Genomic DNA, 55,406 nt, shown 5'->3' with positions numbered 1-55,406 from the left:
GGTGGGCGCGGTGGCTGGCGCAGAGGCGGATGCGGGGATGCCGGCGCTCCACGCCGGCGACATGCTGAGGAGGGAGAGAGCCAGCGCGGCGGCCAGCTTTTGCTTCGTGATCATTGCTTTTCCTTGTGCCTACCCGTGTCGTCCTGGGTACACGAGGAAAGTGTAGCCATGCCCATGGCATTCTAAAAATGATATATAAGCTAAATATCAAGTCGTTTTTTTCATGACCGCAGGCTGCCACGGGCGCATCGGCCATGCGCCCGGCTCAAACACGCTCGCGCGTGGCGGCCACCCGCGGGTCATCGAGCAGGAACTGCACGAAGGCGGCAGTGAAGGACGGCAGCTTGCGGTCCGCGCGCACGATCAGGTTCAGTTCGCGGCGCGCCCACGGCTCGGCCAGCCGCACGCCCGCCACGCGGGCTTCGCGCAAGGCCTGCGCGGCGACGCTGCGCGGCACCAGCGCCACGCCAACGCCGGCCTCCACCAGCGATAGCGCGGCCTCGAAGCTGTGTGCGTGCAGGCGCACGTTGGGGCTCTTGCCGGCGCGCTGCGCCATGTCGCGCAGGAACAGGAAGTTGCTGCTGGCGCGGCTCATGCAGACAAAATCGAAATCCAGCGCCGCGCCGAAGCGCAGTTCGTCCTGCCTGGCGAGCGGATGGTCCGCGGGCACGGCCAGGATCAACTCGTCCACGGCATAGCGTTCGATGCGCACGCCGCGCGCGTCGATGTCGCCCGCGAGAATGCCGATGTCGGCTTCCTGCGCCGCCACCGCGGAAGGTATGGCCTGGCTGGCGCGCTCTTCGAGATCGATGTTGACGTCAGGGTTGCCCGCCAGGAAGCGGCTGACGCTGGGAATGATGAAGCCGTTGAGCGAGCTGCTGTTGGCCAGCAGCCGGATATGGCCTTTCAACCCCGCCGAGAAGCGCCCCACTTCGCCGTGCATGCGCTCCACGCCCTGCAGCAGTTCGCGCACATGGGTCAGCAGCGTCTCGCCGGCGGGCGTGAGCTCCATGCCGCGCGCGTTGCGCACGAACAGCGGCGTGCCCATCGCATGCTCGAGGTTCTTCAGGCGATAGCTGGCGGCGGAGGCGGTGATATGGACGGCAGATGCCCCGTTGGACAGGTTCTGCGCTTCGGCGATGGCCTGGAACAGGCGCAGGTCGGTCAATTCGTAGCGCAAGGTGTCTCCGTTCTGTTTTCGTGGCGCGGCCCGCCATCCGGCAAGGCCGCGCCACGATTCTAGAACAACCCCGCTGCCTGCCTCAGGCCAGCGTGAGGCGCACGTCGATATTGCCGCGCGTGGCGTTCGAGTACGGGCAGACGATGTGGGCCTTGTCCACCAGCGACTGCGCGGCGGCACGGTCCATGCCGGGCAGCGCGATGGTCAGCTCCACCTCGATGCCGAAGCCATTGGGGATGGGGCCGATGCCGACCTGGCCGGTGATGCTGGTATCGGCGGGCAGCGCGATCTTGTCGCGCGCGGCGACAAACTTCATTGCGCCAATGAAGCAAGCCGAGTAGCCGGCGGCGAAGAGTTGCTCGGGGTTGGTGCCGGCACCGCCTGCGCCGCCCAGCTCGCGCGGGGTGGCCAGCTTGACGTCGAGCACGTTGTCGGAAGACACCGCGCGGCCGTCGCGGCCTCCGGTGGCGGTGGCGCTGGCACGATAGAGGACTTGTTCGATCGACATGTTGATTCTCCGGTTTGGTGATGAGAGTGGAAATGCCGGCTCATGGAGCCTTTTTGGGGTTGCTGCCTACTGCGTGTTTCCGGCTTTGCGACTTTGCTGCTGCCTGCTCCTCGCGTTGCATTTTGCATCGCGATCTATTAAATAGCACACTATTCATTTGACCCGCGACTCGAACCAATCGCACGAATCGCACGGATCACACGGATCACACGGATCACACGGATCACACGGATCACGCACATGCCGCCCGTGCGGCCGCGCCTTGTTCCGCTTCAGCCGCCCGCGTCGGCGAACCGCCCGCGCAGCTTGTCCAGTTCCGCCTTGACCGACACGATCTCGTCAATGCCGCAATCCGCCGCGCACAAGACCGCGCGCGGCACGGCCTCCGCCTGCTGGCGCAGCGCGCGCCCCTGCGCGGTCAGCGTGACGATGACCTGACGCTCGTCCTCCACGGCGCGCTCGCGGCGCAGCAGTTGCTGGGCCTCCATGCGCTTGAGCAGCGGCGTCAGCGTGGCCGAATCCAGATGCAGGCGCGCGCCGATATCCGACACAGTCAGGCCATCGGCCTCCCACAACACCATCATCACGAGGTATTGCGGATACGTCAGGCCCAGCGGTGCCAGCAACTTGCGGTAAAGCTTGTTCAGGGCCAGCGAAGTGGCATACACGGAAAAGCAGAACTGGTGGTCCAGCAACAGCGAGGAGGCGCTGTCGATGCCGGCGCCGGGCGCTGCCTGCTTGTTCCGGGAGGTGCGTTTCGTGTCCATGGGCCGTAATTTAGATTGTGCGCGATTTAATTGCAAGCTATTTTTTACCGGCACAAGATGTTGCCGCAACGGCATGCGCAGGCCTCAGGGAGGATCCTCGCCCTGGTCGCCGAGCGCAGTGGTGTCGATCCGCTCGACCTTGCCCTTCTGGCGCACCTCGGTGCGCATCACGAACGCCTCCGTCGGGCAGTACCAGTCGGTGATTTCCATGACGGCGGGTTCCGTCTGGATCACGTCGTCGCCCATCATCAGCGGTCCGAGCGCGCTGCGCTTCTGATAAGTGATCGGCATGCACTGGCGGCGGCCCATCATGGTCTCGATGGACCGCGCGCGCCCGACGCGCCGCTCGCCGATGGTCACAGAGGCCGCCGGTGCGCGGATGGTGGTGACGAACTCGCCGGTGGCCAGGCTGTGGATCTCCAGGTCGAGGCTGGAGGTGAGCGTCTGGCCCGGCAGAACGATGCCCTCGCGCACGGTCAGCCCGGCATAGCTGAGCACGCCGTGGCCCTGGAACGAAGCTTCGCCGAACAGCCTGGTATAGCGCGCCTGCGCGTTGATGGTGGCGCGCTGGCTGCTCACCGAGCCGCCGGTGCCGCTGGCGTCGCGGTCGAAGTTCATGCGGTGCACCTGATCCATCACCACGGGCGGGCCCATCATGGCTGCCAGCGCCGATTTCGAGTGGATCGACAGCCAGGCGCTGCAGCCGGTCTCGGTTCGTACCGGATGCCGGATGACCATGGTGATGGACATCGGCATGTCGCCGCTGGCCTCCATCTGCGTGCGCGCGCCGGACTGGAACCAGTCGGTGTCGCAGATGGTGCCGGGCGCGCGCGGCGGCGGCTCGGCGGGGGTTGCGGCGGCGGGTATTGCCGCCGCATCGGCCGGCACGGGCGCCTGTGCCTGCGCGGCCTGCGGGGTGCCGCACAGCAGCAGCGCCGACAGGCACGCCAGTCGCAATGCGCCAGGCCTTCCGCTGGCGGGCGCCGGCCGGTGGGGGTGAACAGTCATGTCGTATCGCAAGCGGGCAAGCGGGCTATGGCGGCACCTGCCGCCGGTCTGCACGCAAGGTAGCACTGCTGCGCGGGCCGCACAACTAGGGCCCGCCGAAAACGGGATACGGCACCCCGCGCGCCGGGTCCGCCGTGGTCTGGTCGATCACGCGTTCCACGTCAGCCACCTCGCGCAGCGCCTTGAAGAAGTCCTCGCGCGCGAACCCGCGTCCCACGCAGCCCTGCACCAGCAGCCAGCGCTGCCGCACCGTGAACCACAGCGTCGAATCCCGCCAGCCCGGCATGGCGGTCGATATCGCCTGCAGGCGCCGCCGCGCGCCTTCGGCAATCTCCCGGTCGTACTGGTAGGCACTGGGCAGGCGGCAGCGCCCCTCCAGCCAGCAGTGGTTGCCGTGCTCGATGCGGTGGTGCGAATCGCGCAGCCATTCGGCCTCGTCCACGCGCGGGCCCAGCGGCTCGGGGCAATTGGCGATCTTCGCGGAGACCTGGAAGAACGGATCGTTGTCGCGGTTCTGATAGCGGCCGGCAGCGGCGCTGGCGTCGGCGGCGCCGGCAGGCGCGGCCGCAAGCACGGCGCAGGCGAACACGACCGACACGGCATTGGCGGCGGCAGGCAAGAGCGGCTCAGGCATGGCGGGCTCCGGAAATCGCGGTGACCTGCGCCCAGCATAGGCGCTGCGCGGGGCGAGATGAAGGCTGCCCGCGCGGCCAGGCGGGGCGCTTACAATCGGCCGATGCCAACCATAACCCCAAGGAGACAGCGATGGCAGTGATCGGACCGGACGTGAGCCTGCACCCGAGCGCTTACGTGCACGAATCGGCCTACCTCTACGGCAAGATCACGGTGCATGAGAACGCCTCGATCTGGATCAACGCGGCCGCGCGCGCCGAGCACACGGAAATCGTGATCGGCGCGTACACCAACATCCAGGACTTCGCCATGCTGCATGTCGGCGACCGTACGCCGACCATCATCGGCAGCCATTGCTCCATCACCCATCACTGCACCATCCACGGCTGCACGATCGGCGACAACTGCCTGATCGGCATCAACGCGACCATCATGGACGGCTGCGTGATCGGGGACAACAGCATCGTCGCCGGCCATGCCTTCCTCAAGGAAGGCACCGTGATCCCGCCCAACTCCATCGTGATGGGCAGCCCCGGCAAGGTCACGCGCACGCAGAACAACTACGTGCGCAACCGCCTCAACGCCTTCCTGTACTACAAGAACGCGCTGGCCTACGCGCAGCAGAACTACCGCGCGTGGGACGGTCCGGCATTTACCGCAGAGGTGACGCGGGAGATGGAAAAGCTGCGGGCGGAACTGGCGGCGCCAGGCGACTGACATCCGCTCGTACCGGCGGCGCAGCGCGTCCAGATCGGCCAAGCGGTGCGAACCGGGGGGCGATTCGCGTTCGCGGGGGATCGGGCCCCGGCTCCCGCAATCGCTAGACCAGCCCGATGTCCAGCGCGCGCGTGCCGGGAAACACCTGCGCCAGGCGCGCATCGTCCAGCCCGTAGAGACGCCTGAAGATGCCGCCGAGCACCGCGCGGTATTCGTTGAGCACCGGCCAGTCCCGGTTCTGGTTCAGCGTGCGCTGCTCCACCGCCACCTGCTCGCCCGCAATGCGCCCGCCGCGCACCGTGCCGCCGGCCACCCAGTACACCGTGCCGTGGCCATGGTCGGTGCCACGCGTGCCGTTCTCGCGAAAGGTGCGGCCGAACTCGGATACCACCACCAGCGTGGTCTTGCTCCATGCCGGGCCCATCTCCCCGGCAAAACCGGCAATGCCGCGTCCGAGGTTGTCGAGCAGGCTGGCCATCTGCCCTTGCGCGCCGCCCTGGTTGACGTGCGTATCCCAGCCGCCCACATCGATGAAGCCCAGGTTGAAGCGCTCGCGCATCAGGCCTGCCATGCGGCGCGCTTCCAGCTCGAAGCCCCTGGCGCTGAGCGCGCGGCGGCTGGCGGCCTGCATCTCCTGCATGCGCCCGGCCGTGGCTGGGTCGGCGTCGCCCTGCGCCGCCATGCCGGCGCTCTGCATGCTGTCGCGGTGCTGCATGGCCTCGGCCTCCTGCGCCACGGTCTGGCGCAGCTCGAAACCCTCGTCGATCAGCGACTCGAAACGCGTGCCGCGGTACATCTGCGCCAGCACGCGCGCCTGGCGTTCATCGAAGGGCGTGCGTCCGGTGCCTTTGAGCGAGACATTGGGCACGCCGAGCGAGCCGCCGAGCACCACCGGCAAGCCATCGGTGAAAGCCACCGGCGCGGCGCGCCCGCCCATGGCCACGGCCAGCCGGTTGAGGAAGCCCGTGCCGCGCAGCGATGCGTCGATACGCACGCCCTTGCCGCCGGGCTGCGGCAGGCCCGCCTCCATGCCATCCTGCGTTTCGAAGTGGCTGCGCGAGAGATCATCGGTGCCGGCGAACGGCACGAAGGCAAGCTGCTGGCTCTGCCACAGCGGCAGCATGCTGTCCCTGAGCGCGGGATGCAGCGCCCAGGTGTCGATGCCCCTGCCGCCGCCGTCGAAGGCCGCCGCCAGCGACAAGGCCGCACGCGGATCGGCCGGCATGCCTTGCCCGGGCGGGCGGGCGATGGCGATGCCGGGCCGCGCGGCATAGTAGAAATCGCTGCCGGCCGGCACCAGCACATTGGTGGCATCGTAGCCGCCGCGCAGGAACACCAGCAGGAAGCGCGCCTCGGCCTGCTGCGGCAGCGCGTAGGCGCGCGAGGCGATGCCGGGGGCCAGCGTGGCGAGGCCGGCCATGCCGGCACGCTTGAGCCATTCACGTCGTTGCATGGGACGCTCCTTGTTCAGGCACTCGCGGATATCACGGCTGCATCCATTCGGGCGATGACAGCAGGATGGTGTTCCATTCCGCCTGCGACGCCGCCTGCGTCATGGCCGTGCGCGTGGCGGAGCCGAGCGTGGCTTCGATGCTGTCGTAGTAGATGCGGTTGCCCAGTTGGGGGAAACCGGTGCGCCCGGCGGGCTTGCCGTCGTCCTTCGAGAACAGGCCGGCCTGGCCGGATCCGATCGCGCGCGCGATCTCGAAGCGCTTGATCATCTGCCCCGAGCTGGCCCAGGCGCCCTGCGCGGCGGGAAAACCGTCCGGCGTGACGCGGCCGTAGAGCGGCTCGCCAAGCTGGTTGAGCCAGCCGACGGCCGGGCGCAGGTTCGCCACCATGCGGCCATCGTAGGCCAGCCGCAGCGACGACGCCACGAACTGCATCGGGTCCTTGAACTTGCGCGGGCCGGACGCCAGCGCGGCGTTGAACTCGGGCGACAGGAACAGCGTGCGCAGCACGGCGGCGATATCGCCGTCGCGTTGCGCGAAGGTGGCCGCCATGCGCTCGACCAGCGCCGGCGCCGGCGTGTCGCCGACGAAATGCGCGGCGATCTTGGCGCAGACGAAGCGCGCCGTGGCCGGCTCGCGGCTGAGGATATCCACGGCCTGCTCCACCTCGTGGAAGCCGGAGGGCTCGATGCGATGGCCGAGCAGGGTCTTGGCGCCGAAGTCATGCCGGCCGGGATTGAACTCGAACACGCCGTCGGCAAGGTATTGCGCCTGCCTCTGCGGCGCCAGCCCGGGCGGCTGGCCGGTGGCATTGATGCCGAGCCCGGTCAGCACGCGCGCCAGTTCCTGCACGTCCTGCTGCGTGTAGCGCGAACCGCTGGCCCCGCCGGACACGCCCAGCGTATGCAGCTCCATCAGTTCGCGCGCGTAGTTCTCGTTGATGCGGCCGGCGGCGCTCTGCGCGTTGTCCAGGTACTCCAGCATGGCCGGCGCGGTCACGGTGGCCATCAGCAGGTCGCGGAACCTGCCGAGCGCACGCGCTCGGATGGCCTTGTCCTCGTAGTCTGCCAGCACCCAGCGCACCGCGCCCTTGCCCGAGTACACGCTGAAGTGATTCATCCAGAACCACGTCATCTGCTCGCGCAATTGCGCCGGCGAGTACAGCGCGCGCAGCAGGTGGCGGCGCCCGGTGTCGAGCACCACCTCGTTGCCGGTGCGGTTGAGCGCGTCGCGCGCCTTTTGCTTGTCGTCTTCGTCGGTGAGCGTGTTGATGCGCTGCTGCTCGGCACGCACGCTGCGCAGGCGCTGCTCGCCGCTTTGCTGGGAAATGCCCAGCGCGCCGATGGTGGCGGCGAGTTCGCCGCTGTCGGCGGCGGGCGCCTTGAGCTGTTCGTCGAGATAGCGCTCGCGGCCGAGCTTGCGCAAGCGGTCGATGCCGGCCTGGTCGGCGCCGAAAGTGACGCTGTTGAGCCAGTGCAGGTCGGCGGGCCCGAGCGCGGCGCCGGGGGTGCCGCCGTCAGGCATGCCGACTTGCGCGCAGGCGCCCAGCAGCGCGGCGGCCGCGCCCAGGAACCAGGCTGTCGTCAGGCGTGGAAAGCGAAAGGGCATGGCGGTCCTGTCTCGTCTCGCACGAGGGCATGGGTGACACCGCTCTTACGCAAGGAGGCGTACTTTGGTTGACGCAGCCGATACGCGATTTACCCGAAGTCATGCCGGCAACGCGCCGGCAACGCGCCGGCATCCGCAAGGAAAACGAAAGCACCGGCCGCCAATTGCCGCGCCAACCCGCGCGCCACCCGGCTTGCGTCAGGGCCTGCCGGCTTCGGGCGGCATGGCCGCCAGCGTCAGCAGCCAGAACGCCAGCGCCGCCGCGCTGATGCCCGCGCCCAGCATGCACACGCCGCTCCACCCGGCGTGTGCGTAGGCGTGGGTCGAGGCGATCGCGCCAGCGCCGCTGCCCAGCGCATAGAAGAGCATATAGCAGCCCACCAGGCGGCCATGGGCCTCGGGCCGCGCGCGGAACACCAGGCTCTGGTTGGTGACATGGATGGCCTGCCCGGCCAGGTCGAGCACGATCACGCCGGCCACCAGCAGCCACAGCGACCGCGGCGCGAAGGCCAGCGGCAGCCAGCATGCCAGCAGCAGCACCAGCGCCACGCCGGTGGTGCGCTGGCCCAGCCCGCGGTCGGCCAGCCGGCCGGCGCGCGCGGCCGCCAGCGCGCCCGCCGCGCCCACCAGGCCGAAGGCGCCGATGGCGGTGTGCGACATGGCATGCGGCGGCGCGCTCAGCGGCAGCACCAGCGCGGTCCAGAACACGCTGAAGGCGGCGAACATCAGCATCGCCAGCACGCCGCGGATCTGCAGCGTGCGCTCGCTCTTGAGCAGCGCGAACATCGAGGCGAGCAGCCCCGCATAGCTCATGCGCAGCGGCGCCACCGCCTGCCGTGGCAGGCGGCGTGCCAGCACCGCCAGCAGCAGCAGCGCCAGCAGGCCCGATACCGCGTACACCGCGCGCCAGCCGCCCAGGTCGGCCAGCGCGCCCGCCATGGCGCGCGCAGCCAGCAAGCCGGTCACCACGCCGCCCTGCGCCGCGCCCACCACGCGCCCGCGCTCGGCCGGCGCGGCCAGGGTGGCGGCAAACGCGATCAGCCCCTGCGTCATGGCCGTGCCCAGCAAACCCACGGCGAGCATGCCGGCCAGCAGCGCGGTGCGCGTCGCGGCAAGACTGACCAGTGTCAGCGCCAGCGCCAGCAGCAGCGATTGCAGCAGGATCAGCCGGCGCCGGTCCACCAGGTCGCCCACCGGCACCAGCAACAGCAGCGCCAGCGCGCAGCCGGCCTGGGTGACGGTCACCACCATGCCCACCGCGCCTTCGGCAAAGCCGAACTCGCGCGCCATGGCGTCCAGCAGCGGTTGTGCGTAGTAGACATTGGCCACGCTCAGCCCGCAGGCCAGCGCGAACAGCCAGACCAGCGCGGGCGGCATGCGGGCCGGCACCGAGGCATCGGGGGGCGCTGCGCACGCGTCGGGCGTGGTGGCGGCGGTGGCGGCGGTGGCGGCATTCACGGTCATCTGCGGCTCCATCCGGTCTTTCTGGTTGCATTAGAAAACCAGATGGAGTTTAGTCACTATGGTTTTTTAAAGCAACCACGCGATGAAAGCCGCACATCACGCTGCATCGTAAATGTGCTGCCAAAGGCTGCCCAGCAAACCTTCCATGTATATCGTATAGTTGCGATCTTAATTTTGTGAGAAGCGGATATATGTTTCGTAGAAAGACGAAACAAGTCCCACTCCGCCCGCATGCAGACCCGCCCATGGACACCGACGCCATCGACATCGACGCCATTCACAAGGCCCTGGCCAATCCGCTGCGGCGCAATATCCTCGCCTGGCTGAAGTCCCCCGAGGAGCACTTCGCCATGCAGGACCACCCGCTTGACATCGGCGTCTGCGCCGGCCTGATCGACGCGCGCACCGGGCTGTCGCAGTCCACCGTGTCGGCCCACCTCGCCACGCTGCAACGCGCCGGGCTGGTGACATCGAAGCGGGTCGGCCAGTGGATTTTCTTCAAGCGCAACGAGCAGACCATCCAGGCCTTCCTCGACCAGATGCATAGCGATCTCTGACCCCTGGCGGCGCGCAAGCGCCGCCTGACCGACAAACGGCGCGAACGCCGGAACCCGCACCACGGTGCACTTCTCACCTCGACCCGAAACACGTACATGACCACACTCTTCGATCCCATCCGCATCGGCGACCTCGATCTTCCCAACCGCGTCATCATGGCGCCGCTGACGCGTTCGCGCGCAGTGGGCGGCGGCCGCGTGCCCAACGCAATGATGGCCGAGTACTACGTGCAGCGCGCCTCGGCGGGCCTGATCCTCAGCGAGGCTACCGCCGTCACCCCGCAAGGCGTGGGCTACGCCGACACCCCGGGCATCTGGTCCGACGAACAGGTCGCCGGCTGGAAGGTGGTCACCGATGCCGTGCACGCCGCGGGCGGCCGCATCTTCCTGCAGCTCTGGCACGTAGGCCGCATTTCCGACCCGGTCTTCCTCGACGGCGACCTGCCGGTGGCGCCCAGCGCCATCGCGGCTGGCGGCAACGTCAGCCTGGTCCGCCCCAAGCGCCCCTATGTCACCCCGCGCGCGCTGGAAACCGATGAGATCCCCGGCATCGTCGCCGCCTATCGCCACGGCGCCGAAAACGCCAAGGCCGCCGGCTTCGACGGCGTGGAAGTGCACGGCGCCAACGGCTACCTGCTCGACCAGTTCCTGCAGGACAGCACCAACCAGCGCACCGACGCCTACGGTGGCTCCATCGAGAACCGCGCCCGCCTGCTGCTGGAAGTGACCGACGCCTGCATCGCCGTATGGGGCGCATCGCGCGTGGGCGTGCACCTGGCACCGCGCGGCGATGCCCACACCATGGGCGATTCCGACCCCGCCGCCACCTTCGGCTATGTGGCGCGCGAACTCGGCAAGCGCAAGATCGCGTTCATCTGCGCGCGCGAAGCGCTCGGCGACAACCGCCTGGGCCCGGCACTGAAGCAAGCCTTCGGCGGCGTCTATATCGCCAACGAGAGGATGACCAAGGCCACGGCCGGGCACGTGCTGGAAGCCGGCGAAGCCGATGCGGTGGCCTTCGGCCAGCTGTTCATCGCCAACCCGGACCTGCCGCGCCGCCTGCAGATCGACGCGCCGCTCAACGTGCCGCAGCCGGAGACGTTCTACCACCCGGGCGCCGAGGGCTATCTCGACTATCCCGCGCTCGCCTGAGCCAGGGACACCGGCCCCGCGCAGCATTGCGCGGGGCACGCCGGACGCCGCGCCCTGGCGTGGCGTCCGGCCCGAAGGGCGCCACAGCCGGCCAGCCTTGCCCAGCCTCCTGACCGAACGCACAGCCACCGCGCATCTTCACGAACGCGCTGCGCACCACGGGTGCCCCGGCATCGGCGATGCCAGCCACGGCCCACCCGCGCGCAATCAACCACACCCGCCTTCTTTCCGCCAACCCTCGTTCTCGCTGTTCCCGCGGCGCCCGACGGCTTCCGGCCTGTTCACGCACTGGCTCGCCGGCATCTTGGCGATACCTCCCATCCGGCATACATTGGTTTGATCGCACTGCAAACCATCGTCGTGTCGGCTCTGGTATCGGCGTGTGACGCAAGCGCTCATGCTGCCAGCGGAATTGCTTCCACCCCAGGATAGAGCGCACCTGATGGAACGATTCCGCCACAGGACCGCATCAAGCGCGCCAGGAGACGAAAATGACGGAGAAGATCGATTTGCCTCGTCGAGGCTTCCTGGGCACGGCAGCCTCGGCACTCGCTGCCGCACAACTCGGGCTGCTGCCTCGCGCACAGGCCCAGACCAATCAGCCGAAGCCGGCACCCCGGCCCCGGGCCACGCCGGTTAGCCCGACGGCCTTTACGTCGATCAGGCAGATCAACGCCGGGCTGCTCAACGTCGGCTACGCCGAAGCGGGTCCTGCCGATGGGCCAGCGGTCGTCCTGCTGCACGGCTGGCCCTACGATATCCACAGCTTCGTCGAAGTCGCGCCTCTGCTGGCATCGCGCGGGTATCGCGTGGTGGTCCCGTATCTGCGCGGCTATGGTTCGACGACCTTCTTGTCGGGCGAAACCATGCGCAACGGCCAGCCGGCGGCCGTCGCTCTCGATATCGTCGCACTGATGGATGCGCTTGGTATCCAGAAGGCCGTCGTGGCAGGGTTCGACTGGGGCGCACGCACGGCCTGCATCATCGCCGCACTGTGGCCGCAGCGCTGCAACGGGCTGGTATCCGTAAGCGGCTACCTGATTGGCAGCCAGGCGGCGGGCAAGGTGCCGTTGCCGCCCGAGGCCGAGTTCCAGTGGTGGTACCAGTTCTATCTGGCAACGGAGCGCGGACGCGCTGGCTATCAGAAGTTCACGCACGATTTCGCCAGGCTGATCTGGCGGCAGGCGTCTCCCAAGTGGAAATTCGACGACGCCACCTTCGAGCGCAGTGCGGTGGCCTTCGACAACCCCGATCACGTGGACATATCTGTTCACAACTATCGCTGGCGGCAAGGTCTTGCACCAGGCGAGGCGAAATACGACGATGTCGAGAAGCAGCTCGCGGCGGCCCCCGTCATCAGCGTGCGCACGATCACCATGGAAGGTGATGCCAACGGCGCCCCCCATCCGGCGCCCTCTGCCTACGCAAGCAAGTTCACCGGCAGATATGAGCACCGCGACCTCACGGGAGGCATCGGCCACAACCTGCCGCAGGAAGCGCCACGGGCATTCGCGCAGGCGGTGATCGACGTCAGCAAGCCCTAGCCGCGGACCGGTACCGGATGAAGCCCTGGCCAGAAGGCTCTCGAGCTCGCGCCCCGGGACGAATGCAAGAGTTCTTGGCTGGCCGCGGCAGGTCAATTACTCTCGTCAATGCAACCGCGCCTCCAACCCTGGTGCCCGGCTATTCCCCTGCGACCCGTCAGCTTGCGCGCGGGGCGTGCTGAAGTACCTTGCAGCCGACTTGCCTTGACATGGGGGGAAGTCCTGGCTGTCCGTCACTGACCGCAGTCGACGGAGAAGTGGACGGAGAAGTGGCGGCGCCATCAGCCGCCGGAGGAGATTCGGCGATGAGCAACGAGGCAGAGCCGGGGGCCGGGGACGCTACCCATCAGCCGGCAGCAGATCCGGGCGGTATCGACGACGGCGCGATCGACGACGACGAGATCGTGCGGCAGCATCCGCGCTATCAGCAAATGTTTCCCGTCCTTGGCGAGGAAGAAGTCGACAGGGTGCGTCGCTTCGGCAGCCCGTGCCACCACGCCAGGGGCGAGATGCTCTACAGCGCCGGAAGCATCTGCCCGGGCGTGTTCGTCGTCCTGTCCGGAAAGGTGCGGATAGTCACGCGCGACGGTTTGTCCCACATGCGGATCCTCCACACCTACACACAACGCGGAGAGTTCACTTCCGATATCACGCAACTCTCCAGCAAGCAGGCGGTCGTTGACGCGCATGTCATCGAAGATGTCGAGGCAGTGCTGATACGCCCCGACGATCTCAGCGCCATGATGATCAGCGAGGCCGATCTTGGCGAGAAGATCATGCGCGCCCTGATCCTGAGGCGTGTCCTGGCGATCGAACGCGGACGCGGTGTCGTCATCGTCGGGACCCCCAGCAACGCGCGGCTCCTCGAACTGCAGAATTTCCTGCGCAGCAACTCCTTTCCGAATACGACGCTCAATGCCGAACAGGACGCTGAAGCGATTGCGCTGCTGCAGCGCCTGACGCCGCAGCCCGATGACTTCCCGCTGGTTGTCTGCCCGAACGGCACCGTGCTGCGAAACCCCGATGTGGGGCAGCTCGCGTCTTGCCTTGGACTGATCCCCGACTTCGATCCGGCGCATGTCTACGATGTGGCCATCATCGGCGCCGGCCCGGCGGGACTGGCGGCGGCCGTCTACGCGGCATCCGATGGCCTGTCCGTGGCCGTGTTTGATTGTCGCGCCCCCGGGGGCCAGGCCAGTACCAGCGCGCGCATCGAGAACTATCTGGGCTTCCCCACCGGCATCACCGGGCAGGACCTCGCGGGACGCGCATTTATCCAGGCACAGAAGTTCGGCGCCCATATCGGCATACCGTGCGAGGTGAAGGCCTTGTACTGCGACCAGCTCCCGCTGGTCGTCGAGCTTGCCGACGACCGCCGTATCCCCGCGCGCACCGTCGTCATCGCCAGCGGCGCAGAATACCGGCGCCCGGTTGTCGACGGACTCGAACGCTTCGAGCGCTGTGGCGTCTACTATTGGGCTACGCCGATCGAGGCCCGACTATGCCGCAAGGAGCCAGTGCTGTTGCTCGGTGGAGGCAACTCGGCGGGCCAGGCGGTGGTATTCCTGGCATCGCACGCCGAGCACGTGCACATGTTCATTCGCGGATCGCGCCTCGCCGACAGCATGTCACGCTACCTCGTCGAACGCATCGGCTCGCTTGCGAACGTGACGCTTCATACGCGGATCGAACTGACCGCGCTCGAGGGCGGCGCGCGTCTTGAACGCGTGCACTATCGCGGCGCCGGCGGCATCCAGGGAAGCATGACGACGCATCATCTGTTCGTCTTCATTGGCGCACAGCCGAATACGCGATGGCTCAAGAGTTGCGGCGTGGCGCTCGACGGCAACGGCTTCGTATCGACCGGCGCCGACGTCGCGCAGGCATCCGTGCCCAAGCTCCCTTTCCAGACCAGCGTCGACGGCGTCTTCGCGATCGGAGACGTCCGCTCGGGCTCCACCAAGCGAGTCGCATCGGCGGTCGGCGAAGGCGCGGCCGTGGTCGCGCAGATTCATCAATTCCTGCCCCTGCCAGGCCGGTGAAGCCGGAGCGCCAGCCCCGGGGCTAGTCTGCCTGCGCGCCCGAGCGCTTGACCACCGGCCCCCACTTGCGGATCTCGCTGTCGACGAATTTGCCGGTTTCCTCGGGGCTCATCGGCATCGGCTCCGAGCCGCGGTCCACGATGAACTTCTGCAGCTCGGGCGACTGCAGCGCCTTTACCGTCTCCGCGTTGAGCTGGCTCACCAGCGCCGGCGGCAGGCCCTTCGGCGCCATCAGGATGGCCCAGCCAAGCGCCTCGAAGCCGGGCACGCCTTCTTCGCGCACGGTCGGCACGGACGGCAGCTGGGGCGTGCGCTGCGCGACCGTCACCGCCAGCGGCACGGCCTTCTTCGACTGGATCAGCGGCAGCGCCGCGGTGACCGAGTCCACCATCAGCGGGATCTGATTGCCGAGGAAGTCCGACTGCGCGGGGCCGCTGCCCTTGTAGGGGATGTGCACCATGAAGATGCCGGCCTGCGCCTTGAGCATCTCGGCAGACAGGTGCTGCGTGCCGCCGATGCCGGCGCTGGCATAGCTGTACTTGCCCGGCGCAGCCTTCGCCTTGGCGATCAGGTCGCGCAGCGAGACGATGCCGGAAGCCGGCGTGGCAAGGAACACCAGCGGCACCGAGAACACGCCCGAGATCGGCTGGAAGTCCTGGCGCGGGTTATAGGCCAGCTTCTTGTACAGGGTCTGGTTGATTGCCATCGCGCTGCCGGCCATCACCAGCGTGTAGCCGTCGGGCGCGGCGTGCGCGGCGATCTCCATGCCGAGGTTGCTGCCGGCGCCGGCGCGGTTGTCCACCACCACCGGCTGGCCGAGCTGCTTGCCGAGCCTCTCGGCCAGCGCGCGCGCGAAGATGTCGGTAGCCTGCCCAGGCGGGAACGGCACGATCAGCTTGACGGGCCGCTCGGGATAGGCAGCGTGGGCGAGGGTGGCGCCTGCCATGACAGCGGCGGCGACCAGGGCGCGGGTAGTCTTCAAGGGGCTCTCCTGTTTCTGTCTTGTTGTTCTGCGGCGTGGCATGGCGCGGCGTCCGGCACCTGCCGCCCACCGCGCGCAGGAGAGGATTCTACGGGATGCCGCGCCGCGCATTTCCTTATGTGGTTCGCTGCGTTGGCAGGGCTGCGCGGGCGCCGTATGATGTCGCGGCACCCACCCCACATCATGGAGCGCTGCATGAACGCCGTCACCGAGCCGCCGCTGGCATCGCAGGATCCCGGCCTGTCCCTTCCCGCGCTGCATTTCCCCGCGGTCCGGGCCGAGGTCTCGCCGCAGGAATGGGCGGTGCGCGTGGAACTGGCCGCCGCCTACCGGCTGGCCGCGCAGTTCCGCTGGACCGATCACATCTACACGCACTTCTCCGCGCGCGTGCCCGGCCCCGACGAGCACTTCCTGATCAATGCCTACGGACTGACCTTCGACGAGATCAGCGCATCCAACCTGGTCAAGGTCGATATCGACGGCGAGATCATCCGCGACGACACCGGCCTGGGCATCAACCCGGCCGGCTACACGATCCACAGCGCCGTCCACGGCGCGCGCCACGACGTGGGCTGCGTGCTGCATACCCACACCGCCGCCGGCATCGGCGTCTCCGCGCAGCGCGACGGGCTGCTGATGATCTCGCAGCACGCCATGCGCTTCTTCGGACGGGTGGCGTACCACGACTACGAAGGCATCGCCATCGACCTCGACGAACGCGCGCGGCTGGTGGCCGATCTCGGCGACAGGGACATCTTCATCCTGCGCAACCACGGCCTGCTGACCTGCGCGCCGACCGTCGCCCAGGCCTTCCAGGAACTGCATATGCTCGAACGCGCCTGCGTGGCGCAGCTGGCCGCGCAGTCGGGCGGTGCGCCGCTGGTGATCGCGCCCGATGCGGTGGCCCGCAAGGTGGCCGATGTGGTGATCGCCAATGCCGGCGGCCCGGTCACGCGCAAGCACTGGGCCGCGCTGCTGCGTCAGCTCGAGCGCAGCGACAAGGCGTACCGCCAGTAGCGCGACGCTAGATCCGCACGCCGAGCATCCCCGCGACGATCGCCACGGTCCAGGCCAGCGACGCCGCGATCAGGATCCGGCAAACCCGGTTGGCGCGCCCCGGCGGCGTGCCGTGCGCCAGCATCACCGTGCGCAGGCCGCAGGCAATATGGCTCAGCACGAAGAACACCCCCAGCCCATAGTGGGGAATCAGTCAATATCCTTGAACCTTCAAGAATCCCCGGGCACGGCCAGCAGGAAAGGCTGCGCGCTCCTATAATCGACCGGCCTTCACCGCTCCCTCCGGGAAAAGGACCTGCGCCATGATCGACCTGTACTACTGGACCACGCCCAATGGCCACAAGATCGCCATGTTCCTGGAGGAGGCCGGACTGCCCTACCGCGTGGTGCCGGTCAACATCAGCCGCGGAGACCAGTTCGAGCCAGCCTTCCTGAAGATCTCGCCCAACAACCGCATCCCGGCCATCGTGGACCATGCGCCGGCCGATGGCGGGGAACCGCTCTCGACCTTCGAGTCGGGTGCGATCCTGCTGTACCTGGCCGACAAGACCGGGCATCTCATCGCGCAGGACCTGCGCGGGCGCAATATGGCGCTGCAGTGGCTGTTCTGGCAGATGGGCGGGCTGGGTCCGATGGCCGGGCAGAATCATCACTTCGTGCAGTACGCGCCGGAACAGCTGCCCTACGCCATCGAGCGCTACGTGAAGGAGACGGCGCGCCTGTATGGCGTGCTGAACAAGCACATGGCGGACGGCCGCGATTTCATCTGCGGCACCGAATATTCGATCGCGGACATCGCATGCTACCCATGGGTGGTGCCGCACGAACGGCAACGGCAGGACCTCGCCGATTTCCCGCACCTGCAGCGCTGGTTCGCGCGCGTGCGCGCGCGTCCCGCCACCGAACGGGCCTATGCGCTGGCCAATACCGTCAACACCGCGCCGGTGGTCAGCGAGGATTCCAGGAGCGTGCTGTTCGGGCAGGACGCCTCGAGCGTGCGCTGAGGCCGCTGAGGCGTCAGCGGCGGTGATCGAAGCGGCGCGCCAGCCGCTCGCCGCCGAACTGCACCAGCGTCACCAGTGCGATCAGGATGGCAATGACGTTGAACATCACCGCGGTCTCGTAGCGCTCGTAGCCATAGCGGATGGCGAGGTCGCCGAGGCCACCGGCACCGACCGCGCCGGCCATGGCCGACGAGCCGATCATGGCAATCACGCTGACCGTGGCGCCGCCCACGATGCCCGGCAGCGCTTCGGGCAACAGCACGTGGCGCACGATGTGCCAGCGGCGGCAGCCCATGGCGCGCGCGGCTTCGATCAGGCCGGGGTCGATCTCGTTGAGGCTGACCTGGGCGATGCGGGCGAAGAACGGAATCAGGTGCACGCTCAGCGGCACCACCGCCGCCCAGGTGCCCATGGTGGTGCCCACGATCAGCCGCGTGACCGGCAGCATCGCCACCAGCAGGATGATGAAGGGTATCGAGCGGAAGGTGTTGACCAGCACCGACAACGTGCGGTGCAGGCGGGGCCGCGGGCGCAGTCCGCCCGGCGCACTGAGCGTCAGCACGATCGCCAGCGCCATGCCGCACACGAACACTACCAGGCAGGCAGAGCCGGTCATCAGCAGGGTCTCGCCCAGCGCTTTCACATACTTGTCAGCCAACGGCGGAAACATGGTCGCTTGCCTCGTTGTCGCTGGCGCGCTTGCTTGCATGGGCCGCATTGGCTGCCGCGGACTCGATGGCCAGGTTCGCCATGTGCGCTGCGCGGGCAATGCCGCCGGCGAGCTGCAGCGGGCGCAGCAGCGCCAGCGTGGCGGCAGCCTGCGGCTGCGCGAACACCTGCTCGACCGTGCCATGCTCCACCACCTGGCCGTGGTCGAGCACCAGCACGCGGTCGCAGGCCTGGCGGATCACCGCCATGTCGTGCGTGATCAGCACCACCGTCAGCCCCAGCTGGCGATTGATGTCGCGCAGCAGGGCGAGGATCGATTCCGTGGTTTCCGGGTCGAGCGCAGAGGTAGCCTCGTCGCACAGCAGGATCTCCGGGCGCTGCACCAGCGCGCGCGCAATGCCCACGCGCTGCTTCTGCCCGCCCGAGAGCGTGGCCGGATAAACCTGCGCCTTGCCGCCCAGGCCAACGAGTTCGAGAAGTGCCGTCACGCGCGGCGCGATCTCCGCGCGCGGCACACCGGCCACGCGCAGCGGCAGCGCCACGTTCTCGAAGACGGTCTTGGCCGACAGCAGGTTGAAGTGCTGGAAGATCATGCCGACGCGGCGGCGCAGCGCCACCAGCCCGTCTTCGTCGAGCGCGCCCGCATCCACGCCGTCCACGCGCACCTGGCCCGTGCTCGGCCGCTCCAGCATGTTGATGGTGCGCAGCAGCGTGGACTTGCCGGCGCCGCTGCGGCCGATAATGCCGAAGATCTCCCCGCGCGCCACGGTGAAGGACACCTCCGCGAGCGCCGCGGCCGGCGCGCCGGGATATTGCTTGCCGAGCCGGTCGAACACGATATGCGGCACGGGAGACGATTGCGGGGATGAGTGCGGGAACGCCTGCGGCACGGCGGGATCCTCCTGGAACGGCATCGGCATCAAGGAACTGTGGCTGGCGTCAGAATGCCGGGATGACCGAGCCCTGGTACTTGCTCAGGATGAACTTGCGCACTTCCTCAGAGTGGTAGGCCTTGATCAGCGGCGCCACCCACGGCGCGGCCTTGTCGCGCTCGCGCACGGCGATCACGTTCACGTAGGGGTTGTTCTCCTTTTTCTCCACGGCGATGCCGTCGCGCGTGGCGACCAGGCCGGCCTGGTAGGCGAAGGTATTGACCACGGCGGCGGCATCCACGTCGGGCAGCGAGCGCGCCAGCACCACCGACGCGCTTTCGACCAGGTCCAGCTTGCGCGGGTTGGCGGTCACGTCGGCCAGCGTGGCGGTACCGGTGAACGGGTCGAAGCCGTCGCGCAGCTTGATCAGGCCGTGGTCGCGCAGGATCACCAGCGCCCGGGTCTGGTTGCTGGGATCGTTGGGAATGCCGAGGCGCGCACCCTGCGGCAGCGTCTCCAGCGACTTGTACTTCTTCGAGTAGAAAGCGATCGGCGAGATCAGCGTATCGGCCACCGCCACGATCTTGTAGCCGCGCTGCGTGACCTGGTCGCGCAGGAAAGGCTTGTGCTGGAAAGCGTTGGCATCGAGGTCGCCGTTGTTGAGCGCCTCGTTGGGGCTGGCGGTGCCGGTGATGACGATGGGTTGTACGTTGAGGCCCTGCTTCCTGGCCACCTGGGTGACGACCTCCCAGATTTCTTCGTCGACGCCGCCGCGCACGCCCACCTTGATGGTCTTGTCGGCGGCCAGCGCCGGAGCCGAGCCGATGGCGAGCGCGGCCGAAGCGGCCAGCAGGGTGGAGAGAATCGTGCGCAGGTTCATGAGCGGTCTACCTCGGGGTCGGTTTGCGTTGACGGCGGTGGCGCGATGCCAGGGGATGCAGTCTAGGCAGGCACCCGCTCCGCGGTCCACGAATGTTTCCGCAGTAGCAAATCCGGAAAAATGCGGCGCACGCGGCATGCCGGCGGTGACGGGATGCGGCGCGCGGCGCCTGACCGGCGCCGCGCGCGTCTCCCCTCCCCCTCTCACCTCCCCTCTCTCCCGGAAGGGCCCTGCGCAAGGCTGCCCGGCGCGGGCACCCCTAGCCCTTCAGGAACCTGCACGTGCTCTCCGCCTGCGGCCTGAATGCGGATGCCCCCGGTATGGTCCTGGTGATCTTCAGCAGATCCCAGCCGTTGCGCGATTCGCCCGGCGTCTTGACCTGGGCCAGATAGAGATCGTGCACCATCAATCCGTTCTTCTGGATTGTTCCGTTGCTGGCAAAGAAGTCGTTGACGGGCATTGCCTTCATCTTCTCGACCACCTTGTCGCTGTCGGCGGTGCCTGCCTCCTTGATCGCCTTCAGGTAATGCATCGTCGCCGAATAGGCGCCGGCCTGCACCATGGTCGGCATGGCCTGGTGCGCCTCGAAAAAGCGCTTCGAGAACGCCCTGGTGGCCTCGTTGGCATCCCAGTAGAAGGCGGTGGCGAACTGCAGCCCTTGCGCCAGGTTCAGGCCGATGCCGCGAATATCGGTCTCGAAGATCAGCAATGGCGCGATCACCTGCTTGCCGCGGCCAAGGCCGAACTCCGCGGCCTGGCGAATGGCATTCTGYGTGTCCTTGCCGGCGTTTGCCAAYCCGATCACCGAAGCCTTCGAACTCTGCGCGGCGACCACGAAGGACGAGAAATCCGGCGCGCCGATCGGATGCCTGGAGGAACCGAGCGTGACCCCGCCCATCTTCTTCACCACCGCGGACGTGTCGCTCTCCAGTGCCTGGCCGAATGCATAGTCTGCGGTGATGAAGTACCAGCTGCTTCCCCCGCCGTCGACGATCGCCCGCCCCACGGTGTTGGCCAGGGCCTGCGTGTTGTACACATAGTGGATGCCATACGGGGAACACTCGGACTCGGTAAGCGCCGAGGTGGCGGCCTGGACAAAGATGGTCACCTTCTTGCGCTCCAGCCCCAGCCGTTGCAGCGCGATGGCCGAGGCCGAATCCGTGCCCTCCAGGATCATGCCGACCTGCTCGCGGTCATACCATTCCCGCGCCCGGGTGGCGGTGACATCGACCTTGTTCTGGGAATCCGCCGTGAGGATCTCGATCGGCCTGTCCAGCACCTTGCCGCCGAAGTCCTTGACCGCCATCTTCACCGCCGTCGCCATGCCCCGGCCGCCAAGCGCCGAGTAGACACCGGTCATGTCGGCAATCACGCCGATCCTGACCGGTTGCGCGGGCGTCTCGCCATGTGCCGCCGACCAGGCCAGAAGCGCCATGGCGGCAGCGGCGGCCGTCGCTTTTTTCTTCATGTCTTGTCTCCTCCTTTATTGGCTCGACCCGCATATGGCGCATGGCATCCGGCCGGCGCGGCCGTTCCTGCGCCCTGCCGGCGGGTGGTCAGCAGTCCTTGAAGACAGCCGCGCGCTTTTCCAGGAAGGCGGCCATGCCCTCCCTTGCGTCTCTGGTCTGGAATGCCTGTGCGATGAGGTCCGCCTCGATGCGCAGCCCCTGCGGCAGCGGCACGGAAAGCGCGCGCTGCACCGCGTCCCTTGCCAGTACGGAAGCGCACTGGCTGTAGCCGGTAAAGCGTTGCGCAAAATTCCGGGCGATCGCGACGGGGTCGCCGTCCTCGACAAGCTCGTTGACCAGTCCGATCTCCCTGGCCTCCCGCGCATCGATGATCCGTCCCGACATCACCAGTTCCAGCGCGCGCGATTCGCCAACCAGCCGCGGCAGCCGCTGCGTGCCGCCGTAGCCGGGTAGCAGGCCAAGCTTGATTTCAGGCAGCCCCATCTGTGCGCTGGTGGTGGCTACCCGGAACGTGCACGCCATGGCCAGTTCGAGCCCGCCGCCGAGTGCATAGCCATGCAGGACGGCAACGGAAGGTATGCGCAGGCGGTCCAGGCGCATGAACGTCTCCTGGCCCATGCCGATGCCGTCGCGCTGCGCCCAGAAATCCCGGTCGGCCAGGCCCGCCACGTCGGCGCCGGCGGAAAACGCCTTGTCGCCCGCGCCAACCAGCGCCAGCATGCGCGCCCGTGACGCCGATACCTGGTCGAGCGCGCGGCCGATGTCTTCGATCAGCGGCAGGCTCAACGCATTGAGACGGTCCTGCCGGTCGATCGTGATGACGGCCAGGGGGCCGTCGTAATGTAGTTTGATTGCCATGGTGTGTGTCCGGTCTGTCGAGTGCGCGCCGCGCCCGGGCGCCCCGCCTGCGGTGCGGGGGCGCGGATGGCATGCCGGGTCAGGAATCGTTCCGGCCGGCGCCGGCATGGCGGCGAAAATCCGGCTTGCGCTTTTCCAGGAACGCGGCCACGCCTTCGCGTGACTCGGCGGACTGGTAGTACAGCGCCAGCGCCTGCATGCCTAGCCCGCCGATGCCGCGGATGGAATCGGAATCGGCATTGAAAGAGCGCTTTGCGATCGCGATCGCGGTGGGACTCAGGGCAAGGATCTCGTCACACCAGCGCGCCACTTCCTGGTCAAGCTCTTCGGGCGCGACCACGCGATTCACCAGGCCCATGTCCAGCGCCTCCCGGGCTCCATAGCGGCGGCACAGGAACCAGATTTCCCTGGCCTTCTTTTCTCCGACCACGCGCGACAGATAGGCCGTGCCGAAACCCGGGTCCACCGAGCCCACCTTGGGGCCGACCTGGCCGAAGATGGCGGATTCGGAGGCGATGGCAAGGTCGCAGCAGGTGACAAGCACGTTGCCCCCGCCGATGGCATAGCCATTCACCCTGGCGATCACCGGCTTGGGCACCTCGCGGATGAGGCTCTGCAGTTCCTCGACGGGCAGGCCCACGATGCCCCTTCCGTCGTACTTGCCGCTGTGCGCGGACTGGTCCCCGCCCGTGCAGAACGCCTTGTCGCCGGCGCCGGTCAGCACGACCACGCCGATGGACGGATCCCATCCCGCGTCGTGCAGCGCATCGATCAGTTCATCGCAAGTCTTGCCCCGGAACGCGTTGTAGCGCTCCGGCCGGTCGATGGTGATGCGTGCCACGCCGTCCGTCTTCTCCAGGCGGATATCTGTGTAGTTGCTCATTGTCTTCCCTCTTATCCGTGCATGGTGAGTCCACCGGACACACTGATGGTCTGTCCGGTAATGAAATCCGCTTCCTGGCTGGCAAGGAAGGCCACGATCCCGGCGATATCGTCCGGCTTGCCGAGCCGCTTCAGCGGAATGGCGCGCTTCAGGCCTTCGTACAGTTTTTTCCCGTACTCGCCGTCGCCGCCGAACGACTGCAGCAGCGCGGTGTCCGTCGGTCCGGGGCAGACGGTGTTCACGCGGATGTTCTGGCTGGCGCATTCGCGCGCAATCGTCTTCGAGAAGGCGATCACGCCACCCTTGCACGCGGAATAGACGGCCTCCCCGGAGGACCCCACGCGCCCGGCGTCCGACGCGATGTTCACCACCATGCCGCCGCCCGCGGCCACCATATGGGGCAGCACGGCATGATGGAGATTCAATGGCCCGATCAGGTTGATCGCGATCACCTGGTTCCAGAACGCGGGCGTGCTTTCCAGGAACTGGACCGGTACGTCCCACCCCGCGTTGTTCACCAGTGCATCGATACGGCCGAATCTCTCGCCCACGGCGGCCATCTCGCGCGTGACGCCGGCATGATCCGTGATATCGAGCGCGACCTGCAGCGGCCGCGGCCCCAGGCCCGCCAGGCTGTCGGCAAGACGCTGCAGCGACGCCTGGTTCTTGTCGACGGCGATGACCTGCGCCTGCTCTTCGACAAAGCGCCGGCTGATGGCCGCGCCGATGCCGCCGCCGGCGCCTGTGATCACGACGATCTTTCCTTTCAGTTCCCGCATGACGCTACTCCGCACATTGTTGATTCACCGTGATGACGCCGGTCGCCGCCAGGTGTTCTGCCGCTGAAGCCCGCAACTTGAATTTCTGTAGTTTTCCCGTCGCGGTGCGGGCAAGTTCATCGAAAATGACATGGCGCGGCGTCTTGAAGCCCGGCAGGCGCGCGCGACAGAATTGAATGATTTCATCGGCATCGATGCGCCCGACGGCATCCGCCTTGAGCTCGACGATGGCGCACGGCACCTCCCCCCAGCGCTGGTCGGGCACCGCGACCACCGCGACATTGGCCACTGCCGGGTGCTCGTACAGGACATCCTCGACCTCGACGGAGGAGATGTTCTCGCCGCCGGAAATGATGATGTCCTTCGACCGGTCCTTGATCTCGATGTAGCCATCGGCGTGCACGATGGCGAGATCGCCGGTGTGATACCAGCCGCCCGCGAACGCTTCTTCCGTGGCCGCGGGATTCTTGAAATAGCCCTTCATGGCGAGGTTTCCGCGCAAGAGGATTTCCCCGATCGACGCGCCGTCATTGGGAACCGGCGACTGCGTCGCCGGATCGACAACGCGCATCTCGTTGAGCACCACGGTGCGCACGCCCTGCCGGGTCAGGTGCTTGAGATGCACCTCGCCCGGGAGGGCTTTCCATGCTTCCTGGCTCTGGCACAGGGTGGCAACCCCATGCATCTCGGTCATCCCGTATACGTGCAGGACCGAGAATCCGAGTTCCATGAGCCTGCGGAATACCTGGGGCGGTGGCGAGGCGCCGCCCGACAGCACCCGTATCGGGTTCTCCGGCGGCTGCCAGCCATCCGGCGCCCCCTCGATCAGGAAGGCCAGCACCGTCGGCGCGCAACAAAAATGCGTCACGCCGAATCGTTCGATGGCGTCGTAGATGACGGCGGCGCTCACCTTTCGCGTGCACACCTGCGTGCCGCCGATCGCGGCCATGGCCCATGCATAGCACCAGCCGTTGCAGTGGAACAATGGCAAGGTCCAGAGATACACCGGGACCGGGCCGGTCAGCTCCGCGTTGACAAGCTGCGCCAGCGCGTTCAGGTAAGCGCCGCGGTGGTGGTAGACCACGCCCTTCGGGTTGCCGGTCGTCCCCGAGGTGTAGTTGAGCGCGATCGCATCCCATTCGTTCTCCGGGAAGCGGAGCTCCGGCCGGGAGGGCGAGCTGTCCAGGAACGCTTCATACTCGATGCTGCCGATGCGCGCGCCGCCCTCTGCCGCCGGGTCTGCGATGTCCACTACCGCAATGGGCAACCCGAGCCGTTCGATCGCATCGCGGGCGACCGTGGAAAACTGCTGGTCGACCAGAAGCAGGCGGGTCTCGGAATGCTGCAGGATAAACGCCATGGCTGCCGCATCCAGGCGCGTATTGATGCAGTTCAGGACCGCGCCCGCCATCGGCACGCCGAATTGCGCTTCGAGCATTGCCGGCGTGTTCGGCGCCATGATGGCCACGGTGTCGCCTCTCTCGATACCGTGGGCAATCAGTGCGCCGGCGAGCTTGCGGCAGCGGCTCGCATACTCCGCCCAGGAGTACGAGCGGTCGCCGTAGATGACTGCGGTGCGCTGCGGATACACATCGGCCGCGCGGCTGAGGAAATGAATCGGCGTCAGCGGCTGAAAGTTGGCTTCGCGCTGGTCTAGCTCGTTGTTGAACTTGGTCACCATGGGGCGTCTCCAGGAAATCCCTGCTCTTATTGGCGTAATGGCGTTCTGAATTGATTGCGCTGCGGGAACCGCTACACGGTCATGGCAAGCCGTGTCGCCTGGTCGATCGCCCTCAGGGCGTCCAGCTCGCTGGCGACATCGGCGCCGCCGATGACATCCACCGCCGCGCCGCTGGCGCGGAGCTCCTCGTACAGGCTGCGCTCCGATTCCTGCCCTGCGCAGAGCACGACGTGGTCGACGTCGAGCACATGATCCTTGCCGTCTACCGAGTAGTGCAGGCCGTCGTCGTCAACGCAGCGATAGACCGCGCCGCCCGTCATGACCACGTTCGCGCGCTTGAGCCTCGACTTCAGGATCCATCCGGTGGACTTGCCCAGGCGCTTGCCCAGGCTTTCCTGCTTTCTCTGGAACATGAAGACCTGCCGCCGGGGCTTGCCGCCTGCCTCTGCCGATGCCTGCAAGCCCCCGGAAGTGGACAACGACGTATCGACGCCCCATGCCCGGAGGAAATGCGCGGGGGCAAGCGCCTCCTCGGCGTCGCCCAGCAGGAATTCCGCCACGTCGAAGCCGATCCCTCCCGCGCCGATGATGGCGACCCTGTCGCCCACTTTTGCGCCACCGGCCAGCACATCGATGTAGGACACGACCTTCGGGTGGTCCACGCCCGGGAAACCCGGCGAGCGGGGGCGAACGCCGGTCGCGACGACGATCTGGTCGTAGCCTTCGTCCCTGAGCTGCGCTGCCGTCACGCGGCAACCCAGGCGAACGTCCACGCCGAGGTTCGCGATACGCGTGCGGAAGTACCTGAGCATTTCATTGAACTCGTTCTTCCCCGGCACGACCCGCGCCATGTTGAGCTGGCCGCCAAGCTCGGCGCCCGCTTCGAACAAGGTGATCTCGTGCCCCCGCTCCCGCGCATTGATGGCAAAGGCCATGCCGGCGGGACCGCCGCCGACGACCGCGATCTTCTTGCTGGCCACCGATGCCGCGGCAACGAATTCGATCTCCCTGCCGGCGCGCGGATTCACCAGGCACGTGGCGGTGCGCTCGGTAAAGATGCGGTCCAGGCAGGCCTGGTTGCAGCCGATGCAGGTATTGATCTCCGCCACGTTGCCAAGCCGTGTCTTCCTGGCGAAGTCCGGGTCCGCCAGCAGCGGCCGCGCCATCGAGACCATATCCGCGCAGCCCGAGGAGAGCAGCGACTCGGCGCCTTCCGGGGTATTGATCCGGTTGGAGGCAATCACGGGAATGCGGACCGCGCGCTTGACGTTCTCGATGGCGTAGGCCCAGGCGGCGCGCGGCACCGATGCGGCGATGGTCGGCACCGCGGACTCATGCCAGCCGACCCCGGTGTTGATGATGTTGGCGCCCTCGGCTTCGGCGCGCCGCGCAAGTTCCGCGACCTCCTCGCCGGTCATCCCGCCGTCGACCAGGTCGACCGCCGAAATGCGGTAGATGACCAGGAATGTGTCGCCGACGCGCTTGCGGATGGCCTTGATGACCTCCAGGGGAAAGCGGATCCGTGCCTCGAAGCTCCGGCCGAATTCGTCGGTCCGCTGGTTGGTGACGCGGGCCGTGAACTGATTGATCAGGTAGCCCTCCGAGCCCATGATCTCGACACCGTCGTAGCCGCCTTCGCGCGCCAGCTGCGCAGTAAAGGCGAAGTCTTCGACGGTCTTCCAGACTTCCTCCGTGGACAGCGCGCGCGGCGCGATCGGGTTGATCCTGGCGCGCGTGGCGGATGGCCCGACGCAGTGCTCGTGCTTGGCATAGCGCCCCGCGTGAACGATCTGCAAGGCGATGCGCCCGCCCGCGGCGTGGACCGCGCCGGTGATGGCATGGTGTTCGGCCAGCTGCGAGCGCTCGCACAGCAGCGGCGCGCCCGGCTCGAAGATGCCTTCGATGCTCGGCGCGTAGCCGCCCGTCAGGATCAGGCCGGCTTCGCCTTCGGCGCGCCTGCCGTAGAAGGCCGCCAGGCGCTCGTGCGGCCTGTCCAGCGTCTCCAGGCGCGTATGCATTGCGCCCATCACGATGCGATTGCGAAGGGTCAGGGCGCCGACATCGAGCGGGGCCATCAAATGGGGGTATGGATTCATGATCTCCTCGTTTTGGTAGTCCACGAAGTGGTTGTACTGAGTCTAGTTCAGTCGGCCTATTGTGTAAACATGTTGATGTATGTTCGTTTCGCGGCCTAGGGAAAATACGTAGCAAACTGGATTATTTGCCGGAAAAACTGCCGAATGGCTCGCTTGATGAACTGACATGTATATCAATGTATTGTTCTATATGCGTAAAACGGGACAAGCCGGGGCGGGGCCTGGCAACGGGCAGCCGGCCAGGGGGCGGTATCATTGCCATCCGCTCTCGCGCCGGTCCGCGCGCGGGTACGATGTGGACGCCGGCCGCGAGGCTCGCCATGCCGGCCCGCGGCTCACGGCGCGGGGATGACAGGGGCCACCAGCGGCCACCAGCGGCATGCGTGCCGCAGTTCGAATCAGAAGAGAAAGACCAAAATGGAATCTGGAAGCACGCAAACGGGAGCCCCTCAATCGGGGCTCGATGTCACCAACCGGCTCTTCTTCCGCTTGTTTCAGATCGGCAATGTCCTGCAGCGGCAGACCGCCAAGGAACTCGGCATCAGCGGCGTGCAGTGGGCGGTAATGGGCGCCCTATCCCGGCCCAAGGCAAAGGATGGGATGTCGTTCTCGGAGCTGGCGGAATATCTCGTGGTCAGCCGCCAGAATCTCGATGGCGTGCTGAAGCGGCTCGAGCGCGACGAGCATGTGTCGCGTGTTGCCAGCGAGGAGGACCGGCGTGCCCGCCGCGTGGTGCTGACGGACAAGGGGCGCCACTTCTGGGAAGCATTGCAGCCCCGGATCCATGAGTTCTACCGGCAGGCCGTGGTCAATCTGCGCTTCGATGACAAAGTCTCCTTTCTGCACTTCGTGAATACGCTGCAGGCCGACCTCGGCAAGGTCCGGCTGCCCTGACGGCTGGGCGCTTGCGGCGGTTGCCCGCGCGCCTCGGGCGGCGCCGGGACCCCGGCGCGCAAGCGACACGCCGCGGTGATTCAGGAATCCATATTCGGGCGTGCGCCTGCGGGTGTAAACCCACTGTTTTGAATGCCTTCAATGCATTTATGAATGGGATTTCACCCGGCGTGGCCGCGGGACCAGGCAAGGCGCGCGTGTTCATGCATGCCGGCGAGTCCGGGCCTGGCAAGCGCCGGCCGCCCGCAGCCGCCCGCCTAAAGTTGGACGCCAGCCTGTCGATATGAAACGGACTGGCGCGTTTTTTATTTTTTTGCATCCTCCGGCACGAGTGACGTGTGATTCGCGAGGTATGCAGTACCAGTCAACGTCTTGGAAGGGCATCCCATGCTTGCCAGTAGCTACAACAGTCTGCTCGTGCTGTTCTCACTGCTTGTCGCGATCCTGGCTTCGTACACGGCCCTGGACATGGCCGGGCGCATCGCCTCCGCGCAGGGCAACGCCGCGCGCTGGTGGCTGGCGGGCGGCGCCTGCGCCATGGGCACGGGCATCTGGTCGATGCACTTCGTCGGCATGCTGGCGCTGCACCTGCCCATCCCGCTTGGCTATGACCCGGCGATCACGCTGGGCTCGCTGCTGATCGCCATCGCATCCTCGGCGCTGGCACTGTGGCTGGTGGGCCGCGACACGCTGCCCTGGCGGCGGCTGACGGGTGGCGCGCTGCTGATCGGCGCCGGCATTTCCGGCATGCATTACACCGGCATGGCCGCGCTGCGCATGCAGCCGGGCATCCGCTATGTTCCCTCCCTGTTCCTGCTGTCGGTGGCCGTGGCGGTGCTGGCCGCCGGCGCGGCGCTGTGGATCGCCTTCCGGCTGCGCAGGCAGTCCGTCTGGGTGCGACCCCTGCGCGCGGGCGCTGCGGTGGTGATGGGCCTGGCCATCGTCGGCATGCACTACACCGGCATGGCGGCGGCCGGGTTCCCGCCCGGCAGCATCTGCGGCGCGGCCAGCGACGGCGTGGATGCCGGCTGGCTGGCGGTGGTGATCATCGTCGCCACGCTGGCGGTGCTGGCGATCGCGCTGATCATCTCGGTGCTGGACGTACGCCTGGAGGCGCGCACCTCGATACTGGCGCGCTCGCTGGCCGAGGCCAACCAAGAGCTGACCTACCTGGCCCTGCACGACAACCTGACCAAGCTGCCCAACCGCGTGCTGCTGGAAGACCGGCTCGAACAGGCGATCCAGGCCGCCGGGTGGGAGCAGGGCCGCTTCGCGCTGATGTTCATGGACCTGGACGGCTTCAAGGCGGTCAACGATGCCTATGGCCATCCCGTCGGCGACCTGCTGCTGGTTGAAGTGGCGCGGCGCCTGAGCGCCACGGTACGCGCGCAGGACACCATCGCCCGGCTCGGCGGCGACGAATTCGTGCTGCTGGCCGCCGTGGGCGAACCGGCGGACGCCGCCACGCTGGCCGACAAGGTGCTGAGCGCCATCCGCGAGCCGTTCCAGGCGGCGGGACGCGAGCTGCGCGTGTCCACCAGCATCGGCATCGCCATGTACCCCGGCGACGGCGACCTGCAGCATGACCTGATGACCAATGCCGATGCGGCCATGTATCACGCCAAGGCGCTGGGCCGCAACGCCATCTGCTTCTTCGAGGCATCGATGAACGCCAACGTGCACGAGCAGCTGCAACTGGTGCAGGACCTGCGCCAGGCACTGGAGCGGCGCGAACTGGTGCTGCAATACCAGCCCAAGCTGACCGCGCCCAGCGGTCCGGTGACGGGCGTGGAAGCACTGGTGCGCTGGGCCCATCCCACGCGCGGCCTGATCGGCCCGGACCACTTCATCCCGCTGGCGGAGAAGACCGGCCTGATCGTGCCGATCGGCGAATGGGTGCTGGACGAAGCCTGCCGCCAGATGCGGGAATGGCGCAACGCCGGCCACCCGGAGTGGAGCGTGGCGGTCAACCTGTCGGCACTGCAGTTCCGCCACGCCAGCCTGATCCGCACCGTGCGCGAGACCCTGGCGCGCCATGCGCTCGAGCCGCACTGCCTGACGCTGGAAGTCACCGAATCCACCGCCATGCGCGACGCCGATGCCAGCCTGAAGATCCTGCAGCAGCTGCACGACATGGGCGTGCGCATCTCGATCGACGATTTCGGCACCGGCTATTCGAGCCTGCTCTACCTCAAGCGGCTGCCGGCCAGCGAGCTGAAGATCGACCGCGCCTTCGTCCGCGAGCTGGCGCGCGATACCGAGGATGCCGCCATCGTCTCGGCCATCGTGGCACTGGGGCGCACGCTCAACCTGAACATCGTCGCCGAAGGCGTGGAGACGGCCACGCAGCAGGAGTTCCTCACCCGGCTGGGCTGCGACTCGCTGCAGGGCTTCCTGCTGGGCCGGCCGATGTCGGCGGACCAGCTGATGGACGCGCTGGCACGCGACGCCATGCTGGAAACGGCTGCCTAGCCCGGGCGCGACGACGCGCATGGCCTGCGTTCGCGCGGCCGTCGCCCCGCGGCCGGGGACCGGCGCCCGGCTCAGGCCGCGTTATGGCTGACCAGGTACTTGATCAGCCCGTCGATGCCGCTCTTGGCCACGATGTCGGCGAACTGCCGGCGGTAGACCTCGATCAGCCACGCGCCGCTCATATTGATGTCGTAGATCGACCAGCCGGTCGCGCCGCGCTGCAGCCGGTAGTCGATCTGCACCTCGTCGCCGTTGTTGATGACGCTGGTCTCGACCACCGTATCGGTGCCGGCGGCGCGCGGCGGCTTGTAGCGGAACTTCAGCGCCTGGTCGCGCACCTGCGACAACGACAGGGCGTAGCTGCGCACCAGCAAGGTCTGGAATTGTTCGTAGAGCTGCTTCTGCTGTTCGGGTGTTGCAGTGCGCCATGCATTGCCGACGGCCAGCCGCGTGGTGCGCTGGAAATCGGTATAGGGGAGAAACTGGCGGCGCACCACGGCCGTGATCTTCTCCAGGTCGCCGCCGCGGGTATCGGGACTGGCCTGGATGGTGGTGAGCACGCCTTCCACGGCGGCGCGCACCATGCGGTCCGGTGCGGAGCGGTCCACGGCGGGTGCCGGAGCGTCGGCGGCGCGGGCGGCGGGCGCCAAGGCCGCGCCAATTGCCAGCGCGGCGCAGGCGCCGAGGGCGGCAAGCGCGGCCACGTTGATCCTGGCGGCCACGGCAAGCCCGCCCCGGTGACAAAGGCTACGACGCATCGCGATCTACCTCCGATGTACGTCCATGAGCGGATTGCGGCGCGGCCGGAACCCCGGCATGCCGCTTCCATTGCCTAATGCTAGTGCTTCGCCCGCAAAAACCAAAAGGCGGCAGCGCGGGAATCCCGCGCTGCCGCCTTGGGTGTTGCTATTCGCGCCGCTCCCGCGGCGCTTGTCATTTTTACTGCGTCAGTTCCCTGAAGCCCTGCAGCAGGCGGTCGATATCGTCCGGCTGGATATTGCCCATCGTCGAGATGCGGAACAGCTCGGCCGACAGGCCGCCCTGCCCGGCGTAGATGACGAAGCCACGCGCCTTCAGGCCATCGTGCAGCTGCGCATACGACAGGCCCGCCGGCAGATGGTAGGCGCGCAGCACCACCGAGGATTGTCCGGCCGGCCACAGTGCCGGCATGCCCAGCGCCTCCAGCCCCACGCGCGCGCGCTCGGCCAGGCTGGCGTAGCGCGCGTGGCGGGCCTGCCAGCCGCCTTCGTCGGCCAGCTCGCGCAGTGCTTCCACCAGCGCGTAGTAGGCGTGCACGGAGGGCGTGAACGGCGTATTGCGCTGGTCCTGCAGGCGTGCCAGGCGGCCCAGGTCCAGGTAATAGGTGCGGCTCGCGGCCTGCGCCAGCGCGCTGCGCCGCACAATGACGAAGGACGCACCGGGCACCCCGTGCAGGCATTTGTTGGCGGTGGCGGCCACGGCGTCGATATGGCCATTGAAATCGATGGCCTCCGCGCCGAAGCTGCTCACGCCGTCCACCAGCAGGCGCACGCCACGCGCGCGGCACAGCGCGTCCAGCGCCGGCAGGTCGTTCAGGCGCCCGGTGGTGGTCTCGTGGTGGATCACGGCCACGTGCGTGATGGCGCGGTCGGCCTCGAGCGCGGCAGCGATACGGGCGAGGTCGGGCGCCTCCTTCCAGTCGTGCGCCACCACCTCGTGGGCGATGCGGTACTGGCCGGCGATCTGCGCGATGCGCTCGCCATAGACACCGTTCTGCACCACCAGCAGCTTGCCGTTCTCGGGCACCAGCGCGGCGGTCATGCTTTCCATCGCGGCGGTGCCGGAGCCGGTCATCAGCACCGCGGCCCATTCGGCGGGATCGAGCTGGTAGATATCCAGCAGCCGCGCGCGCGCTTCGTCCTGCAGGTCGAAGAACTCGCTCTCGCGGTGGCACAGGTCGGGCTGCAGCAGGCTGCGGCGCACGCGCTCCGACAGCGTGACGGGACCCGGATTGAGTAGCAGCATCAGTTGGCTCCTTGGGTTGCGCCGAGATCCGCGCTGATCTGGCGGGCCAGGCGGGTCCTGACCTCGACCGGCGTCACGGTGGGACGCGGCAGGCCGTCCGGCGTGCCGGCGCTGATCGACAGCGCCACCAGGCGCGGGCCCGCGGCGCGGGCCGGCTGCGCCAGCGTTTCGTCCAGCAGGGCGAGGTTGTCGCCTTCCACCGCCGAGGCATAGCCGCATGCGGCCGCCACACCGGCAAACGAGACATTGTGCGATACCGTGGCCTGCCCGCCCGTGGAATCGTGGGCGCCGTTGTCCAGCAGCACGTGGGTCAGGTTGGACGGGCCATAGGCGCCGAGCGTGGCGAACACGCCCATGCGCATCAGCGCCGCGCCGTCGCCGTCCACCGCGATCACGTGCAGGTCCGGGCGCGCCAGCGCCAGGCCGAGCGCGAACGGCGTCAGGCAACCCATCGAGCCCACCATGTAGAGCTGGTTGGCGCGGTCATCGAGCGCGTACAGCTCGCGCCCGCAGAAACCGGTGGAGGCCAGCACCACGGTGTTGTCCAGCGGCGAATGCGCGATCACGCGCTGCAGCGCTTCGCGGCGCGTGGGCAGTGCGCCCGCGCCGCCAGGCACGGTGCGCGGCACGGCCTTCGGGCGCGGCGCGGGGCGCGCCTGTTCCTTTAGCGCGTACGGCGCCACGCTGCCCTTTTGCATCACCAGCGCGTAGGGCCGGCCCGTGGCGTCCATATGGGCCACCGCGCGGTCCAGCGCCGGGCCTACCTCGGCCGGGTCGGTCGGGAAGGTCTCCCACGGGATCTCCATGGTGTCGAGCATGTTCGGCGTGACCGGGCCCATCAGTGCGTGCTGCGGCTCGTCGGCAACGCCCGGCTGGCCGCGCCAGGTGACGATCAGCAGTTGCGGCAGGCGGAAGGTCCAGGTCAGCGAGGTCAGCGGGCTGACCGCGTTGCCCAGGCCCGAGTTCTGCATCATGGTGATGCCGCGGCGGCCTTCGCGCGCGCCCAGCGTCACCCCTGCGATCAGGGCCACCGCGTCGCCCTCGTTGGCCGCCGAAACGTAGTGCAGCGTGGGATCCTGCAGCACGTAGTTGATGAACGGCGTCAGGTACGAGCACGGCACCCCGGCATACCAGTCGAAGCCGCGCGCGCGCGCGGCCTCGACGAACTGTGCCGCTTCGATCATCGGGCTTCCTCGCCGTCCGTGGTGTCGGCCGCGAACTGCGTCTGCGTGTGGGCGAAATCGCCCGCGCGGCGGAAGTCGTCCAGGTCGTTCACGCCACGCCAGTGGCCGTGCACGTACTTGACCTCGATTTCCTCGCCGGCCTCGACCAGCGCGTTGAGCAGCGCCGGCAGGTCCAGCGTGTCGAAGTCATCGCGCGCGCGCAGCTCGCCGATCAGCTTCTGCAGGCGCACGCGCCCTTCGCCGCGCACGTTGAGCAGGCCGATCCAGCGGCCATTGGCCGGCTGGGCGGGGGCCGCGCCGGCTTGTTCCGCCTTGCTCGAGACATGGCGCAGCAGGACCTTCTGGCCGAACAGGTCGCGGTCGTCCGCGGCCGAGCACCAGGCGAAGTCGTGCACGCTCTGGTTGGACGGCGCATTCTGCGACGAGTCCACCACCACGCTGAACGGCGCCTCGCTTTCCAGCAGGTCGCGCAGGATATAGCTGCGGAACAGCAGGTCGCCGTAGGCGATCACGGTGTCGGTCTGCAGGCCGTCGACCGCGCACGCCAGCGAGGCCAGCTCGCCGGTATGGGCGTGGCGCTCGTTGACCACCAGCTTGATGCCGGCGGTATCGATGGCGCCGGCCTGGTAGCCGCCCACCACGGTGATGTCGTTGATCGACTGTTTCTTGAACGCATCCACCAGCCAGCGCAGCAGCGGCTTGCCGGCCACCGGCAGCATGACCTTGGGCTTGTCCTCGGTCAGGGCTTCCAGGCCCTTGCCGCGGCCCGCGGCCAGCACCACCGCCGCGCCCGGCACCTGCGTGCCGGACAGGTAGATCTTCTCGGCGGCCGAGTATTCGTCGGCGTCCTGCAGGCGGAAGATCTCGTTGACGGTGGCGATGCGGTCCTCCACGTTGACCAGCGTCTCGCTGTCGTGGATTTCGCGGGCCACGGCCTGCATCGACGACGCGGCCACGCGGATCAGGTGGTTGGCCCAGATCACCAGGCTGATGCCGGCCTTGCGATAGGCTTCGGTGGGCGTGCTGTAGTACTTGGTCGGCACGATCACCAGCGGGCCGCGGCCGGCCCACTCGCGCGCGAAGGTCAGGATCTCGTCGGGCTTGGACAGCTTGCTGTGGATCAGGATGGCGTCGGCGCCGGCCTGGCGGTAGGCCTCGGCGCGGCGCAGCGCCTCGTCCATGCCCCAGCCCGCGATCAGCGCTTCGACGCGCGCCACGATGGAGAAATCGTCGTCGGCCTGCGAGTCCTTGCCGGCCTTGATCTTGCCGCAGAATTCATCGATCTCGGCCAGCGGCTGGCGCTCGCCGTCGATGAAGCTGTTGGTCTTGGGGAACTGCTTGTCCTCGATGCACACGCCGGCGATGCCGCGCTGCTCGAGCTTGCGCACCAGGCGGCGCATGTTGTTGAAGTTGCCGTAGCCGGTGTCGCCGTCGAGCAGGATCGGCAGGTCGCTGGCGTCGGCCATGAACTCGAGGTTGTCGACCACCTGGGTCCAGCTCGCCTCGTTGTTGTCGCGCACGCCGAACTGCGCGGAGATCGCCAGGCCCGAGGCCCAGATGCCCTTGAAGCCGGCCTCGCGCACGATGCGCGCGGACAGGCCGTTGTGGGCTTCCATGATGAATTCGAGTTCCTTGCCGACCAGCATCTGGCGCAGGCGGGCGCTGCGCGTGGCGCGCGGGAAAATCGGGTCAATCGCGTTCATTGTGCTACTCCCACGGGGCGCTGCAGTTCAGGCAAGACTTCGTCGCGCGCGCGCGCGACGTCGTTCGGAAAATCGATCTCGATCCAGGGTGCGCCGCTCACGTCGGCGGTGTCGAAGACATGGCCGCCTTCGAGCAGCAGGTCACGCACCGCTTCTTCGTGCGGCATGTTGGCGCGGCCGCCGTCCACATAGCCCTTGACGATCTCGGCCAGGCGGCGCGCGGTCTGTTCCTGGAAGCGGAAGAAACCGACGGATTCGCCGATGGTGTCGTACTCCAGGCCCGCGGCCAGCTGCTTGCGCAGCTCGACCGGCACGCCATCCTTCAGGCACAGCTTGACGGGCTCGTCGCCGGCTTCGAAATCGCGGTCGATCAGCAGGCGGTTGGTCGTGGTGCCGGCCACCAGGGCGCTCAGGATGCGCTCGTCGTACAGCACGTCGGCATCCATCAGCAGCACATCGCCGCCGCGCGTGAGCGCGTCGGCCACGGTGTGCACGGTCAGCACGCTGCCCAGGTCGTAGCGCGGGTTCAGCACGATCTCCGGATACGGCTGGCGGCCCAGGCGCTTGAGCTCGGTTTCCACCTGTCCGGGCTGGAAGCCGAGCGCCAGCACGATCTCGTCGACACCCGCCGCATCCAGCATGCGCAGATGCCGCTCCAGCAGGGTGATCCCCTCAAAACGCAACAGGCACTTGGGGAACTGCTCCCCTTGCTGTTGCTGCAGTCGCAGGCCTAGGCCTGCGGCAAGAATGATTGCTCGCATTCTTTCTCCGCACCCATGCAAATAGCTTCGGTCAATCGGTAGTGGCCTGCCCACTGGCCGCACTGGTGGTGCTGGCCGCGGCACGCCGTCGCTGGAAACTTCTTTCACTCAAATGCAAATACAGCAGCCCCGGCGCACCGAGGCCGATCTCGCGGGCGCGCTTGGCCAGCGAAAGGGCCAGCGCCGCATCCGGCGGCAGGCCCACGATGGGCGCCAGCAGCAGGTAGCCGCCTTCCTGCGCGCCCAGCGAACCAGGGATGGCGAACGCGGCGCCGCGGATGGCCTGCCCCACGCTCTCCAGCAGCAGCGCCTCCACCCAGCTCACCGGGTGGCCGAGGAAATGCAGGGCCAGCCAGACTTCGCCGGTGCCGACCACCCAGCCGGCCAGGCTCAGCACGAAGCTCTTGGCCACCCTGGCGCGGTCGCGGTACATGTCTTGCACGGCCATGTCCACCGCGTCGGCGCGCGTGGTCAGGCCGCTCCAGTCGCGCTTGCCGAACAGCCGGGACAGCACGCGCAGCACGCGGCCGAACAGGCCGCGCTTCTGCACGAAATAGAAGCCGACGATGCACAGTCCGAGCACGGCGGTGACGATCAGGGTGGGCGTGCGCAGGTCGGACAGCGCATCCTGCCCGCCGTACAGGCCGAACAGCGCCAGCCCGGCGAAGGCGAACACCATCTGCGCGAGCGCCTGCATGGTGGTGCTGACCGTAATGGCGGCGGCGGCATCGCGCATGCGCGTGCCGCGCTGCGCCAGGTAGCGCACCATCAGCACGGGGCCACCGATCTGCCCGGCCGGCAGCAGGCTGTTGACCGACTCGCCCGCCCAGCGCGCCAGCAGCGTGTCGCGCAGGCTGCAATGGTCGTCACGCTCGAACAGCACGCGGATGGCGGCGGCGTCCAGCGCCAGCGGCAGCAGATGGAAGGCGGCGACCAGCGCCAGGCCCCAGCCCGCCGACATCAGCGTCGACACGACGGAACCGAAGCCCTGCCAGGCCAGCAGCGCGACAAACAGCGCCACGCCGACCGACAGCAGGATCATTGCAGCACGGGTCATGCGCGTGGCTTCTTCTTGCCGGACATCAGGTTCCTGAACACCTGGCGGAAACCGAAATAGGCCACCGCGTCCTTCATGTTGGAGATAAAGCGCAGCCACGGGCGCATGCCCGGATCGGTGACGTACTCGAAGGTCAGCGAGACGCGGATCTCGTCGGGGCCCGCCGGCGTGATGCGGTGGCGCAGCTTGTCGCCATCGAAGAACACCAGCCCCCCCGGGGCGATCTGCACGGTGCCCGGCTCATCGGGCACGTCGGGGTTGCGCGTATGCAGTTCGTAGTCCAGCCGGCAGGAGGACTCGTCGATCACGCCCAGCAGCAGCGTGTAGCGGCGGCCGTCGTAGTAGGAGGTGTCGTAGTGCCAGCCGATGTGGTCGCCCGGGCGCGTGTAGTAGTACAGCGCATACGCATGCGGGTCGGAATCCGGCGAGGGCAGCAGTTTGTCGCCGCACATCTGCTCGAGCCAGGAGATCAGCGCCTTCGAACGGTACAGCTCGGCGATGAACGGGGCCTTCTCGTCGATGGTGTGGCGGCTGACGCTGCCGCCCTGCTTGTGGCCCGGCAGGTAATTGCGGTTGATCTCGGGCATCAGCGCGCGGGCGCTGGCCACCAGTTGCTCGGTGACTTCCGGCGCGAGGAATTCCTGCAGGTTCAGGAAGGCGCCCTGGCGCTCGAAATCGGCGCGCAGGCCGGCGTTGTCCAGGCGGGCGGTCTGCCCTGCCACGCTGGCATCCGGATCGGGCCGCGCGGGCGTGCCCTTGCGCGGCGCCGGCGACGCCACGGCTCGCGGCGCGTCCAGGGTGATGTCGTTGGCTTGCTCGCTCATCGCGTTCCTCGGATATGAGTCGCGGCCATGCGCACCTTGCGCATCACCCGCCAGTAGTCGATCAGCACCAGCACCGCGAACAGCGGGGCGCCGATCGACGCGACGGTCAGGAACGGTGCGATGCCACCGGTCAGGGTCACCAGCGGCAGCAGGTACAGCACGTCTTCGGTCTCGAAGCCGGCCACGGACGCCTGCTTGGTGCCGCTCTTGCCGACCGCGGACTCGATGCGCATGCGCAAGAAGAAGATCAGCGCGACCGCCAGGCCCGCCAGCGTACCCTGCAGCACCGGCGAGAACGCGCCCGCCGGCGCCAGCCCGGTGATCGCCACGCCCATCCCGACGAACAGCAGCACGGTGATGACCGCATCGCTGGCGAGGTCGTAAAAATGGCCGATCTTGCTGGATTTCCCGCTAATTCGCGCCAACTCTCCGTCCGTGTGATCGACGAAATTGGACAGCACGATCAGGAAGGCGCCGTAGTTGGTCCAGGCATAGCCGCCCTGCATCAGGCAGGCGACACCCGCCAGGCCGATCAGCAGGCGCACGGTGGTGAGGTGGTTCGGTGTGATCCAGGAGTCCTTCAGCGGGCGCACGAGCGCGCGCGCAAGGCGGCCGTCCCAGGTACTTGGCGCGGGAGGCTCGCCACGGGAAATCTTTGGATTGTCGTTCATCTGGAATAGATACAGTGGGCAGCGCAAGCTACCCCATCGCTGCCGCAAGGCCCGAATACCAGCGCGACGCCACCCGCCCTGCATTGCGGGAGCGCAAGCCGGCGGGGCGTCGGCGCCACGTAAGGTGGATGCGGATAACGCTGGCCAAACCGCTATGGTAAGCGATGTGACACGCATCGGCACACCCGCCCTGCCGGCGCAGGCGGCGCCTGCCCTGCTTACGCGGCACCGCCCGGCCTCGGCATGCCGAAAAAGTCACACCGAACAGGCCGCGCGCCGGTCGCGCGACGACCGGCCGGGACCCGCGTCACCGCTATCACCCCCTGGTCTCGCCGAAGCGGTGCTGGCGGCCGGCATCGCGCACGGCGTCCGTCAGCGTGCGGGCGGCGGGCGCTCCTTCGCGCACGAAGGCGTAGAAGCGCGCCTTGGGCAGCGCCGGCATGCGGTCGCGCGAATCGAGCACGCGCAGGCCCTCCCGGACCTGGCTGCGCGCCACCGGCGTCACCGCGAAGCCCGCGCGCGCCGCCGACAGGCACCCCGCCATGCTGCTGCTCTCGAAGGCCACGTGCCAGGGCCGCCCCACCCGCGTCAGCGCCGCCACCGCCGACTCCCGATAGACGCACGGCTCGGGGAAGGCCGCCAGCGGCACTTCGGATTCCGGGTCGAAGGGCTCCGCGGCGGCATAGACCCACACCAGTTCTTCCTCCCACAGCAGCTCGCCGCCCGTCGTGCGCGAGCATTGCTTGCCGAACACGATATCGAGCCGCCCCCGCTCCTGCTGGCGCAGCAGGTCGGCCGTGACACCGACCTTCAGCTCCACCGAGACACCGGGATGCCCGCGCCGGAATACCTGCAGCATGCGCGGCAGCCAGGTGCCGGCGAAGTCCTCCGAGCTGCCGATGCGCAGGCGCCCGCGCGCCGGCGCGCCGTGCAGCCGCGCGCGCACCTCCTGCTCCAGCGCGACGATATTGCGCGCGTAGGCGTACAACAGCTCTCCGGCCTGGGTCAGCGTGAAGCTGCGCGTCGTCCTCTCCAGCAGCACGGCGCCGGCGGCCTGCTCGAGCCGCTTGACATGGCCGCTGACGGCCGAAGGCGTCAGGCTCAGCGACTCGGCCGCCAGCGCGAAGCCGCCGCAATCCACCACGGCGAGGTAGGTCCGCAACAGGCCAATGTCGAGGCTGGCCGCCGCCGAAGCCGGCATGGAGTCCATGGGTCACACCACCAATTCATCTTTAAATATTCATAATCATATCCAATACATCACGAATCACGAAGTACGCCGATGCTATCGTCAAGCCATGTCCACTGCCCCGAAAAGGAGCGTCGCGCGATGACCGCCTATCAATTTGCCGCCACCAGCATGCTGGAAACCGGCTACCTCGAATGGAACCCGCGCGGCAAGCGCACGGCAGTGCTCGTTCATGGCTGGCCGGACAGCCCGGAGAGCTGGCGCGGCGTCGCGGCCGAACTCGCCCACGCGGATTTCCGCGTGCTGTGCCCGGCGCTGCGCGGCTTCGGCCCGACCCGCTTCCGCGACGCGGCCACCATGCGCAGCGGCCAGCTGGCGGCGCTCGGGCGCGACCTGCTCGAATTCATCGACACGCTGTCGCTGCGGGACCCGGTGCTGGTCGGGCACGACTGGGGAGCGCGCGCGGTCGCCAATGCCTTCGGCCTGCGGCAGCGGGCGGGTTCGCACCTGGCGATGCTGTCGGTCGGCTATGGCACCAACGATCCGCAGCAAGCCATTTCGCTGCAGCAGGCGCGCAATTACTGGTACCACTGGTACATGGCCACGCCGCGCGGGCAGCGCAGCGTCGAGGAGGACCGGCGCGCCTTCGCGCGCCTGATGTGGGACACATGGTCGCCACCGGGCTGGTACCAGGAGGCCGATTTCGAAGAGGCCGCGGCGGCCTTCGACAATCCCGACTGGGCGGCAGTCGTGCTGCATTCCTACCGCCACCGCTGGGGCTTTGCCGCCGGCGATCCGGCCTATGCAGGGGACGAGCAGGCCTTGCAACCCGCGCCGGTGCTGGCGGTGCCCACGCTGGTCCTGCATGGGGGCCGCGATACCTGCAACCAGCCCGCCAGCTCCGAAGGCAAAGAGGCGTTCTTCTCCGGGCGCTACGTACGGCAGGTGCTGGACGGCGTCGGCCATTTCCCGCAGCGCGAAGCGCCCGCGGCCGTCGCCGAGGCCATCCTGCGCTTCTGCCGGCAGCCGGGCTGAACGCCCGCACCGGGCCGGGCGCCTCCTGCCTGCCGCCCAGGTCCGGTCACGCATCGCGCCTGTCCGGACTCTTCCCTATTCCATCGGCGAGCGCTAACTGCTAGTCTGCCGAACTTGGCTTTGCCTGCCCATGGCCGGCACTGCCGGCCGGTGTCCGCGGCACGCCAGCGTCCTGATCCGCGCATCGCTGTTCGCGCATCCCTGTTCGCTCATGCCGGCGCCGCTCATTCCGATCCGCTGCCTTTCGTATTCGTTGGAAATACCCGCATGTCGCGACAAATGCCTCCTCTGAATCCTCTGCGAGCTTTCGAGGTTGCGGCCAGGCATCTGAGCTTCACCCGCGCCGCCGACGAGCTGTTCGTCACGCCGTCCGCGGTCAGCCACCAGATCAAGACGCTGGAAGAAAGCCTCGGCGTGCAGCTGTTCCTGCGCGAGGCCAAGTCGCTGGTGCTCACGCCCGCGGGCATGGCCTACCTGCCGAGCGTGCAGCAGGCCTTCAAGCAGCTTGCCGACGCCACCCTGCGCCTGCATAGCAAGGACCTGCCGGCGCTGAAGGTCAACATGCCGCCGACGTTCGCCGTCAAATGGCTGATCCCGCGCATGGACCGCTTCATGAAGGAGCACCCCGAGATCGACCTCAAGGTCTCGACCTCGAACCACGCCATCAACTTCGACCGCGACGATTTCGACCTGGCCATCCGCTACGGGCGCGGCGTCTACCCGGGCCTGCATTCGGAGCTGTGCCTGTCGGTCGAGGTGATCCCGGTCTGCAGCCCCGGGCTGCTGGCCGGCAGCCGGCCGCTCAGGGAGCCCGCCGACCTGCGCCTGCATACGCTGCTGCACGACGACAGCACCTACACCGACGTCAGCAACCCCGACTGGGCCATGTGGCTCAGCCACGCCGGCGTGACCGATGTCGATGCCACGCGCGGCCCCTCGTTCTGGCCGAGCCACCTGGTCATCAACGCCGCCATCAGCGGCCTCGGCGTGGCGCTGGTCAAGAAGAACTGGGTCGAGGAAGACCTGCGCCAGGGCCGCCTGGTGCGCCTGTTCGAACAGATCAGGCTGCCGGTGGAGTTCTCCTACTTCGTGGTGTTCCCCGAGGATCGCCTGAACGATCCGCGCATCGTCACCTTCCTGGACTGGCTGCGCGCCGAAGTGGCCGCCGGCGCCGAAGCGCCGCACGCCTGAACTCCCGCGGCTTTTTCCCGCGGCTACCGCGCCGCGCCCGCCTGCTCCCTGCCGTGCGCCGCCTTGGCCTCCACCCGCGCGCGCAGCTTGTCCACGTTCACCACGAAGCGGCTGTGGGTGCCGGTGCAGATCTCCTCGATACCGTCCCTGGCCGAAACGCGGAAGGTAACGCTGCGGCCATCCACCGCGCTCACTTCGGCCCGGATCGTCACCTCGCCGCCGAGCAGGGTGGCGCCGCTGTGCCGGACCGAGACCTCGGTGCCGACCGAGCTCTCGCCGGCTTGCGCATAGTCCGCCAGGAAGTCCAGGCAGGTCTGCTCGATGTCGCGGACCAGCTCGGGCGTGGCGTAGATGCGCAGCGCCTCGCCAAGGAAGTCGATGGTGCGGGGGCGGTCTACGGTCAGGGTGCGCGACGTCGCCGCGCCGGCAATCAGGCTGTTCTTCATTTCGTTTTCCAGTTGTGGCCGGGCATGCGTGGCGGCACCTGCGCGGCGCCGCCCATGGCTGCTCAGAGCCGGTAGATGCGTACCGCGTTGTCGTGCAGCAGCCCGCGCTGCTCGTGCCGCGGGTAGATCTCGATCGCTTCGAGGAAGCCGGCGAGAATGGTGTCGTAGCGGGCCACCAGGCTGTCCACCGGATAGTTGCTCGCGAACATGCAGCGCGCGGTGCCGAAGATCGCGATGGCATCGCGGATCACCGGCACGTTGTCCGCCGCCGTCCACGGCCGCCCGAGCAGGCCCAGCCCCGAGATCTTTACCGCCACGTTGGGCTGCGCGGCGAGCGCGGCCAGCGCCGCGCGCCAGCCCGCCAGTCCGGCTTCACTGCGGTCCGAAGGCAGGCCCGTATGGTTGAGGATGATCTGCGTCGCGGGGAAATCGCGCGCCAGCGCGGCGGCCTGGTCGAGGTTCCACCAGGGCGCCTGCAGGTCGTAGGACATGCCGTGGCGAGCCAGCAATGCGTAGCCCTGGCGCCAGCGCTCGTCGTCCATCGATCCCGCCATCCCGCGCGCGGCGCCTGCGTGCGTGGTGCTGGTCACGGGCTTCTGGCGGATGCCGCGCACCATGGGAAAGGCGGCCTGCGCGGCGAGGATGGCCTCCACGTCGGCGCGGTCGAGCTGCGCGTGCGCGACCAGCGCCGTTGGCCGTCCCACCTCCTGCGCCAGCGTGGTGAGCCAGGCGGTCTCGTCCACCGGATTCGCGCGCGCCCACTCGGCTTCCACGTGCACCGACATGGCGGGCGCGCAGCCCTGCGTGTCGCGCGCGAAATCCTCCGGCAGGTAGTTCCGCTTCAGGGCGGAGTAATCGCCGTAGCGAAACCCTTTCACCTCCTCGCCCTGCAGCCACGGGTAGGGATTGGCGCCCAGGTCCCAGAAGTGGTGATGGGCATCGACGAAGGGCTGGTCGAAGCGAAGGCCGGGCATCGCTACTCCTTGACCGCGATGCGGCTGGCGAGTTGTTTGTATTGCGCCGATTCCCTGGCCATCACGGCCTGCAGCGTCACGTCGTCGGCATAGGTATCAGTGCTGAAATGCAGCTTCTCCAGCGTCTGGCGCATGATCGGCTCCTGCACCGACTTGGCCACCGCGACCTTGAGCACATTGATGACTTCCGGCGGCGTGCCCTTGGGTGCCGAGATGCCACGCCAGATGCCCATCGACAGGTCGATATTGCGCTCCTTGAGGGTCGGTACGTTCTCGTAGCCGGCGACGCGCTTGTCGGCCATCACCGCCAGCACCTTGAGCTTGCCCGCGGCCACGTAGGTGGCGACCTCGGCCGTGCTCACGGTCACCGCGTCGATATGGCCGCCGAGCAGCGCCATGGTGGCCGGGGCGCCGCCGGGATACGGGATGTGGTTGAACCTGGCGCCGGTCTTCTCGGCCAGCGCGGCGGCGGCCATGTGCCAGGTCGAGCCCTGCCCGGCGTTGCCCACGCGCACGTTCGAATCCGGCTTGCGGGCTTCGGCGATGAATTGCTCCAGCGTGGCATAGGGCGCATCGGCGCGCACCACCACCGCCGCGGGATCGGCGTTCAGCCGCGCGATCGGCACCAGGTCCTGGTAGGTGAACTTGGCCAGCCCGAGGTAGTTGAGAAAGGTCAGCTCACTCGACGACAGCACCAGCTTGTAGCCGTCCGGCTTGGCGTGCACCACCTCGCCCAGGCCGACCGCGCCGGTGGCGCCCGGCTTGTTGATGACCACCAGCGGCTGCGACAGGTGCTTGGCCGCCGCCGCCGACAAGGCGCGCGCGACCACGTCGGCGCCGCCGCCGGCCTGCCAGGGCACGATCAGCTCGATGCGGTGGTTGGGATAGGCGTCGGCCTGCGCGGCGGCCGCGGCATTGCCGGACCACGCGGTTGCGATGACGCCGAGCGCGGCACTGGTGGCGAACGCGGCCAGCGCCGCCATGCGCCACGGCTGTGAATGGAACTTCATGATGGTTGTCTCCGTGATGTCTTGTCTTGTCTTTCTGAATGCTTGCCGGATGCTTGCCGGATGCGCCGGTCAGCCGGCGCGGCGCTCCAGGGGCGGCGCCTGCGGCGCGGCGGCCTGGCCGAACGCCCCGCGTTCGCGCAGTGCCTGGATCGCCATCTCGTCGAGCCCGAACTCCGCCAGCACCTGCTGCGTGTGCTGCCCGAGCAACGGTGCCGGATACCTGACCTGCTGCGGCGTACCGCCAAGCTTAACGGGAAACCCGAGCGCCTTCACGCGGCCTTCCACCGGATGGTCGATCTCCAGCACCATCTCGCGCGCGACCGCCTGCTCGCTCACCAGCGCTTCGTCGTAGTTCAGGATCGGCGCGGCCGGCACGCCGGCCGCCAGCAACGCGTCCACCCAGTGCGCCGCCGGGTGCCGCGCGAACTCCCCTTCGATCTCGCCAATCAGCATATCGCGGTTGCGGATGCGCGCCGCGTTGTCGGTAAAGCGCGCGTCCTGCAGCAGGTCGGGGCGTTCGATCACCTCGCACAGCGCGGTCCACAGCTTCGGGTTGGCCGCGCCGATCACGAAATGGCGATCCGACGCGCGCACGGCCTGGTAAGGCGCGCTCATGCGGTTGGCGCTGCCGATCGGCACCGGCACCGTGCCGGTGCCCCAATACTCCGCCGATTCCCACACCGACAAGCCCAGCGCGGTCTCGAACAGCGAGGCGTCCACATATTGCCCCTGCCCGGTGTGCTCGCGCCCGATCACCGCGCTCAGGATGCCGTAGGCACAGAACAGCCCGGCGCCGAGATCGGCGATCGGCACGCTCGACTTGACCGGCGCGGCGTCGGGGTGCCCCATCACGCTCATCACGCCGGACATCGCCTGCGCGATCAGGTCCAGCCCCGGCCGGCGCGACCACGGCCCGGTCTGCCCGAAGCCGGAAATGCTGGCATAGACCAGGCGCGGGTTGATCTCGCGCAGCACCGGGTAGTCGATCTTCAGCCGGGCGGCCACGCCCGGGCGGTTGTTTTCCACCAGCACGTCGGCGCCGCGCACCAGCTCGTAGAAGGCCTCCAGCCCGGCCGGGTTCTTCAGGTCGATCTCCACGCTGCGCTTGTTGCGGTTGAGCGCGAGGAAGCCGCCGCTATCCTCGCCCTTGAGCCGGAAGCCCATGGCCTTGCGGGTCTGGTCGCCCACGCCCGGTGTCTCCACCTTGATCACGTCGGCGCCCATGTCGCCCAGCAGCATGCAGCAGAAAGGACCGGCCATGATCTGGCTGACATCCAGGACCTTGATTTTCGACAACGGCAAATTCATTGGAAACCTTGTGGCTTGGTGACGGCCGCCCGCGGTTCGGGCTGGTGGCGTCGGAGTGAAAGAAGTGCGCGGGCGGGCTGACGATCGTGTCAGCGGCCCACGAAGGCCGGCTTCGCCTTCCCGACGAAGGCCCGGTAGCCGATGCGGAAGTCCTCGGTATCGAAGCAGGCATAGGCCTCGGCATGCTCTTCGGCGCCCAGCGGTGCCGGGTTCAGCAGGCGCCGCACGAACTTCTTGTGCCAGCGCGCCACCAGTGGCGCGCCCTGGCTGATGCGGCGCGCCGTCGCGTACGCTTCGGCCGGCACTTCGGCGTCGGGCACCACGCGGTTGACCAGGCGCTTTTCCAGTGCCTCGGCGGCGCCGAACACGCGCCCCTCCAGCACGATCTCCAGCGCTGCCGCGGGGCCGGCCAGCGCCATCAGGCCGCCGAGCTCGCCATACGACATGACCAGCCCCAGCCGGTTGACCGGCACGCCGAAGCGGCTCGATTCGCCGCAGATGCGCATATCGCACATCGACGCAATCTCCAGGCCGCCGCCCACGCAGGCGCCCTGGATCAGGGCGATGGTCGGATGGCGGCTGCCGGCAATGGCCTCCATCGCCGCGTGCGTGATCTGTGCATATCCTTCGGCCTGCGCGGCGTTGGAGCGCATGCGGGTGAACTCCTCGATATCGGCGCCGGCGGCGAAGGCCTTGTCTCCCGCGCCGCGCAGCACGATGCAGCGCAGCTCGTCGTTGGCCGAGAGCGCCTGCATCGCCTCGGTCAGGCCCTGCCACATGCCCAGGTCGAGCGCGTTCAGCTTTTCGGGGTTGTTCAGCGTGATGGTGGCAACGCGCTCGTCGTACTCGATCAGGATGGCTTGTCTCATGGTGCGCCTGTGTCTCGCTCAGGATCTGCTTATGGTGGGTGGGCACCTGCCGCACGGGCAGGATCGGGGAAGCCTCTCGACCTGCGGAAGTCTAGGGTCTGGCCCCGCGCGCGCCAAACGAGAAAAACTCAGCGCCATTTCAAGAAAAACTAGGGGTGGTGCGCGGGGCGCGGCAAGCGCCACGGCTATGAGAAAAACTTGGGGTGCCTTCAAGTAAATCCACGTTGTCGCGCTGGCGGCTTGTTCCTAGACTTCGTCACCAATGCAGCTTCCGGCAGCGGCGCACGCGCTACGGCGCCCCGGCCCGCGCTGCCCGGCGAAGCGGCAAGAAGCAAATCCCGCATGGAGACAGAGACAAGATGGCCCTCATCAACTACATCACCCAGATCCAGATCGATTTCGGCGCGATCGCGCTGCTGCAGCAGGAATGCGAGCGCATCGGCATCGCCCGGCCGCTGGTCGTCACGGACGCCGGCGTCAAGGCGGCCGGCATCCTGGAGCGCGTGCTGGCGCAACTGCCCGCCGGCGCCGGCGCCGTGGTCTTCGACGGCACCCCGTCCAACCCCACCGAACGCGCCATGCGCGAGGCCGTGGCGCTGTTCGTCGAGCACCGCTGCGACGGCATCATCGCGGTGGGCGGCGGCTCGCCGATCGACCTGGCCAAGGGCGTGGCGGTCTGCGCCACGCACGAAGGCCCGCTCAAGACCTTCGCCGCCATCGAGGGCGGCACGGCCCGCATCACTGCGGCCACCGCGCCGCTGATCGCCGTGCCCACCACCGCCGGCACCGGCAGCGAAGTGGGCCGCGGCGCGGTGCTGATCCTCGACGACGGGCGCAAGGTCGGCGTGCTGTCGCCCTACCTGGTGCCGCGCGTGGCCATCTGCGACCCCGAACTGACCTTCGGCCTGCCGCCGAAACTGACCGCGGCCACCGGCATGGATGCCATCGCCCATTGCATCGAGACCTTCCTGGCGCCGGCGTTCAACCCGCCGGCCGACGGCATCGCGCTGGACGGGCTGCGGCGTGCCTGGATGCATATCGAGACGGCGACGGCGCAGCCGCAAGACCGTACCGCGCGGCTCAACATGATGAGCGCCTCGATGCAGGGCGCGCTGGCCTTCCAGAAGGGACTGGGCTGCGTGCACAGCCTGAGCCATTCGCTGGGCGGGCTGGATCCGTCGCTGCACCACGGCACGCTCAACGCGATCCTGCTGCCCGCGGTGATCCGCTTCAACGCGGCCGCGCCGTCGGTGCGCGGCGAGCAGCGCCTGGAGCGCATGGCGCAGGCCATGCAGCTCGACGGCCCCGGGTCGATCGGCCCGGCCATCGACGCGATGAACCGGCGCCTGGGCCTGCCGTCGGGCCTGGCGGAACTGGGCGTCACGCCTGCCCTGTTCCCGCGCATCGTCGAGGGCGCGCTGGCCGACCACTGCCACAAGACCAATCCACGCCTGGCCAGCGCGGACGAATACGCGGCCATGCTGCACGAGGCAATGTAGGCACGGCGGCGGCGCGCACGGGCCAACGCAGTCCATCGCAGTCCATAGCAGTCCGATAAAAAAAACAGACTGGAGACAACATGCATCGCAGGACCTTCCTCACCGCAGCCGCGGCCGGCGCCGCCACGCTGGCCTCGCCCCTGGCGTTCGCGCAGGCGATGCCCGCCGGCCCGGTCCGCATCGTGGTCGGCTTTCCGCCCGGCGGCGGCACCGATGTGATGGCGCGCGTGATCGCCAACAAGCTGGGCGAGATGTGGCACACCTCGGTGATCGTGGAAAACCGGGCCGGCGCGGCCGGCGTGATCGCCGCGGAGTACACCGCCAAGCAGCCGGCCGATGGCACCACGCTGCTGATGACCAACATCAGCAACCACGCCATCGCGCCCAGCCTGTACCCCAAGCTCGGCTACGTGGTCGAGCGCGACTTCACGCCCATCATGCTGGTGGGCGTCACGCCCAACCTGCTGATCTGCAGCCCGCACGAAGGCGCCAGGACGCTCAACGACGTGATCGACCAGTGCCGCAAGCGCCCGGGCAAGGTCACCTTCGGCTCGTCAGGGGCCGGCGCGGCCCAGCACCTGGCGCTGGAGCTGTTCAAGCTGCGCGCCGGCGTGGACGCGCTGCATGTGCCCTACCGCGGCTCCGCGCCGATGCTGACCGACCTGATCGGCGGCCAGATCGATTTCAGCTTCGAGACCATGACCTCGGCCACGCCGCAGATCCAGGGCGGCAAGCTGACGGCCATCGCGCAGACCCGGCCCACGCGCGCGAAGAGCTTCCCCGGCGTGCCGACCGTGGCCGAATCCGGCTTCCCCGGCTTCGATGCCAGCACCTGGTACGGGCTGGTGGGCCCGGCACGCATGCCGCCCGCCATGGTGCAGAAGATGAACGCGGACATGAACAACGTGCTGGCGATGCCCGAGGTCGCGGACAAGCTCGCCGGGTTCGGGGCCGAGGACGGTGGCGGCAGCGCCGACCGCTTTGCTTCGTTTATCTCCGCAGAGACCACCAAGTGGGCCAAGGTGGTCAAAGAGGCCAAGGTGAAGGTCTGACATGCACCGCCGCACCACCCCGGAGCAGGCGCTGACGGCGGCCGCCGCGCGCCCCCCGCCCGTCCCGCCCGCCTGAGCGCCGCGCGCCATCCGGCAAGACCCGGGATGCACCCGGGCACGCCATCCAAACCATCCCTAGGAGACACCATGAGACACGCAATCTCGCGCGCAATCTCGCGCGCCATTTCGCATACCGTGCTGGCCGCATTGCTCGCCGGCGCAGCCAGCATCGCGGCCGCGCAATCGCCCATCAGGCTGCGCTTCGCCCACACCGTGCCGGAGACCGATTCCCAGCACCTCGCCGCGCTGTCGTTCAGCAAGAAGGTCAAGGAGCGCACGCAGGGCGCGATCGAGATCCAGGTCTTCGCCAACAGCCAGCTCGGCAACGACACCACGCTGGTCACGGGCATCCGCAGCGGCACCATCGACATCGGCGCTACCGGCAACCCCTTCGTCACCGGCCTGGTGCCCAAGCTCAACGCGCTGGACCTGCCCTATCAGTTCGACGATGGCCCGCAGGCTTACCGCACGCTGGACGGCGCGGTCGGGCGCGGGCTGCTGGACGAACTCGGCGCGCACCAGATCAAGGGCCTGGCGTTCTGGGAGATCGGCTTTCGCAGCCTGGGCAACAACAAGCGCCAGATCAGCAAGGCCGACGATATCCGCGGCCTGAAGATCCGCACCACGCCCAACCCGTCCCACATCAAGGCGTTCCAGTTGCTGGGCGCGAGCCCGCAGCCAATGCCGTTCGCCGAGGTCTTCGGCGCGCTGGAATCGGGCGCGGTGGACGGCCAGGAGAACCCGCCCACGCTGATGCTTTCGTCCAAGATGTTCGAAGTGCAGAAGTACCTCTCGCTGACGCGCCATGCCTACACCGCGCTGGTGGTGCTGATGAACAAGGCGAAGTTCGATTCGCTCAAGCCCGAATACCAGAAGATCCTGCTCGAGGAGGCCGCCGCGGCCGCCACCTACCAGCGCAAGCTCAATGCCGACAACGAAGCGGCCGCCATCGCGCAACTGCGCGCCAAGGGCATGCAGGTCAACGAGCATCCGGACGTGGCGAGCATCAGGAAGATCGTCAAGGAAGAGACGCGCCAGCTCTACGTGCAGAAGAACGGCGACGCCGTGCTGCGCGCCATCGACGGCCAGCGCTGAGACCGCTCATGGACAACCTGACCCTGCCGTCGGCCATCGTCGACGCCCACCATCACCTCTGGCGGCTCGGCGACGATGCGCGCTACCCGTGGCTGCAGGAACGCTACGACGCGCAAGCCTTCTTCCTGGGCGATTACAGCGCGCTGCGCACCGACTTCGGCCCGGAAGCCTACCTGGCGCAGTGGGCGGGGCTGCCCCTGGCGGCCACCATCCACGTCGAAGCCGAACGCCATCCCGCCGAGTCCCTCGCCGAGACCGGCTGGCTACACCGCATCCATGCCGTGCACGGCTTGCCCAACGCCATCGTGGCGCATGTGGATTTCAACGGCGCCGAGCTGGAGCAGCGCCTGCTGGCGCAGGCCGCCTTCCCGCTGGTGCGCGGCGTGCGGTGCAAGCCGCGCACCAGCGCACGCGCCGACCTGAGCGTACGCGGGCAGCCCGGCACCTTGCAGGACGCGCGCTGGCTCGAAGGCCTGCGGCTGCTGGCCGAGCACGGGCTCTCATGGGATCTGCGCGTGCCGTTCTGGCACCTGCACGAAGCGGCCGATGCGGTGGCGATGTTCCCGGGGCTGCGCGTGGTGCTGGAACACACCGGACTGCCGTGGGACCGCTCCGAGCAGGGACTCGCGGCATGGCGCCGCGGCATGGAGGCGCTGGCGCGCCTGCCGGACGTGCACGTGAAGCTGTCCGAATTCGGACTGCCCGGCGCGCCGTGGGACCGCGCCGGCAACGTGCGGGTCATCCGTCAGGCCCTGGACATCTTCGGCTGGCAGCGCTGCATGTTCGCCAGCAACCTGCCGGTGTCGGGCCTGCGCGCGGGCCTGGGGGAAGTGGTTGCGACGGTGGCCGAAGCGCTGCGCGGGCTGGATGCCACGGCGGCGGATGCGGTCTGGCGCGGCAACGCGCTGCGCTTCTACCGCGCCGAGGTGTCGATGCAGCTGGCGCAAGCCGCGCCATAGCGCCGGCACCGCATCGCCAGACAACAATTCAGCGAGACAAGCCATGATCGATACAACGACAGAAACGGAAGAACCCGCCGTCACCCGCGCCTTCGTGCGGACGGCGGAAGGCGCGATGGTGGCCATGATGGCCGTGATGATCGTGCTGGTATTTGCCAATGTGGTGCTGCGCTACGCCTTCAACTCGGGCATCGCGTTTTCCGAGGAAGCCTCGCGCTTCGTCTTCATGTGGCTGACCCTGACCGGCGCGCTGCTGGTGATGCGCGACAAGGCCCACCTCGGCATGTCCACCGTGGTGTCACGGCTCGGCGAGCCCGGCCAGCGACTGTGCCGCTTCCTCTCCGACCTGGGTGCGCTGGCCTGCTGCCTGCTGCTCGCCAACGGCGCGTGGAAGCTGGTGGTGATCGGCATGGACGACATGGCCCCGGTAACGGGCGTGCCCATCGGCCTGGTGTACGCCTGCCTGCTGTTCAGCAGCGTGGGCATGGCCGGGCTGCTGGCGCACTCGCTGTGGCGCCTGCTCAGCGGGCGCATGCCCAGCGCGGAACTGGTGCCGGAATCCGGCGCTAGCGGCGAATGACCCCCTGGAGACTGTCATGACCATCGTTGTATTCGTCGGCTCGCTGCTCGGCGCCATGGCGCTCGGCATGCCGATCGCATTCTCACTGCTCGTCTCCGGCATCGCGCTGATGATGCACCTGGGCAACTTCGACACGCAGATCATCGCGCAGAACATGCTCGAAGGCGTGAACAACTATCCGCTCATGGCGGTGCCGTTCTTCATGCTGGCCGGCGAGCTGATGAACGCGGGCGGGCTGTCCACCCGCATCGTCAAGGTGGCGGAAGCCGCCGTGGGCCATGTGCGCGGCGGGCTCGGCTATGTCGCGATCATCGCCGCCACCGTGGTGGCCAGCATCTCCGGCTCGGCGGTGGCGGACACCGCCGCGGTGGCGGCCCTGCTGATCCCGATGATGCGCAAGGCCGGCTATAACGTGCCGCGCTCGGCCGGCCTGATCGCGGCGGGCGGGATCATCGCGCCGGTGATTCCGCCGTCGATCGCCATCGTGGTGTTCGGCGTGGTGGCGCAGGTATCGATCACCAAGCTGTTCCTGGCCGGCATCGCGCCCGGCGCCATGATGGCGCTGACGCTGACCGCCACGTGGTACGTCTGCGCGCGCAAGGACAAGGCGGCCGCCGCCACGCAGCGCTTCGAGCTGCGCCGCCTGCTGCGCGCGCTGATGGATGGGGTGTGGGCGCTGGTGCTGCCGGTGGTGATCATCGGCGGCATGAAGATCGGGGCCTTCACGCCCACCGAGGCGGCCGTCGTGGCGGTGGTCTACGCCATGGCGGTGGGCCGCTTCGTGTACGGCGAACTGGACCTGCGCGCGCTGCCGCGGCTGATCGTCACCGCCACCAAGACCTCCAGCACCGTGCTGTTCCTGGTGGCCTGCGCGCTGGTCTCGGCGTGGCTGATCACCATCGCCAATATCCCGGCGCAGGTGACCGCGCTGCTCGATCCTTTCATCGACAACAAGATCCTGCTGATGTTCGTGATCATGGTGCTGGTGATCATCGTCGGCACGGCGCTGGATCTCATGCCGACCGTGTTGATCATGACGCCGATCCTGATGCCGGTGATCACCAAGGCCGGCATCGACCCGGTGTACTTCGGCGTGATGTTCATCCTCAACAACGCCATCGGGCTGCTGACCCCGCCGGTGGGCACCGTGCTCAACGTGGTGGCGGGGACGTCGCGCGCCAGCCTGGACAGCGTGATCTCGGGCGTGTGGCCGTTCCTGCTGTCGCTGACGACGCTGATGTTCCTGTTCGTGCTGTTCCCGCAGCTCATCCTGGTGCCGGCGAGCTGGCTGCGCTAGGGATCTCGGCGACACGATGCCAGCGAAGGCGGCCACACAGGCGGAAACGAAGACGAATTGATCCGACACCCCGGATTCGAGACCTGACCGAAACCAACCACTTACACAACGAAGCCTTACACAACGAAGACGGAGACAGAGATGAACGAAGCCATGATCAAAGACATGAAGCAGACCGCGGGCAAGGCCGTGGACAAAACCATGGACAAGGCCGCGGCGCCGGCCCCGCTTGGGCGCCGCCTCGCACGGCTCGGCAAGGCCCTCGCGGCCGGTGGCGTCATTGCGCTTGGCCTGGCGGCCGCGCCCGCCAGCGCCCAGTCGAGCGAATGCGCCGCGGCGCAAGCCACGGCCCAGAACCCCACCTACCCGAGCGCCAGCGTCAAGCGCTACATCAAGACCCCGACCGGCTACCTGCTGGTGCTGCGCATGGGCGACAACGTCTTCGAGCAGATCGAAGCCTTTGCCATCTGCGAACGCGTGCCCAGCGCCAGCCTCAGCGCGATCGGCTTTACCAACGTGACCTTCGGCTTCTGGGACGCGGACAAGAAAGCCTTCAACCCCAGGACCTTCCGCAACGTGGAAATGGCCAGCATCGTCGGCAGCCTGGCATGGAAGGACGGCAAGCCGTCGATCCACGCACACGGCGTCGCCGGCGACAGCAAGTTCGACACCTATGGCGGCCACATCCTGTCGATGGAGGTCGGCACCGGCTCGCTCGAGGTGACGGTCACGGTCTATCCCCAGCAGCTCGAGCGCGCCATCGATCCGCGCATCGGGGCCAATGTGCTGGGGCTGTAGCCAGTTGAAACGGAGCTGGCCGGGCGCCCGTCCGGGCCAGCTCCGGATACGCCGCGAAGGCCATATTCATCAGCTATCGCCGCGGCCTCGCCCTGCTCCGTGACCGTGGGCGCCGGTGGCCCCACCGGGGCCTCTATTGCGCCTGTGGCGGACCGCCTTCGCTGGCCGTCCCGCCATTCTGCGCCGGCGCCAGCACGGCGGCAGGCAAACCCGGCGCGGGCGCGGCTGCCGGCGCACTTGCCGGCGGCGCCGCGGGCAAGCCGGCCGACGCCGGTGCCGGCACCGCCGCCGAGGCATCTCCCGCATACGGCAGGCCGCCATCGCCGGCTGACGGCGCGGCGGCTGCCACGCTGGCATCACTGGCCGCCGGCGTGGCTTCGGCGGCAACAGTGGGGCGCGGCGCGCGGCGCGGCGGCGGCGGCGGTGCCGCGGGCTTGGGCGCCGCGCCGAACAGGCGCTGGTACCAGCCGCGCACGGTGCCGGTGAGCGTGTCCCAGAATCCCGTCTGCTCCTGTTCGACGAAGCGCACGTTGGCGTCGATCACGCGGGCGCGCAGCGAGCGCTGGAAGAAATCGCCCACCATGGGCAGTGCGCTGTGCGCGCCCTGCCCCCAGTAGTCGCTGCGCAGCGTCACGCGGCTGTCGTTGAAGCCG

General features: G+C 68.0%; 53 protein-coding genes (2 of these 53 only partly in view). 18 read left to right on the top strand and 35 right to left on the bottom strand.

Translation table 11 applies throughout. The features are described 5' to 3' along the window. The 6 genes from AB4Z48_RS01735 to AB4Z48_RS01710 form a co-directional block, all read right to left on the bottom strand. A protein-coding gene (locus AB4Z48_RS01735; protein WP_441612098.1) for a CzcE family metal-binding protein crosses the window boundary here: on the bottom strand, positions 1-114 show its beginning. It extends 273 nt beyond the left edge of the window; 114 of the gene's 387 nt are visible here — the first part of the coding sequence; its start codon is at positions 112-114; its stop codon lies beyond the left edge, outside the window. Between the two features lie 151 nt (positions 115-265). Next, on the bottom strand, positions 266-1,180 hold the full coding sequence (locus tag AB4Z48_RS01730; RefSeq protein WP_441612097.1) for a LysR substrate-binding domain-containing protein: 915 nt from the start codon (positions 1,178-1,180) through the stop codon (positions 266-268). A gap of 82 nt (positions 1,181-1,262) precedes the next feature. Further along, positions 1,263-1,688 carry an organic hydroperoxide resistance protein gene (locus AB4Z48_RS01725; protein WP_441612096.1) on the bottom strand — a complete coding sequence of 142 codons (426 nt, stop codon included), beginning with the start codon at positions 1,686-1,688 and terminating at the stop codon, positions 1,263-1,265. Between the two features lie 272 nt (positions 1,689-1,960). Continuing rightward, positions 1,961-2,455 carry a MarR family winged helix-turn-helix transcriptional regulator gene (locus tag AB4Z48_RS01720; RefSeq protein WP_441612095.1) on the bottom strand — a complete coding sequence of 165 codons (495 nt, stop codon included), beginning with the start codon at positions 2,453-2,455 and terminating at the stop codon, positions 1,961-1,963. A gap of 84 nt (positions 2,456-2,539) precedes the next feature. Continuing rightward, positions 2,540-3,463 carry a hypothetical protein gene (locus AB4Z48_RS01715; RefSeq protein WP_441612094.1) on the bottom strand — a complete coding sequence of 308 codons (924 nt, stop codon included), beginning with the start codon at positions 3,461-3,463 and terminating at the stop codon, positions 2,540-2,542. 85 nt (positions 3,464-3,548) lie between these two features. Further along, entirely contained in the window at positions 3,549-4,097 is a 549-nt protein-coding gene (locus AB4Z48_RS01710) for a BON domain-containing protein (RefSeq protein ID WP_441612093.1), read from the bottom strand. A gap of 131 nt (positions 4,098-4,228) precedes the next feature. Here AB4Z48_RS01710 and AB4Z48_RS01705 point away from each other — a divergent pair, with 131 nt between their 5' ends. Then, entirely contained in the window at positions 4,229-4,813 is a 585-nt protein-coding gene (locus AB4Z48_RS01705; RefSeq protein WP_441612092.1) for a gamma carbonic anhydrase family protein, read from the top strand. 103 nt (positions 4,814-4,916) lie between these two features. On the opposite strand, the gene AB4Z48_RS01700 is transcribed toward AB4Z48_RS01705, so the two are convergent. From AB4Z48_RS01700 to AB4Z48_RS01690, 3 genes are all read right to left on the bottom strand, one after another. Next, positions 4,917-6,266, bottom strand: coding sequence for a DUF1501 domain-containing protein (locus AB4Z48_RS01700; RefSeq protein WP_441612091.1), 1,350 nt, complete (start codon positions 6,264-6,266; stop codon positions 4,917-4,919). 31 nt (positions 6,267-6,297) lie between these two features. Further along, entirely contained in the window at positions 6,298-7,872 is a 1,575-nt protein-coding gene (locus tag AB4Z48_RS01695) for a DUF1800 domain-containing protein (RefSeq protein ID WP_441612090.1), read from the bottom strand. A 198-nt stretch (positions 7,873-8,070) separates the two neighbouring features. Beyond that, positions 8,071-9,336, bottom strand: coding sequence for an MFS transporter (locus tag AB4Z48_RS01690; RefSeq protein ID WP_441612089.1), 1,266 nt, complete (start codon positions 9,334-9,336; stop codon positions 8,071-8,073). A 245-nt stretch (positions 9,337-9,581) separates the two neighbouring features. Here AB4Z48_RS01690 and AB4Z48_RS01685 point away from each other — a divergent pair, with 245 nt between their 5' ends. The 4 genes from AB4Z48_RS01685 to AB4Z48_RS01670 all read left to right on the top strand — a co-directional run bounded on the left by AB4Z48_RS01685 (position 9,582) and on the right by AB4Z48_RS01670 (position 14,631). Continuing rightward, positions 9,582-9,893, top strand: a complete 312-nt coding sequence (locus tag AB4Z48_RS01685; RefSeq protein ID WP_441612088.1) for an ArsR/SmtB family transcription factor — start codon at positions 9,582-9,584, stop codon at positions 9,891-9,893. A gap of 96 nt (positions 9,894-9,989) precedes the next feature. Next, a complete protein-coding gene (locus tag AB4Z48_RS01680; protein WP_441612087.1) occupies positions 9,990-11,045 on the top strand; it encodes an alkene reductase in 1,056 nt (351 codons plus the stop codon). A gap of 491 nt (positions 11,046-11,536) precedes the next feature. Further along, positions 11,537-12,589, top strand: coding sequence for an alpha/beta fold hydrolase (locus AB4Z48_RS01675; protein WP_441612086.1), 1,053 nt, complete (start codon positions 11,537-11,539; stop codon positions 12,587-12,589). Positions 12,590-12,894: 305 nt separating this feature from the next. Further along, on the top strand, positions 12,895-14,631 hold the full coding sequence (locus AB4Z48_RS01670) for an FAD-dependent oxidoreductase (RefSeq protein ID WP_441612085.1): 1,737 nt from the start codon (positions 12,895-12,897) through the stop codon (positions 14,629-14,631). Positions 14,632-14,653: 22 nt separating this feature from the next. Here AB4Z48_RS01670 and AB4Z48_RS01665 read toward each other — a convergent pair whose 3' ends face one another. Continuing rightward, a complete protein-coding gene (locus AB4Z48_RS01665; protein WP_441612277.1) occupies positions 14,654-15,577 on the bottom strand; it encodes a Bug family tripartite tricarboxylate transporter substrate binding protein in 924 nt (307 codons plus the stop codon). 231 nt (positions 15,578-15,808) lie between these two features. On the opposite strand from AB4Z48_RS01665, the gene AB4Z48_RS01660 reads away from it, so the two are divergent. Further along, the gene (locus AB4Z48_RS01660) at positions 15,809-16,630 is read left to right on the top strand and encodes a class II aldolase/adducin family protein (RefSeq protein WP_441612084.1); all 822 of its coding nucleotides are present in this window, start codon (positions 15,809-15,811) and stop codon (positions 16,628-16,630) included. Between the two features lie 7 nt (positions 16,631-16,637). On the opposite strand, the gene AB4Z48_RS01655 is transcribed toward AB4Z48_RS01660, so the two are convergent. Further along, positions 16,638-16,799, bottom strand: a complete 162-nt coding sequence (locus tag AB4Z48_RS01655) for a hypothetical protein (protein ID WP_441612083.1) — start codon at positions 16,797-16,799, stop codon at positions 16,638-16,640. A gap of 133 nt (positions 16,800-16,932) precedes the next feature. Between AB4Z48_RS01655 and AB4Z48_RS01650 the strand changes: the two genes are divergently transcribed. Then, on the top strand, positions 16,933-17,634 hold the full coding sequence (locus AB4Z48_RS01650) for a glutathione binding-like protein (RefSeq protein ID WP_441612082.1): 702 nt from the start codon (positions 16,933-16,935) through the stop codon (positions 17,632-17,634). A gap of 13 nt (positions 17,635-17,647) precedes the next feature. Here AB4Z48_RS01650 and AB4Z48_RS01645 read toward each other — a convergent pair whose 3' ends face one another. From AB4Z48_RS01645 to AB4Z48_RS01605, 9 genes are all read right to left on the bottom strand, one after another. Further along, positions 17,648-18,304 carry a methionine ABC transporter permease gene (locus tag AB4Z48_RS01645; protein WP_441612081.1) on the bottom strand — a complete coding sequence of 219 codons (657 nt, stop codon included), beginning with the start codon at positions 18,302-18,304 and terminating at the stop codon, positions 17,648-17,650. Further along, positions 18,285-19,217 carry a methionine ABC transporter ATP-binding protein gene (locus AB4Z48_RS01640; RefSeq protein WP_441612276.1) on the bottom strand — a complete coding sequence of 311 codons (933 nt, stop codon included), beginning with the start codon at positions 19,215-19,217 and terminating at the stop codon, positions 18,285-18,287. Before AB4Z48_RS01640 ends, AB4Z48_RS01645 begins: the two co-directional genes overlap by 20 nt. A 25-nt stretch (positions 19,218-19,242) precedes the next feature. Beyond that, on the bottom strand, positions 19,243-20,055 hold the full coding sequence (locus AB4Z48_RS01635) for a MetQ/NlpA family ABC transporter substrate-binding protein (protein ID WP_441612080.1): 813 nt from the start codon (positions 20,053-20,055) through the stop codon (positions 19,243-19,245). A gap of 259 nt (positions 20,056-20,314) precedes the next feature. Continuing rightward, the gene (locus AB4Z48_RS01630; protein WP_441612079.1) at positions 20,315-21,523 is read right to left on the bottom strand and encodes an ABC transporter substrate-binding protein; all 1,209 of its coding nucleotides are present in this window, start codon (positions 21,521-21,523) and stop codon (positions 20,315-20,317) included. A gap of 88 nt (positions 21,524-21,611) precedes the next feature. Next, positions 21,612-22,382: an enoyl-CoA hydratase/isomerase family protein gene (locus tag AB4Z48_RS01625; RefSeq protein WP_441612078.1), complete on the bottom strand. Its 771-nt coding sequence runs from the start codon at positions 22,380-22,382 to the stop codon at positions 21,612-21,614. Positions 22,383-22,461: 79 nt separating this feature from the next. Then, positions 22,462-23,265: an enoyl-CoA hydratase-related protein gene (locus tag AB4Z48_RS01620; RefSeq protein WP_441612077.1), complete on the bottom strand. Its 804-nt coding sequence runs from the start codon at positions 23,263-23,265 to the stop codon at positions 22,462-22,464. Positions 23,266-23,276: 11 nt separating this feature from the next. After that, positions 23,277-24,044 (bottom strand): glucose 1-dehydrogenase, encoded by a 768-nt coding sequence (locus tag AB4Z48_RS01615; protein WP_441612076.1) that lies wholly within the window; start codon positions 24,042-24,044, stop codon positions 23,277-23,279. Between the two features lie 4 nt (positions 24,045-24,048). Beyond that, a complete protein-coding gene (locus AB4Z48_RS01610; RefSeq protein WP_441612075.1) occupies positions 24,049-25,725 on the bottom strand; it encodes an AMP-binding protein in 1,677 nt (558 codons plus the stop codon). A gap of 71 nt (positions 25,726-25,796) precedes the next feature. Beyond that, the gene (locus tag AB4Z48_RS01605) at positions 25,797-27,821 is read right to left on the bottom strand and encodes an oxidoreductase (RefSeq protein ID WP_441612074.1); all 2,025 of its coding nucleotides are present in this window, start codon (positions 27,819-27,821) and stop codon (positions 25,797-25,799) included. A gap of 417 nt (positions 27,822-28,238) precedes the next feature. On the opposite strand from AB4Z48_RS01605, the gene AB4Z48_RS01600 reads away from it, so the two are divergent. Together AB4Z48_RS01600 and AB4Z48_RS01595 are read left to right on the top strand one after the other, a co-directional pair. Further along, a complete protein-coding gene (locus AB4Z48_RS01600; RefSeq protein ID WP_441612275.1) occupies positions 28,239-28,715 on the top strand; it encodes a MarR family winged helix-turn-helix transcriptional regulator in 477 nt (158 codons plus the stop codon). 387 nt (positions 28,716-29,102) lie between these two features. Next, positions 29,103-31,187 carry a putative bifunctional diguanylate cyclase/phosphodiesterase gene (locus AB4Z48_RS01595; protein ID WP_441612073.1) on the top strand — a complete coding sequence of 695 codons (2,085 nt, stop codon included), beginning with the start codon at positions 29,103-29,105 and terminating at the stop codon, positions 31,185-31,187. Between the two features lie 71 nt (positions 31,188-31,258). Here AB4Z48_RS01595 and AB4Z48_RS01590 read toward each other — a convergent pair whose 3' ends face one another. The 9 genes from AB4Z48_RS01590 to AB4Z48_RS01550 all read right to left on the bottom strand — a co-directional run bounded on the left by AB4Z48_RS01590 (position 31,259) and on the right by AB4Z48_RS01550 (position 40,601). Next, the gene (locus tag AB4Z48_RS01590) at positions 31,259-31,945 is read right to left on the bottom strand and encodes an MlaC/ttg2D family ABC transporter substrate-binding protein (protein ID WP_441612072.1); all 687 of its coding nucleotides are present in this window, start codon (positions 31,943-31,945) and stop codon (positions 31,259-31,261) included. A gap of 181 nt (positions 31,946-32,126) precedes the next feature. Beyond that, positions 32,127-33,191 (bottom strand): 2-aminoethylphosphonate aminotransferase, encoded by a 1,065-nt coding sequence (locus tag AB4Z48_RS01585; protein WP_441612071.1) that lies wholly within the window; start codon positions 33,189-33,191, stop codon positions 32,127-32,129. Beyond that, positions 33,191-34,375 carry a phosphonopyruvate decarboxylase gene (gene aepY / locus AB4Z48_RS01580; RefSeq protein ID WP_441612070.1) on the bottom strand — a complete coding sequence of 395 codons (1,185 nt, stop codon included), beginning with the start codon at positions 34,373-34,375 and terminating at the stop codon, positions 33,191-33,193. The genes AB4Z48_RS01585 and aepY overlap by 1 nt, the downstream gene beginning before the upstream one ends. Then, entirely contained in the window at positions 34,372-36,078 is a 1,707-nt protein-coding gene (gene aepX, locus AB4Z48_RS01575; RefSeq protein WP_441612069.1) for a phosphoenolpyruvate mutase, read from the bottom strand. Before aepX ends, aepY begins: the two co-directional genes overlap by 4 nt. Beyond that, on the bottom strand, positions 36,075-36,839 hold the full coding sequence (locus AB4Z48_RS01570) for an NTP transferase domain-containing protein (protein ID WP_441612068.1): 765 nt from the start codon (positions 36,837-36,839) through the stop codon (positions 36,075-36,077). The genes aepX and AB4Z48_RS01570 overlap by 4 nt, the downstream gene beginning before the upstream one ends. A gap of 31 nt (positions 36,840-36,870) precedes the next feature. Then, the gene (locus AB4Z48_RS01565; RefSeq protein ID WP_441612067.1) at positions 36,871-37,896 is read right to left on the bottom strand and encodes an HpnL family protein; all 1,026 of its coding nucleotides are present in this window, start codon (positions 37,894-37,896) and stop codon (positions 36,871-36,873) included. Then, positions 37,893-38,720, bottom strand: coding sequence for a 2OG-Fe(II) oxygenase family protein (locus AB4Z48_RS01560; RefSeq protein ID WP_441612066.1), 828 nt, complete (start codon positions 38,718-38,720; stop codon positions 37,893-37,895). The genes AB4Z48_RS01565 and AB4Z48_RS01560 overlap by 4 nt, the downstream gene beginning before the upstream one ends. Beyond that, positions 38,717-39,391 carry a CDP-alcohol phosphatidyltransferase family protein gene (locus AB4Z48_RS01555; RefSeq protein ID WP_441612065.1) on the bottom strand — a complete coding sequence of 225 codons (675 nt, stop codon included), beginning with the start codon at positions 39,389-39,391 and terminating at the stop codon, positions 38,717-38,719. Before AB4Z48_RS01555 ends, AB4Z48_RS01560 begins: the two co-directional genes overlap by 4 nt. A 316-nt stretch (positions 39,392-39,707) precedes the next feature. Continuing rightward, positions 39,708-40,601 carry a LysR family transcriptional regulator gene (locus tag AB4Z48_RS01550; protein ID WP_441612064.1) on the bottom strand — a complete coding sequence of 298 codons (894 nt, stop codon included), beginning with the start codon at positions 40,599-40,601 and terminating at the stop codon, positions 39,708-39,710. Between the two features lie 120 nt (positions 40,602-40,721). On the opposite strand from AB4Z48_RS01550, the gene AB4Z48_RS01545 reads away from it, so the two are divergent. Together AB4Z48_RS01545 and AB4Z48_RS01540 are read left to right on the top strand one after the other, a co-directional pair. Continuing rightward, positions 40,722-41,615 (top strand): alpha/beta fold hydrolase, encoded by an 894-nt coding sequence (locus tag AB4Z48_RS01545; protein WP_441612063.1) that lies wholly within the window; start codon positions 40,722-40,724, stop codon positions 41,613-41,615. Between the two features lie 267 nt (positions 41,616-41,882). Next, entirely contained in the window at positions 41,883-42,806 is a 924-nt protein-coding gene (locus AB4Z48_RS01540; RefSeq protein WP_441612062.1) for a transcriptional regulator GcvA, read from the top strand. 23 nt (positions 42,807-42,829) lie between these two features. Here the strand turns inward: AB4Z48_RS01540 and AB4Z48_RS01535 are convergent, their stop codons facing one another. The 5 genes from AB4Z48_RS01535 to AB4Z48_RS01515 form a co-directional block, all read right to left on the bottom strand. Next, the gene (locus AB4Z48_RS01535) at positions 42,830-43,252 is read right to left on the bottom strand and encodes a thioesterase family protein (RefSeq protein ID WP_441612061.1); all 423 of its coding nucleotides are present in this window, start codon (positions 43,250-43,252) and stop codon (positions 42,830-42,832) included. 62 nt (positions 43,253-43,314) lie between these two features. Next, positions 43,315-44,226, bottom strand: a complete 912-nt coding sequence (locus AB4Z48_RS01530; RefSeq protein ID WP_441612060.1) for an amidohydrolase family protein — start codon at positions 44,224-44,226, stop codon at positions 43,315-43,317. Positions 44,227-44,228: 2 nt separating this feature from the next. Beyond that, entirely contained in the window at positions 44,229-45,236 is a 1,008-nt protein-coding gene (locus AB4Z48_RS01525; RefSeq protein ID WP_441612059.1) for a tripartite tricarboxylate transporter substrate binding protein, read from the bottom strand. Positions 45,237-45,305: 69 nt separating this feature from the next. Then, positions 45,306-46,544 carry a CaiB/BaiF CoA transferase family protein gene (locus tag AB4Z48_RS01520; RefSeq protein ID WP_441612058.1) on the bottom strand — a complete coding sequence of 413 codons (1,239 nt, stop codon included), beginning with the start codon at positions 46,542-46,544 and terminating at the stop codon, positions 45,306-45,308. A gap of 89 nt (positions 46,545-46,633) precedes the next feature. Further along, entirely contained in the window at positions 46,634-47,413 is a 780-nt protein-coding gene (locus AB4Z48_RS01515) for an enoyl-CoA hydratase-related protein (RefSeq protein WP_441612057.1), read from the bottom strand. A 359-nt stretch (positions 47,414-47,772) separates the two neighbouring features. On the opposite strand from AB4Z48_RS01515, the gene AB4Z48_RS01510 reads away from it, so the two are divergent. The 7 genes from AB4Z48_RS01510 (at position 47,773) to AB4Z48_RS01480 (ending at position 54,753) form a co-directional block, all read left to right on the top strand. Further along, the gene (locus tag AB4Z48_RS01510) at positions 47,773-48,912 is read left to right on the top strand and encodes an iron-containing alcohol dehydrogenase (RefSeq protein ID WP_441612056.1); all 1,140 of its coding nucleotides are present in this window, start codon (positions 47,773-47,775) and stop codon (positions 48,910-48,912) included. Positions 48,913-48,992: 80 nt separating this feature from the next. Then, a complete protein-coding gene (locus AB4Z48_RS01505; protein ID WP_441612055.1) occupies positions 48,993-49,964 on the top strand; it encodes a Bug family tripartite tricarboxylate transporter substrate binding protein in 972 nt (323 codons plus the stop codon). Between the two features lie 147 nt (positions 49,965-50,111). Next, positions 50,112-51,119, top strand: a complete 1,008-nt coding sequence (locus AB4Z48_RS01500; protein WP_441612054.1) for a DctP family TRAP transporter solute-binding subunit — start codon at positions 50,112-50,114, stop codon at positions 51,117-51,119. Positions 51,120-51,127: 8 nt separating this feature from the next. Next, positions 51,128-52,078 (top strand): amidohydrolase family protein, encoded by a 951-nt coding sequence (locus AB4Z48_RS01495; RefSeq protein ID WP_441612053.1) that lies wholly within the window; start codon positions 51,128-51,130, stop codon positions 52,076-52,078. A 43-nt stretch (positions 52,079-52,121) separates the two neighbouring features. Continuing rightward, positions 52,122-52,658, top strand: coding sequence for a TRAP transporter small permease (locus AB4Z48_RS01490; RefSeq protein WP_441612052.1), 537 nt, complete (start codon positions 52,122-52,124; stop codon positions 52,656-52,658). A 16-nt stretch (positions 52,659-52,674) separates the two neighbouring features. Next, positions 52,675-53,955, top strand: a complete 1,281-nt coding sequence (locus tag AB4Z48_RS01485; protein WP_441612051.1) for a TRAP transporter large permease — start codon at positions 52,675-52,677, stop codon at positions 53,953-53,955. 141 nt (positions 53,956-54,096) lie between these two features. Then, positions 54,097-54,753, top strand: a complete 657-nt coding sequence (locus AB4Z48_RS01480) for a PPC domain-containing DNA-binding protein (protein WP_441612050.1) — start codon at positions 54,097-54,099, stop codon at positions 54,751-54,753. Between the two features lie 133 nt (positions 54,754-54,886). Here the strand turns inward: AB4Z48_RS01480 and AB4Z48_RS01475 are convergent, their stop codons facing one another. Continuing rightward, on the bottom strand, positions 54,887-55,406 hold the 3' portion of the coding sequence (locus AB4Z48_RS01475; protein ID WP_441612049.1) for a penicillin-binding protein 1A. 1,934 nt of this gene lie beyond the right edge of the window; the window shows 520 of its 2,454 coding nt (coding positions 1,935-2,454); its start codon lies off the right edge, out of view; it ends in the stop codon at positions 54,887-54,889.

This window comes from Cupriavidus sp. 2TAF22, assembly GCF_052115045.1.
In the GTDB taxonomy this organism is placed as follows: Bacteria; Pseudomonadota; Gammaproteobacteria; order Burkholderiales; family Burkholderiaceae; genus Cupriavidus.
This window is presented reverse-complemented; position numbering and strand designations above follow the sequence as displayed.

Excerpts from the sequence above, each read along its gene's own strand:
- AB4Z48_RS01690 (WP_441612089.1), bottom strand. The coding sequence starts at position 9,336 with ATGACCGTGAATGCCGCCACCGCCGCCACCGCCGCCACCACGCCCGAC.
- AB4Z48_RS01590 (WP_441612072.1), bottom strand. The coding sequence starts at position 31,945 with ATGCGTCGTAGCCTTTGTCACCGGGGCGGGCTTGCCGTGGCCGCCAGG.
- AB4Z48_RS01675 (WP_441612086.1), top strand. The coding sequence starts at position 11,537 with ATGACGGAGAAGATCGATTTGCCTCGTCGAGGCTTCCTGGGCACGGCA.
- AB4Z48_RS01610 (WP_441612075.1), bottom strand. The coding sequence starts at position 25,725 with ATGGTGACCAAGTTCAACAACGAGCTAGACCAGCGCGAAGCCAACTTT.
- AB4Z48_RS01710 (WP_441612093.1), bottom strand. The coding sequence starts at position 4,097 with ATGCCTGAGCCGCTCTTGCCTGCCGCCGCCAATGCCGTGTCGGTCGTG.
- AB4Z48_RS01725 (WP_441612096.1), bottom strand. The coding sequence starts at position 1,688 with ATGTCGATCGAACAAGTCCTCTATCGTGCCAGCGCCACCGCCACCGGA.
- AB4Z48_RS01555 (WP_441612065.1), bottom strand. The coding sequence starts at position 39,391 with ATGAACGACAATCCAAAGATTTCCCGTGGCGAGCCTCCCGCGCCAAGT.
- AB4Z48_RS01545 (WP_441612063.1), top strand. The coding sequence starts at position 40,722 with ATGACCGCCTATCAATTTGCCGCCACCAGCATGCTGGAAACCGGCTAC.
- AB4Z48_RS01715 (WP_441612094.1), bottom strand. The coding sequence starts at position 3,463 with ATGACTGTTCACCCCCACCGGCCGGCGCCCGCCAGCGGAAGGCCTGGC.
- AB4Z48_RS01495 (WP_441612053.1), top strand. The coding sequence starts at position 51,128 with ATGGACAACCTGACCCTGCCGTCGGCCATCGTCGACGCCCACCATCAC.
- AB4Z48_RS01530 (WP_441612060.1), bottom strand. The coding sequence starts at position 44,226 with ATGCCCGGCCTTCGCTTCGACCAGCCCTTCGTCGATGCCCATCACCAC.
- AB4Z48_RS01595 (WP_441612073.1), top strand. The coding sequence starts at position 29,103 with ATGCTTGCCAGTAGCTACAACAGTCTGCTCGTGCTGTTCTCACTGCTT.
- AB4Z48_RS01505 (WP_441612055.1), top strand. The coding sequence starts at position 48,993 with ATGCATCGCAGGACCTTCCTCACCGCAGCCGCGGCCGGCGCCGCCACG.
- AB4Z48_RS01615 (WP_441612076.1), bottom strand. The coding sequence starts at position 24,044 with ATGCGGGAACTGAAAGGAAAGATCGTCGTGATCACAGGCGCCGGCGGC.
- AB4Z48_RS01660 (WP_441612084.1), top strand. The coding sequence starts at position 15,809 with ATGAACGCCGTCACCGAGCCGCCGCTGGCATCGCAGGATCCCGGCCTG.
- AB4Z48_RS01485 (WP_441612051.1), top strand. The coding sequence starts at position 52,675 with ATGACCATCGTTGTATTCGTCGGCTCGCTGCTCGGCGCCATGGCGCTC.
- AB4Z48_RS01625 (WP_441612078.1), bottom strand. The coding sequence starts at position 22,382 with ATGGCAATCAAACTACATTACGACGGCCCCCTGGCCGTCATCACGATC.
- AB4Z48_RS01570 (WP_441612068.1), bottom strand. The coding sequence starts at position 36,839 with ATGCGAGCAATCATTCTTGCCGCAGGCCTAGGCCTGCGACTGCAGCAA.
- aepX (WP_441612069.1), bottom strand. The coding sequence starts at position 36,078 with ATGAACGCGATTGACCCGATTTTCCCGCGCGCCACGCGCAGCGCCCGC.
- AB4Z48_RS01720 (WP_441612095.1), bottom strand. The coding sequence starts at position 2,455 with ATGGACACGAAACGCACCTCCCGGAACAAGCAGGCAGCGCCCGGCGCC.
- AB4Z48_RS01540 (WP_441612062.1), top strand. The coding sequence starts at position 41,883 with ATGTCGCGACAAATGCCTCCTCTGAATCCTCTGCGAGCTTTCGAGGTT.
- AB4Z48_RS01640 (WP_441612276.1), bottom strand. The coding sequence starts at position 19,217 with ATGCCGTTCCAGGAGGATCCCGCCGTGCCGCAGGCGTTCCCGCACTCA.
- AB4Z48_RS01490 (WP_441612052.1), top strand. The coding sequence starts at position 52,122 with ATGATCGATACAACGACAGAAACGGAAGAACCCGCCGTCACCCGCGCC.
- AB4Z48_RS01645 (WP_441612081.1), bottom strand. The coding sequence starts at position 18,304 with ATGTTTCCGCCGTTGGCTGACAAGTATGTGAAAGCGCTGGGCGAGACC.
- AB4Z48_RS01685 (WP_441612088.1), top strand. The coding sequence starts at position 9,582 with ATGGACACCGACGCCATCGACATCGACGCCATTCACAAGGCCCTGGCC.
- AB4Z48_RS01510 (WP_441612056.1), top strand. The coding sequence starts at position 47,773 with ATGGCCCTCATCAACTACATCACCCAGATCCAGATCGATTTCGGCGCG.
- AB4Z48_RS01550 (WP_441612064.1), bottom strand. The coding sequence starts at position 40,601 with ATGGACTCCATGCCGGCTTCGGCGGCGGCCAGCCTCGACATTGGCCTG.
- AB4Z48_RS01635 (WP_441612080.1), bottom strand. The coding sequence starts at position 20,055 with ATGAACCTGCGCACGATTCTCTCCACCCTGCTGGCCGCTTCGGCCGCG.
- AB4Z48_RS01480 (WP_441612050.1), top strand. The coding sequence starts at position 54,097 with ATGAACGAAGCCATGATCAAAGACATGAAGCAGACCGCGGGCAAGGCC.
- AB4Z48_RS01670 (WP_441612085.1), top strand. The coding sequence starts at position 12,895 with ATGAGCAACGAGGCAGAGCCGGGGGCCGGGGACGCTACCCATCAGCCG.
- AB4Z48_RS01705 (WP_441612092.1), top strand. The coding sequence starts at position 4,229 with ATGGCAGTGATCGGACCGGACGTGAGCCTGCACCCGAGCGCTTACGTG.
- AB4Z48_RS01605 (WP_441612074.1), bottom strand. The coding sequence starts at position 27,821 with ATGAATCCATACCCCCATTTGATGGCCCCGCTCGATGTCGGCGCCCTG.
- AB4Z48_RS01525 (WP_441612059.1), bottom strand. The coding sequence starts at position 45,236 with ATGAAGTTCCATTCACAGCCGTGGCGCATGGCGGCGCTGGCCGCGTTC.
- AB4Z48_RS01665 (WP_441612277.1), bottom strand. The coding sequence starts at position 15,577 with ATGGCAGGCGCCACCCTCGCCCACGCTGCCTATCCCGAGCGGCCCGTC.
- AB4Z48_RS01680 (WP_441612087.1), top strand. The coding sequence starts at position 9,990 with ATGACCACACTCTTCGATCCCATCCGCATCGGCGACCTCGATCTTCCC.
- AB4Z48_RS01695 (WP_441612090.1), bottom strand. The coding sequence starts at position 7,872 with ATGCCCTTTCGCTTTCCACGCCTGACGACAGCCTGGTTCCTGGGCGCG.
- AB4Z48_RS01500 (WP_441612054.1), top strand. The coding sequence starts at position 50,112 with ATGAGACACGCAATCTCGCGCGCAATCTCGCGCGCCATTTCGCATACC.
- AB4Z48_RS01535 (WP_441612061.1), bottom strand. The coding sequence starts at position 43,252 with ATGAAGAACAGCCTGATTGCCGGCGCGGCGACGTCGCGCACCCTGACC.
- AB4Z48_RS01515 (WP_441612057.1), bottom strand. The coding sequence starts at position 47,413 with ATGAGACAAGCCATCCTGATCGAGTACGACGAGCGCGTTGCCACCATC.
- AB4Z48_RS01585 (WP_441612071.1), bottom strand. The coding sequence starts at position 33,191 with ATGCTGCTACTCAATCCGGGTCCCGTCACGCTGTCGGAGCGCGTGCGC.
- AB4Z48_RS01560 (WP_441612066.1), bottom strand. The coding sequence starts at position 38,720 with ATGAGCGAGCAAGCCAACGACATCACCCTGGACGCGCCGCGAGCCGTG.
- AB4Z48_RS01620 (WP_441612077.1), bottom strand. The coding sequence starts at position 23,265 with ATGAGCAACTACACAGATATCCGCCTGGAGAAGACGGACGGCGTGGCA.
- AB4Z48_RS01600 (WP_441612275.1), top strand. The coding sequence starts at position 28,239 with ATGGAATCTGGAAGCACGCAAACGGGAGCCCCTCAATCGGGGCTCGAT.
- AB4Z48_RS01650 (WP_441612082.1), top strand. The coding sequence starts at position 16,933 with ATGATCGACCTGTACTACTGGACCACGCCCAATGGCCACAAGATCGCC.
- aepY (WP_441612070.1), bottom strand. The coding sequence starts at position 34,375 with ATGATCGAAGCGGCACAGTTCGTCGAGGCCGCGCGCGCGCGCGGCTTC.
- AB4Z48_RS01700 (WP_441612091.1), bottom strand. The coding sequence starts at position 6,266 with ATGCAACGACGTGAATGGCTCAAGCGTGCCGGCATGGCCGGCCTCGCC.
- AB4Z48_RS01520 (WP_441612058.1), bottom strand. The coding sequence starts at position 46,544 with ATGAATTTGCCGTTGTCGAAAATCAAGGTCCTGGATGTCAGCCAGATC.
- AB4Z48_RS01565 (WP_441612067.1), bottom strand. The coding sequence starts at position 37,896 with ATGACCCGTGCTGCAATGATCCTGCTGTCGGTCGGCGTGGCGCTGTTT.